This window comes from Microbispora siamensis (genome assembly GCF_016863095.1).
GTDB classification, from domain to species: domain Bacteria; phylum Actinomycetota; class Actinomycetes; order Streptosporangiales; family Streptosporangiaceae; genus Microbispora; species Microbispora siamensis.
This window is the reverse complement of record NZ_BOOF01000017.1, coordinates 54965-111419: the sequence shown is the minus strand read 5'-3', so window position 1 is coordinate 111419 and position 56455 is coordinate 54965. Positions and strand designations below refer to the sequence as shown.

The 56455-nt window shown below is 71.2% G+C and carries 57 protein-coding genes (2 of these 57 cut by a window edge); 26 read left to right on the top strand and 31 right to left on the bottom strand.

All coding sequences use genetic code 11. The features are described 5' to 3' along the window. The 8 genes from Msi02_RS16585 to Msi02_RS16550 form a co-directional block, all read left to right on the top strand. Nucleotides 1–211, top strand: partial view of a YajQ family cyclic di-GMP-binding protein gene (locus tag Msi02_RS16585; protein WP_204049187.1) — the 3' end only. 281 nt of this gene lie to the left of the window's left edge; only the last 211 of its 492 coding nucleotides appear in the window; its start codon lies off the left edge, out of view; its stop codon occupies nt 209–211. A 163-nt stretch (nt 212–374) separates the two neighbouring features. Continuing rightward, complete coding sequence (locus Msi02_RS16580) at nt 375–2954, top strand: MFS transporter (protein WP_204049186.1); 2580 nt, start codon at nt 375–377, stop codon at nt 2952–2954. Then, nucleotides 2951–3772: a YceI family protein gene (locus Msi02_RS16575; RefSeq protein WP_204049185.1), complete on the top strand. Its 822-nt coding sequence runs from the start codon at nt 2951–2953 to the stop codon at nt 3770–3772. Before Msi02_RS16580 ends, Msi02_RS16575 begins: the two co-directional genes overlap by 4 nt. 35 nt (nt 3773–3807) lie before the next feature. After that, on the top strand, nt 3808–4290 hold the full coding sequence (locus Msi02_RS16570; RefSeq protein ID WP_079313828.1) for a MarR family winged helix-turn-helix transcriptional regulator: 483 nt from the start codon (nt 3808–3810) through the stop codon (nt 4288–4290). Between the two features lie 110 nt (nt 4291–4400). Further along, the gene (locus Msi02_RS16565) at nt 4401–5318 is read left to right on the top strand and encodes an ABC transporter substrate-binding protein (RefSeq protein ID WP_204049184.1); all 918 of its coding nucleotides are present in this window, start codon (nt 4401–4403) and stop codon (nt 5316–5318) included. Then, nucleotides 5315–6154: an amino acid ABC transporter permease gene (locus Msi02_RS16560; protein WP_204049183.1), complete on the top strand. Its 840-nt coding sequence runs from the start codon at nt 5315–5317 to the stop codon at nt 6152–6154. Before Msi02_RS16565 ends, Msi02_RS16560 begins: the two co-directional genes overlap by 4 nt. Further along, nucleotides 6151–6891 carry an amino acid ABC transporter ATP-binding protein gene (locus tag Msi02_RS16555; protein WP_079313831.1) on the top strand — a complete coding sequence of 247 codons (741 nt, stop codon included), beginning with the start codon at nt 6151–6153 and terminating at the stop codon, nt 6889–6891. The genes Msi02_RS16560 and Msi02_RS16555 overlap by 4 nt, the downstream gene beginning before the upstream one ends. Before the next feature lie 45 nt (nt 6892–6936). Continuing rightward, nucleotides 6937–7506 carry a helix-turn-helix domain-containing protein gene (locus Msi02_RS16550; RefSeq protein WP_204049182.1) on the top strand — a complete coding sequence of 190 codons (570 nt, stop codon included), beginning with the start codon at nt 6937–6939 and terminating at the stop codon, nt 7504–7506. A gap of 4 nt (nt 7507–7510) precedes the next feature. On the opposite strand, the gene Msi02_RS16545 is transcribed toward Msi02_RS16550, so the two are convergent. Genes Msi02_RS16545 through Msi02_RS16525 form a run of 5 tightly spaced genes read right to left on the bottom strand, consistent with a single transcriptional unit; the run spans nt 7511 to nt 13742 of the window. Then, nucleotides 7511–8572, bottom strand: a complete 1062-nt coding sequence (locus Msi02_RS16545; RefSeq protein ID WP_204049181.1) for a peptidase C39 family protein — start codon at nt 8570–8572, stop codon at nt 7511–7513. Between the two features lie 8 nt (nt 8573–8580). Next, nucleotides 8581–10287, bottom strand: coding sequence for an ABC transporter ATP-binding protein (locus tag Msi02_RS16540; RefSeq protein ID WP_204049180.1), 1707 nt, complete (start codon nt 10285–10287; stop codon nt 8581–8583). Further along, a complete protein-coding gene (locus Msi02_RS16535; RefSeq protein WP_239108455.1) occupies nt 10284–11084 on the bottom strand; it encodes an ABC transporter permease in 801 nt (266 codons plus the stop codon). Before Msi02_RS16535 ends, Msi02_RS16540 begins: the two co-directional genes overlap by 4 nt. Before the next feature lie 35 nt (nt 11085–11119). Next, the gene (locus Msi02_RS16530) at nt 11120–12079 is read right to left on the bottom strand and encodes an ABC transporter permease (protein ID WP_204049178.1); all 960 of its coding nucleotides are present in this window, start codon (nt 12077–12079) and stop codon (nt 11120–11122) included. 10 nt (nt 12080–12089) lie between these two features. Beyond that, complete coding sequence (locus Msi02_RS16525; RefSeq protein WP_204049177.1) at nt 12090–13742, bottom strand: ABC transporter substrate-binding protein; 1653 nt, start codon at nt 13740–13742, stop codon at nt 12090–12092. A 190-nt stretch (nt 13743–13932) separates the two neighbouring features. On the opposite strand from Msi02_RS16525, the gene Msi02_RS16520 reads away from it, so the two are divergent. Further along, nucleotides 13933–14964 carry a hypothetical protein gene (locus Msi02_RS16520; protein WP_204049176.1) on the top strand — a complete coding sequence of 344 codons (1032 nt, stop codon included), beginning with the start codon at nt 13933–13935 and terminating at the stop codon, nt 14962–14964. Between the two features lie 47 nt (nt 14965–15011). Here the strand turns inward: Msi02_RS16520 and Msi02_RS16515 are convergent, their stop codons facing one another. The 7 genes from Msi02_RS16515 to Msi02_RS43280 all read right to left on the bottom strand — a co-directional run bounded on the left by Msi02_RS16515 (nt 15012) and on the right by Msi02_RS43280 (nt 22932). Then, complete coding sequence (locus Msi02_RS16515; RefSeq protein ID WP_079313838.1) at nt 15012–15860, bottom strand: M48 family metalloprotease; 849 nt, start codon at nt 15858–15860, stop codon at nt 15012–15014. A 74-nt stretch (nt 15861–15934) separates the two neighbouring features. Beyond that, on the bottom strand, nt 15935–17467 hold the full coding sequence (locus Msi02_RS16510; protein WP_239108454.1) for an NADH-quinone oxidoreductase subunit N: 1533 nt from the start codon (nt 17465–17467) through the stop codon (nt 15935–15937). Continuing rightward, nucleotides 17464–19230 carry a complex I subunit 4 family protein gene (locus Msi02_RS16505; RefSeq protein WP_204049175.1) on the bottom strand — a complete coding sequence of 589 codons (1767 nt, stop codon included), beginning with the start codon at nt 19228–19230 and terminating at the stop codon, nt 17464–17466. The genes Msi02_RS16510 and Msi02_RS16505 overlap by 4 nt, the downstream gene beginning before the upstream one ends. Before the next feature lie 49 nt (nt 19231–19279). Further along, nucleotides 19280–21166 (bottom strand): NADH-quinone oxidoreductase subunit 5 family protein, encoded by a 1887-nt coding sequence (locus Msi02_RS16500; protein ID WP_204049174.1) that lies wholly within the window; start codon nt 21164–21166, stop codon nt 19280–19282. Further along, nucleotides 21163–21516 (bottom strand): NADH-quinone oxidoreductase subunit NuoK, encoded by a 354-nt coding sequence (gene nuoK, locus Msi02_RS16495; protein ID WP_204049283.1) that lies wholly within the window; start codon nt 21514–21516, stop codon nt 21163–21165. The genes Msi02_RS16500 and nuoK overlap by 4 nt, the downstream gene beginning before the upstream one ends. 61 nt (nt 21517–21577) lie before the next feature. Next, the gene (locus Msi02_RS16490; RefSeq protein WP_204049173.1) at nt 21578–22117 is read right to left on the bottom strand and encodes an NADH-quinone oxidoreductase subunit J family protein; all 540 of its coding nucleotides are present in this window, start codon (nt 22115–22117) and stop codon (nt 21578–21580) included. Beyond that, nucleotides 22114–22932, bottom strand: a complete 819-nt coding sequence (locus Msi02_RS43280) for a NuoI/complex I 23 kDa subunit family protein (RefSeq protein WP_239108453.1) — start codon at nt 22930–22932, stop codon at nt 22114–22116. The genes Msi02_RS16490 and Msi02_RS43280 overlap by 4 nt, the downstream gene beginning before the upstream one ends. 390 nt (nt 22933–23322) lie before the next feature. Between Msi02_RS43280 and Msi02_RS16480 the strand changes: the two genes are divergently transcribed. The 4 genes from Msi02_RS16480 (at nt 23323) to Msi02_RS16465 (ending at nt 26681) form a co-directional block, all read left to right on the top strand. After that, nucleotides 23323–23979, top strand: coding sequence for a ComEA family DNA-binding protein (locus Msi02_RS16480; protein WP_204049172.1), 657 nt, complete (start codon nt 23323–23325; stop codon nt 23977–23979). 100 nt (nt 23980–24079) lie between these two features. Then, entirely contained in the window at nt 24080–24340 is a 261-nt protein-coding gene (locus Msi02_RS16475; RefSeq protein ID WP_204049171.1) for a hypothetical protein, read from the top strand. 23 nt (nt 24341–24363) lie between these two features. Continuing rightward, the gene (locus Msi02_RS16470) at nt 24364–26346 is read left to right on the top strand and encodes a hypothetical protein (protein WP_204049170.1); all 1983 of its coding nucleotides are present in this window, start codon (nt 24364–24366) and stop codon (nt 26344–26346) included. Further along, nucleotides 26343–26681 carry a hypothetical protein gene (locus tag Msi02_RS16465; RefSeq protein WP_204049169.1) on the top strand — a complete coding sequence of 113 codons (339 nt, stop codon included), beginning with the start codon at nt 26343–26345 and terminating at the stop codon, nt 26679–26681. Before Msi02_RS16470 ends, Msi02_RS16465 begins: the two co-directional genes overlap by 4 nt. Before the next feature lie 6 nt (nt 26682–26687). Here Msi02_RS16465 and nuoH read toward each other — a convergent pair whose 3' ends face one another. Genes nuoH through Msi02_RS16445 form a run of 4 tightly spaced genes read right to left on the bottom strand, consistent with a single transcriptional unit; the run spans nt 26688 to nt 29115 of the window. Continuing rightward, a complete protein-coding gene (gene nuoH / locus Msi02_RS16460) occupies nt 26688–27641 on the bottom strand; it encodes an NADH-quinone oxidoreductase subunit NuoH (protein WP_204049168.1) in 954 nt (317 codons plus the stop codon). A gap of 10 nt (nt 27642–27651) precedes the next feature. After that, complete coding sequence (locus Msi02_RS16455; protein ID WP_204049167.1) at nt 27652–28182, bottom strand: NADH-quinone oxidoreductase subunit C; 531 nt, start codon at nt 28180–28182, stop codon at nt 27652–27654. Then, entirely contained in the window at nt 28179–28697 is a 519-nt protein-coding gene (locus tag Msi02_RS16450) for an NADH-quinone oxidoreductase subunit B (RefSeq protein ID WP_204049166.1), read from the bottom strand. Before Msi02_RS16450 ends, Msi02_RS16455 begins: the two co-directional genes overlap by 4 nt. Nucleotides 28698–28743: 46 nt before the next feature. Further along, complete coding sequence (locus Msi02_RS16445; protein WP_079313848.1) at nt 28744–29115, bottom strand: NADH-quinone oxidoreductase subunit A; 372 nt, start codon at nt 29113–29115, stop codon at nt 28744–28746. A gap of 369 nt (nt 29116–29484) precedes the next feature. Here Msi02_RS16445 and Msi02_RS16440 point away from each other — a divergent pair, with 369 nt between their 5' ends. From Msi02_RS16440 to Msi02_RS16420, 5 genes are all read left to right on the top strand, one after another. Then, nucleotides 29485–31332, top strand: a complete 1848-nt coding sequence (locus Msi02_RS16440) for a 2-oxoacid:acceptor oxidoreductase subunit alpha (protein WP_079313849.1) — start codon at nt 29485–29487, stop codon at nt 31330–31332. Continuing rightward, entirely contained in the window at nt 31325–32383 is a 1059-nt protein-coding gene (locus Msi02_RS16435; RefSeq protein ID WP_204049165.1) for a 2-oxoacid:ferredoxin oxidoreductase subunit beta, read from the top strand. Before Msi02_RS16440 ends, Msi02_RS16435 begins: the two co-directional genes overlap by 8 nt. Nucleotides 32384–32532: 149 nt before the next feature. Further along, nucleotides 32533–33501 carry an NAD-dependent epimerase/dehydratase family protein gene (locus tag Msi02_RS16430; protein ID WP_204049164.1) on the top strand — a complete coding sequence of 323 codons (969 nt, stop codon included), beginning with the start codon at nt 32533–32535 and terminating at the stop codon, nt 33499–33501. 31 nt (nt 33502–33532) lie between these two features. After that, nucleotides 33533–34414, top strand: a complete 882-nt coding sequence (locus Msi02_RS16425) for a phytanoyl-CoA dioxygenase family protein (RefSeq protein WP_204049163.1) — start codon at nt 33533–33535, stop codon at nt 34412–34414. A gap of 213 nt (nt 34415–34627) precedes the next feature. After that, entirely contained in the window at nt 34628–35287 is a 660-nt protein-coding gene (locus Msi02_RS16420) for a class I SAM-dependent methyltransferase (protein ID WP_204049162.1), read from the top strand. Between the two features lie 87 nt (nt 35288–35374). Here Msi02_RS16420 and Msi02_RS16415 read toward each other — a convergent pair whose 3' ends face one another. Continuing rightward, nucleotides 35375–35998 (bottom strand): right-handed parallel beta-helix repeat-containing protein, encoded by a 624-nt coding sequence (locus Msi02_RS16415; protein ID WP_204049161.1) that lies wholly within the window; start codon nt 35996–35998, stop codon nt 35375–35377. Between the two features lie 67 nt (nt 35999–36065). On the opposite strand from Msi02_RS16415, the gene Msi02_RS16410 reads away from it, so the two are divergent. Then, nucleotides 36066–36341, top strand: a complete 276-nt coding sequence (locus Msi02_RS16410; RefSeq protein ID WP_204049160.1) for a hypothetical protein — start codon at nt 36066–36068, stop codon at nt 36339–36341. Between the two features lie 159 nt (nt 36342–36500). Beyond that, nucleotides 36501–36731: a hypothetical protein gene (locus Msi02_RS16405; RefSeq protein WP_204049159.1), complete on the top strand. Its 231-nt coding sequence runs from the start codon at nt 36501–36503 to the stop codon at nt 36729–36731. A gap of 343 nt (nt 36732–37074) precedes the next feature. On the opposite strand, the gene Msi02_RS16400 is transcribed toward Msi02_RS16405, so the two are convergent. After that, the gene (locus tag Msi02_RS16400) at nt 37075–37767 is read right to left on the bottom strand and encodes a right-handed parallel beta-helix repeat-containing protein (RefSeq protein ID WP_204049158.1); all 693 of its coding nucleotides are present in this window, start codon (nt 37765–37767) and stop codon (nt 37075–37077) included. Here Msi02_RS16400 and Msi02_RS16395 point away from each other — a divergent pair. Beyond that, the gene (locus tag Msi02_RS16395; RefSeq protein WP_204049157.1) at nt 37760–38053 is read left to right on the top strand and encodes a hypothetical protein; all 294 of its coding nucleotides are present in this window, start codon (nt 37760–37762) and stop codon (nt 38051–38053) included. The two genes, Msi02_RS16400 and Msi02_RS16395, sit on opposite strands and share 8 nt — an antisense overlap. Before the next feature lie 157 nt (nt 38054–38210). Here the strand turns inward: Msi02_RS16395 and Msi02_RS16390 are convergent, their stop codons facing one another. Further along, nucleotides 38211–39020: a 2OG-Fe(II) oxygenase gene (locus tag Msi02_RS16390; RefSeq protein WP_204049156.1), complete on the bottom strand. Its 810-nt coding sequence runs from the start codon at nt 39018–39020 to the stop codon at nt 38211–38213. A 238-nt stretch (nt 39021–39258) separates the two neighbouring features. Between Msi02_RS16390 and Msi02_RS16385 the strand changes: the two genes are divergently transcribed. Continuing rightward, a complete protein-coding gene (locus Msi02_RS16385) occupies nt 39259–40194 on the top strand; it encodes a glycosyltransferase family 2 protein (RefSeq protein WP_204049155.1) in 936 nt (311 codons plus the stop codon). 52 nt (nt 40195–40246) lie between these two features. After that, nucleotides 40247–40786, top strand: coding sequence for a dTDP-4-dehydrorhamnose 3,5-epimerase family protein (locus tag Msi02_RS16380; protein WP_204049154.1), 540 nt, complete (start codon nt 40247–40249; stop codon nt 40784–40786). Here Msi02_RS16380 and Msi02_RS16375 read toward each other — a convergent pair. Genes Msi02_RS16375 through Msi02_RS16365 form a run of 3 tightly spaced genes read right to left on the bottom strand, consistent with a single transcriptional unit; the run spans nt 40742 to nt 43925 of the window. Next, nucleotides 40742–42142 (bottom strand): O-antigen ligase family protein, encoded by a 1401-nt coding sequence (locus Msi02_RS16375; RefSeq protein ID WP_239108452.1) that lies wholly within the window; start codon nt 42140–42142, stop codon nt 40742–40744. The genes Msi02_RS16380 and Msi02_RS16375 overlap by 45 nt on opposite strands. Nucleotides 42143–42182: 40 nt before the next feature. Beyond that, nucleotides 42183–42926, bottom strand: coding sequence for a GumC domain-containing protein (locus Msi02_RS16370; protein ID WP_204049153.1), 744 nt, complete (start codon nt 42924–42926; stop codon nt 42183–42185). Between the two features lie 3 nt (nt 42927–42929). After that, nucleotides 42930–43925, bottom strand: a complete 996-nt coding sequence (locus tag Msi02_RS16365; RefSeq protein ID WP_204049152.1) for a hypothetical protein — start codon at nt 43923–43925, stop codon at nt 42930–42932. Nucleotides 43926–44026: 101 nt separating this feature from the next. Here Msi02_RS16365 and Msi02_RS16360 point away from each other — a divergent pair, with 101 nt between their 5' ends. Further along, nucleotides 44027–45223, top strand: a complete 1197-nt coding sequence (locus tag Msi02_RS16360) for an acyltransferase family protein (protein WP_204049151.1) — start codon at nt 44027–44029, stop codon at nt 45221–45223. 39 nt (nt 45224–45262) lie between these two features. On the opposite strand, the gene Msi02_RS16355 is transcribed toward Msi02_RS16360, so the two are convergent. Genes Msi02_RS16355 through Msi02_RS16320 form a run of 8 tightly spaced genes read right to left on the bottom strand, consistent with a single transcriptional unit; the run spans nt 45263 to nt 53679 of the window. Then, nucleotides 45263–46150 carry a glycosyltransferase family 2 protein gene (locus Msi02_RS16355; RefSeq protein ID WP_204049150.1) on the bottom strand — a complete coding sequence of 296 codons (888 nt, stop codon included), beginning with the start codon at nt 46148–46150 and terminating at the stop codon, nt 45263–45265. A 1-nt stretch (nt 46151) separates the two neighbouring features. Continuing rightward, nucleotides 46152–47729: an oligosaccharide flippase family protein gene (locus Msi02_RS16350; protein ID WP_204049149.1), complete on the bottom strand. Its 1578-nt coding sequence runs from the start codon at nt 47727–47729 to the stop codon at nt 46152–46154. Between the two features lie 16 nt (nt 47730–47745). Continuing rightward, nucleotides 47746–48768 carry a hypothetical protein gene (locus tag Msi02_RS16345; protein ID WP_204049148.1) on the bottom strand — a complete coding sequence of 341 codons (1023 nt, stop codon included), beginning with the start codon at nt 48766–48768 and terminating at the stop codon, nt 47746–47748. 4 nt (nt 48769–48772) lie between these two features. Beyond that, entirely contained in the window at nt 48773–50029 is a 1257-nt protein-coding gene (locus Msi02_RS16340; RefSeq protein WP_204049147.1) for a DUF4910 domain-containing protein, read from the bottom strand. Further along, nucleotides 50026–51045 carry an NAD-dependent epimerase/dehydratase family protein gene (locus tag Msi02_RS16335; protein WP_204049146.1) on the bottom strand — a complete coding sequence of 340 codons (1020 nt, stop codon included), beginning with the start codon at nt 51043–51045 and terminating at the stop codon, nt 50026–50028. Before Msi02_RS16335 ends, Msi02_RS16340 begins: the two co-directional genes overlap by 4 nt. Then, nucleotides 51045–51692: a PIG-L deacetylase family protein gene (locus Msi02_RS16330; RefSeq protein ID WP_204049145.1), complete on the bottom strand. Its 648-nt coding sequence runs from the start codon at nt 51690–51692 to the stop codon at nt 51045–51047. The genes Msi02_RS16335 and Msi02_RS16330 overlap by 1 nt, the downstream gene beginning before the upstream one ends. Continuing rightward, entirely contained in the window at nt 51689–52468 is a 780-nt protein-coding gene (locus Msi02_RS16325) for a glycosyltransferase family protein (RefSeq protein WP_204049144.1), read from the bottom strand. The genes Msi02_RS16330 and Msi02_RS16325 overlap by 4 nt, the downstream gene beginning before the upstream one ends. Next, nucleotides 52465–53679 (bottom strand): class I SAM-dependent methyltransferase, encoded by a 1215-nt coding sequence (locus tag Msi02_RS16320; protein WP_204049143.1) that lies wholly within the window; start codon nt 53677–53679, stop codon nt 52465–52467. Before Msi02_RS16320 ends, Msi02_RS16325 begins: the two co-directional genes overlap by 4 nt. Before the next feature lie 176 nt (nt 53680–53855). Between Msi02_RS16320 and rfbC the strand changes: the two genes are divergently transcribed. Together rfbC and Msi02_RS16310 are read left to right on the top strand one after the other, a co-directional pair. Beyond that, nucleotides 53856–54422 (top strand): dTDP-4-dehydrorhamnose 3,5-epimerase, encoded by a 567-nt coding sequence (rfbC, locus tag Msi02_RS16315; protein ID WP_204049142.1) that lies wholly within the window; start codon nt 53856–53858, stop codon nt 54420–54422. A 31-nt stretch (nt 54423–54453) separates the two neighbouring features. Beyond that, nucleotides 54454–55296, top strand: coding sequence for a glycosyltransferase (locus Msi02_RS16310; RefSeq protein ID WP_204049141.1), 843 nt, complete (start codon nt 54454–54456; stop codon nt 55294–55296). Between the two features lie 43 nt (nt 55297–55339). Here the strand turns inward: Msi02_RS16310 and Msi02_RS16305 are convergent, their stop codons facing one another. Continuing rightward, on the bottom strand, nt 55340–56455 hold the 3' portion of the coding sequence (locus Msi02_RS16305) for a hypothetical protein (RefSeq protein WP_204049140.1). 51 nt of this gene lie beyond the right edge of the window; 1116 of the gene's 1167 nt are visible here — the last part of the coding sequence; the start codon falls outside the window, past its right edge; it ends in the stop codon at nt 55340–55342.

Here is a 56455-nt window from a genome sequence, read left to right as displayed (position 1 = left end):
GGTGGTGTCCCTCAAGGAGGGCATCGACCAGGAGAACGCCAAGAAGATCTCCAAGCTCATCCGGGACGAGGGCCCGAAGGGCGTGAAGGCGCAGATCCAGGGCGAAGAGCTCCGGGTCAGCTCCAAGAAGAAGGACGACCTCCAGGAGGTGATCTCCCTGCTCAAGGGCAAGGACCTCGACATCGCCCTTCAGTTCGTCAACTATCGGTGACTCGCGTCACATCCGCACTACCAGTACAAGGCCCTGACCTGCGGGTTCAGGGCCTTCGTCATTTCCGGCGAACCCCGGACCATGACCATTTGGTTGCCCGAAGCAACGATCAGGATATGATTGCTTAGGGTAACTAAGTTTGATCACACGGGGAAGGACTTCGATGGCGAATGCGATGACGCGGGAGACGCCGCCAGGCACGGCGGCCCCCGCGATGACGCACCGGGAGATCCTGGAGGCGCTCTCGGGCCTGATGCTGGGGATGTTCGTCGCGATCCTGTCGTCGACCGTCGTGTCGAACGCGCTCCCCACGATCACCGCGGAACTGCACGCGGACGAGACGACCTACACCTGGGTGATCACCGCGACCCTGCTCGCGGCGACGGTCTCGACGCCGATCTGGGGCAAGCTGTCCGACCTGTTCAGCAAGAAGCTGCTGATCCAGCTCGGGCTGATCGTGTACGTGATCGGCTCCGCCATCGCCGGCCTGTCGCAGAACCCGTCGATGCTGATCACGGCGCGGGTCGTCCAGGGCCTCGGCGTCGGCGGCCTCACCGCGCTGTCCCAGGTGATCATGGCAGCGATGATCTCGCCGCGAGAGCGGGGGCGCTACTCGGGCTACCTGGGCGCGGTGTTCGCCGTCGCCACGATCGGCGGCCCGCTCATCGGCGGGCTGATCGTCGACACCTCGTGGCTGGGCTGGCGCTGGTGCTTCTACGTCGGCGTGCCGTTCGCGATCCTCTCGCTGATCGTGCTGCAGAAGACCCTCCACCTGCCGGTGCTCAAGCGCGACGTGCGCATCGACTGGGGCGGCGCGGTCCTCATCGCCGCCTCGGTCTCCCTGCTGCTGATCTGGGTGTCGTTCGCGGGCAACAAGTACGACTGGCTGTCCTGGCAGACCGGCGCGATGGTCGGCGGGGCCGTCGTGCTCGCGGCGCTGTTCCTCCTGGTGGAGTCGAAGGCCAGTGAGCCCATCGTCCCGCTGCGCCTGTTCAGGATGCGGACGGTCAGCCTCGCGGTGGTCGCCAGCGTGCTGGTCGGCGTGGGCATGTTCGGCGCGACGACCTTCCTGAGCCAGTACTTCCAGCTCGCCCGCGGCGAGACGCCCACGGTGGCCGGCCTCATGACGCTGCCGATGATCCTGGGCCTGGCCATCTCCTCCACGGTCTCCGGGCAGATCATCACCCGCACCGGCCACTGGAAGGTCTTCCTGGTCTCCGGCGCGTTCTTCCTCACCGCCGGGTTCGCGCTGATGGGCATGCTGCGGTACGACACCGACTACTGGCTCGTCGCGGTATTCATGTTCTGCATCGGCGTCGGCATCGGCATGAGCCAGCAGAACCTCGTGCTCGCCGTGCAGAACCAGGTGCGGGCGGAGGACCTCGGCGCGGGCAGTTCCGTGGTCGCGTTCTTCCGTTCCCTCGGCGGTGCGATCGGCGTGTCGGCGCTGGGCGCCGTGATGGTCAACCGCGTGAAGAACTACCTGGAGGAGGGCCTGGCCGCGCTGGGCGTCAAGGGGACCGGCGCCGACAGCGGCTCGATTCCCAAGCTGTCCGCGCTGCCCGCCCCGATCCGCACCGTCGTCGAGAGCGCGTACGGCCACGGCGTGGGCGACCTGTTCCTCTACGCCGCGCCGGTCGCCTTCCTGGCGCTGGTCGCCGTGCTGTTCATCAAGGAGGTCCCGCTGCGGACCAGCGCGATCACCGTCCGCGCCGACGCGCCGGAGACCGACGAGACCCTCGACCCCGAGGTCGCCCGCCAGCGCAACGGCGCCGTGACCGGACGCCACGCTCAGCGAGACAGGCAGCAGCGCGACCCGCAGCGGCCGATCACGGCCGAGGCCGAGTTCGCCTCGCCGAACGGCCACGCCGCCACGCAGCCCCTGAGCGCGCAGCCATTGGACGCGCAGCCCCTGAACGCGCAGGTCCTCACCGCCACGCAGGCTCAGCCGTACGCCGCGCTCGCCATGGAGACGCACGAGCCGGGCGGCGTGGGCATCCGCGGGTTCGTCAAGGGCCAGGACGGCGTGCCCGTGGGCCGCGCCACGCTCACGTTGATCGACGTACGCGGCCACCAGCTCGGCCGTACGGTCACCAGGGACGACGGGGGCTACGCGCTCGGGACGCCGGGCAGCGGGACGTACGTGCTGATCGCGTCGGCGGGCGACCGGGAGCCGCAGGTCGCGACGCTCGTCGTGGGCGACCAGCCGGTGGACTTCGACATGGTGCTCGCGGCGTCGGGCCGACTCGTCGGCACCGTACGCGGGACCGACGGGACGCCGGTCGCCGACGCGGTGGTCGTCGTGACCGACGTGCGCGGCGAGGTCGTGGCCAGCAGTTCGACCGACCCTCAGGGCGGCTTCTCCTTCTCCGGCGTCGTGGCCGGCACCTACACGCTCACGGTCAGCGGCGCGGCGTACCGTCCGGCCGCCGTCCCGATCGAGGTGCTGGGCACCGGCCAGACCCGGCACGACGTCGTGCTGCTCCCCGGCGCGCGGGTGCGGGGGACGGTCCGCGTCAAGGACGGCGTGCCGCTGGCCGACGCCAGGGTCACGCTGCTCGACGCCGCCGGCAACGTGGTGGGCGTGGCGACCACCGGCGAGGACGGCGAGTACGCCTTCACCGACCTGACCGGCGGGCAGTACACCATCGTCGCGAGCGGCTACCCGCCCGTGGCGAGCACGCTGAACCTGGGCGGCCAGGGCGACGAGCCGTACGACGTGTGGCTGGGACACGAGCGATGAGCGTCTCCGAGGCGGTCCCCAGGGGATTGCACGCCCTGGTCAGGAGCAAGGATGGCTGGGCCGTGCAGCACGCGGTCGTCACGGTGACGGACACGACCGGCCACCAGGTGGCGCGGGCGGAGGCGGACGCCGACGGGCAGGTCGTCACCGCCCCGCTGCCGCCGGGCGTCTACACGGTGGTCGCGACCGCGATCGGGTACGCGCCGGCCGCGTCCACCGCGATCGCGACCGCCTCGGGCGCCGCCGAGGCCGGCACGCTGGTGCTGGCCCGGCAGGGCGGCACCGAGCTTCCGCCGCCCGGCGTGTGGACGATCGACCCGGAACACTCGAAGATCTCGGCCACGGCCCGGCACCTCGGCCTCAGCAGCGTGCAGGGGCGGTTCACCGAGTTCTCCGGCCGGATCGAGATGGGCGCCACTCCGGAGGAGTCGTCCGTGGTCGCCGAGATCGTCGCCGAGTCCATCGACACGGGCAGCCGGATGCGCGATGATCACCTGCGATCCGCGGACTTCCTCGACGTCCCGGTGCACCCGGTCATCACGTACCGGAGCACCGGGCTGTCGCCGGCGGGCCCGGACCGGTGGACGGTGCACGGCGTGCTGACGCTGAGCGGCGTCACCCGCCCGGTCGATCTCGACATGACCTACCTGGGCACCGGACCGGACCTGTGGGGCGGGCTGCGGGCGGCGTTCCGCGCGGTCACGGAGTTGCGCCGCGAGGACTTCGCCATGACCTACAACCAGGTCGTCCAGGCGGGGATCTCGCTGATCGGCGCGACACTGAAAGTAGAGCTGGACATCCAGGCGGTGCGCGGGTAGACCCCCTGCCACACGCAGTCAGGAGGAGGCAGGCCATGACGGAGGCGGAGATCGCTCCCCGACCGCCCACGGCCGGCGAACGCGAGGCGTACTGCGCGGTCGAGCGGCAGCTCGCCATCCTGCTGCGGCGCGCCAAGGCGTTCTCCGCCGGGATGGGGCGCAAGGTGCATCCCGAGCTGGACCCCGGCGCGTACGGCCTGCTGGTCCGCATCGACCAGAGCTCGCCGATGCGGTCCAGCGACCTGGCCGCCTACCTGCGGGTCGGCCGGGCGACGATCAGCCGCCAGCTCAAGGTGCTGGAGGAGCTGGGGCTGATCAGCCGCAGTCCCGACCCCGAGGACGGCCGGGCCCACCTGCTGGCCCTCACTCCCGAGGGCAGCAGGCGGCTCGACGACGCGCGGTCGGCCCGCGAGGGCCAGCTGCGCACGCTGCTGGCCGCTTGGCCGGAGGAGGACGTACGGCTGCTCGCGCGGATGCTCGAACGGTTCAACATGCTCACCGAGGGCATGCATCCCTGACACCAGAGGTAACAGGCGTTACTGCCTCCGTTCCATGCGGTGGCCAAACCGTCATAAGGGACGCTTAAACTGCGCCTCAGACGTTTTCGCACCACAGCAAGGAGGCCGGTGTGGCTCCCTGGTCCACCTATCGGAAAGCCGCGAGCATCGGGGCGGTGGCGCTGGCGGCGGCGCTGACCGTCACCGCCTGCGGGAGCGACTCCGGCGGCTCGGGCACGGCGACGGCCTCGGCCGCCCCCGGCGGTGTCGCCCTCGTGAACGCCGGAAAAATCACGACCTGTACGAACATTCCGTACGAGCCGTTCCAGTTCAACCAGGGCGGCAAGGTCGTCGGGTTCGACGTGGACATCGTCGACCTCGTCGCGAAGAAGCTGGGCGTGACCCAGGACATCGTGGACATCGACTTCGCGGCGATCAAGAGCGGCGCCGCCCTGAACGCCCGCAAGTGCGACGTGGCCGCCGCCGGTATGACGATCACGCCGGAGCGGCAGCAGAACCTGCTGTTCTCCGAGCCGTACTTCGACGCCACGCAGGCGCTGATGGCCAAGAAGGGCAGCGGGGTCACCTCTCTGGACGACGTCAAGGCCAAGAACCTCAAGCTGGGCGCGCAGGCGTCCACGACCGGCCTCGACTACGTCAAGAAGCAGGGCCTCGATCCGATCGAGTTCGCCGACTCGCCCAAGGAGCTGCTCGGCCTGCAGACCGGCCAGGCGGACGTGATCGTGCAGGACCTCCCGGTCGTGCTGACCTGGCTGAAGAAGCCCGACATCGGCGCCAAGTTCGAGCAGGTCGCCAGCCTCGACACCGGTGAGCAGTACGGCATCGGCATGAAGAAGGACAACACGGCGCTCAAGAAGGTCGTCGACGAGGTTCTCGCCGCCGCCAAGTCGGACGGCACCTACAACCAGATCTACAAGAAGTGGTTCGGCACCGAGCCCGGCGGCACGTCCGGCGGCGCTTCGGACGGCTCTTCGACGGGTGAGAGCCCGGCCGCGACCGGAACCGAGTCGCCCGCCGCCGGGTCATGAGCGCTGTGAGCGAGCAGCAGGCCACCTCTCCCGCTGAGCCCCGCAAGGGGCTCAGCCCGCGCAAGAAGCAGCGCATCAGCCGGGTCATCCAGTACGCCGTGCTGGTGGTGATCCTCGTCGTCCTGGTCGCGCTGGCCGACTGGAAGGCGATCGGCGAGTCGTTCTTCAACCTCGACGTCGCCGGCAAGGGCCTGCCCGAGCTGTTCACGGTGGCGTTGCGCAACACCGTGATCTACACGCTGTCGGGCTTCGTCCTCGGCTTCGTCGTGGGTCTGGTGCTGGCCCTGATGCGGCTGTCCTCGGTCGCGCCCTACCGGTGGGTGTCGGCGATCTACATCGAGATCTTCCGCGGTCTGCCGATGCTGCTCATCTTCCTGATGATCGGCAGCCTCCCGCTGGCGTTCCCCGGCTTCGAACTGCCCGGCGGCGTGTACGGCAGCGCCGCGCTGGGGCTCGGCGTCGTCTCGGCGGCGTACATGGCGGAGAACTTCCGGGCGGGCATCCAGGCGGTGCCGAAGGGACAGTTGGAGGCGGCGCGCTCGCTCGGCATGCCGCACATGCGGGCGATGGTGTCGATCATCATTCCGCAGGCGATCCGGATCGTGCTGCCGCCGCTCACCAACCAGCTCGTCACGCTGCTGAAGGACTCCTCGCTGGTGCTGATCCTCGGCGTCACCGCCGCCCAGGTGGAGCTGGCCAAGTTCGGCAACGACGAGTCCTCCACGTACGCCAATCCCACACCGATCCTCGCGACCGGTCTGACGTACCTGCTGATCACGATTCCCCTCGGATACGTGGCGAGGCGGCTGGAAGCGCGCCAGGGAGCGGGCCGATGAGCACCGTCGAGATCAAGAACCTGCACAAGTCGTTCGGCAGCCTGGAAGTGCTGCGCGGCATCGATTTCACGGTCGAGAGCGGCCAGGTCGTCTGCGTGATCGGACCGTCCGGCTCGGGCAAGTCCACGCTGCTGCGCTGCGTGAACCTGCTGGAGCAGCCGACCTCCGGCACGGTGGTCGTGGACGGCGTCGACCTGACCGACCCCGACGTCGACATCGACGCCGCCCGGCGGCACATCGGCATGGTGTTCCAGCAGTTCAACCTGTTCCCCCACCTGACGGTGCGGCGCAACGTCACGATCGCCCAGGAGCGGGTGCTCAAGCGGAGCAAGGGCGAGTGCGACCGCGTCGCCCGGGAGAACCTGGAGAAGGTCGGCCTCATCGAGAAGATCGACGCCTACCCGCCCCAGTTGTCCGGCGGCCAGCAGCAGCGGGTGGCGATCGCCCGCGCACTCGCCATGAACCCCTCGCTGATGCTGTTCGACGAGCCGACTTCGGCGCTCGACCCCGAGCTGGTCGGCGACGTGCTCGCGGTCATGCGGAAGCTCGCGGAGGACGGCATGACCATGCTGGTCGTCACCCACGAGATGGGCTTCGCCCGCGAGGTGGCCGACCGGGTGGTGTTCATGGACGGTGGCGTGATCGTCGAGGACGGGCCGCCGGAGCAGGTCATCGCCGACCCGCAGCACGAGCGGACCCGCGAGTTCCTGCGCCGCGTGCTGCACCCTGGCGTCTGACGGCACCTTGGCGTCTGACGCCCGGAGCGCCCCCTTCGTGGAACAATGGCGTACTTCGACAAGGGGGATGGGCGGGTGGGCGCGCTCTCGGAGCAGGTGCGGGCGGCGATCGCGAGCAACGTGCGGCACGCGCGGCACTCACGCGGGCTCAGCATCCGCGATCTGGCGGACCGCTCCGGCTTCAGCAAGGCGCTGCTGTCGCAGATCGAGCGCGGCCTGGCCAACCCCACGGTCGAGGTGCTGGCGGGGCTGGCCGAGGCGCTCGACCTGTCCTTCGCCGACATCACCCGGACGCCGCTGTACGAACCGCAGGTGATGCGCCGCGCCGGCGACGACGCGGCGCGCACCCTGCTCAGCTCCCTCGATCGGCGGCGCTTCGAGCTGTACGAGACGCCGCTGCCGCCGGAGCACGCCCATGAGAGCGCGCCGCACGGGCGGGGGTCGGAGGAGTTCGCCTACGTCCTGTCCGGCTCGGTGACCCTGGAGGTCGCCACGTACGAGGTCAGGCTCGAGGCGGGGGACGCCGTGCGGTTCTCGGCGGAGGCCGAGCACGGCTACCGGACCGGCGGGGAGCCGGCCCGGCTGCTGACGCTCGTCTCGATGCCCTCCGACTGAGTGATCAGCTGAGCGCGATCATGCTCCGGTAGCTCGGCCGGCCGTACCACGCGAGCCGGTCCAGCGTCGCGGCGGGCAGCGGCAGGTCGAGCGCGTCGAGGTAGGTCTCCCCCAGGTGGGCGTCCGTCCAGGGGTCGTTGACGTGGAAGACGTCCCCGTCCACCCCGTGGACGGCGATCCAGTGCGGGCAGCTCTCGTCGTGCATGCCGAGCTGCTCGATCAGCACGAGCGCCACCCCGCCGTCCTCGACCACCGCGCGGAGCCGGTCGAGGTCGAAGGCGGCGGTCTCCACGCCGATGCCCCGGTGGGCCAGCTCGGCCCGGAACCCCGTCTGGATGAAGCGCCGCAGCTCGCGCTCCTCGTCCGTACGGCACAGCTCCAGCAGGGTCGGGGCCTCGGTGGACAGCAGCACCTCCGGCCTGACGCCCCGGCCGGCGGCGGCGAGCGCGAGGCCCAGCGGGTCGCAGCCGGCCACCGTGGTCGCCTCGCGCCACAGCCGCAGCTCCTCCTCACGGGTGGGCTCGCCCGACAGCCCCAGCCCGGCCAGGGCCATCTGCAGCGCCACGGGCCCGCAGGTGAAGTCGGTGGTCTGGCGCATGTACGGCAGCGCCCGCGCGGGGGGCCGGTCGCGCCAGCGCACCTGCCCATAGCCGGTTTCGGTGCCGCCGACGACCGGGCCCGCCCAGGTGGGCACCGGCACCTCCCGGTAGCCCCGGCCGAGCGAGCGTTCCCACGCCGCGTCCCGCGCCGCGAACCACCGCTTGACCGCCACCGCGCCCTCCCGCCAGGCGCGCTCCTCGATGGTGCGCACGAGCGTGTCGGCGACCGCGTCGTCGGACGCCCACACGTCCACGATCTTCCGGTACGCGGTGAGCGGCCTGTGCACCTCGAAGGCGGCCCCGGCCAGAGTCCCGTCCTCCGTACGGGCCGTGACGAGCGTGCGCACCTGCACGCCGCCCGCGAGCCCCCAGCGACGCAGCAGGTCGGCGGGCACGACGTCGAGTCCGTCGGCGACGGAGGCCACGTCCCCCGTCACGGGCAGCACGTCGACGCGTAGTTCGGTCATCAGGATCTTCACTCCGCTCGGGTCGCCGCCGGCACGGACGCCAGCAGCCGTTGGGTGTACTCGTGGGTGGGAGCGCCGAGCACGTCGCCGACCGGCCCGGTCTCGACGACCCGGCCGCGGTGCATGACGTACACGCGGTCGGCGACCTGCCGTGCGACGGCCAGGTCGTGGGTGATGAACAGCAGGGTCAGCCCCAGGTCGCGGCGTAGGTCCGACAGCAGGTTGAGCACCTGCGCCTGGACCGAGACGTCGAGCGCCGAGACGGGCTCGTCGCAGACCAGCACCTCGGCGCCCGGAGCGAGGGCCCGCGCGATCGCCACGCGCTGGCGCTCGCCGCCCGACAGCGCGCGGGGCCTGCGCCGGGCGTACGCCGCGGGCAGCCCGACCAGGTCGAGCAGGCCGGGCACCTCCGACCGGGGGCGGCCCGCCGCCCTGAGCGCCTCGGCCAATGAGGCGCCGACGGTGAGGCCGGGGTTCAGCGCGGAGTACGGGTCCTGGAACACGTACTGCACCCGCCTCGGGCCGGTGGCTCGGCCGCCGAACTCGACGCTGCCGCCGTCAGCCCGTTCGAGGCCGACCACGCATCGCGCGAGCGTGGTCTTGCCGGAGCCGGACTCGCCGACCACCGCGACCGCCTCCCCCGCCGCGACCTCCAGGTCGACCCCGTCGAGCGCCGGCCCGGCCGAGCCGGGGAACCGCTTGGTCAGCCCGCGCACGGTCAGCAGCGCAGACGATGGGCCCGCCACCGGAGGAACGGCCGCGGCGGAAGGTGCGACGACCTGGCGCACGTCCGAGGGCCGCACGCACGCCGCCGCATGCCCGTGCGCGACTTCCGCCAGGGCGGGCTCCGCCGTACGGCACGCCTCGATCGCCAGATCGCACCGGTCCGCGAAGGCGCAGGCCCCGCTCACCGCGTACGGCCGGGGCACCGAGCCGGGGATCGTCGGCAGCGCCGGCAGGCGGTGGGTGACGGGCGGGTCGCAGGCCGCGAGCCGCGCCGTGTAGGGGTGCGCGGGCCGGTCCATCACCTCGGCCGCCGGGCCCTCCTCGACGAGCCGCCCGGCGTACATCACCATGATCCGGTCGGCCCTGGCCCGGGCGAGCCGCAGGTCGTGGGTGATCAGGATGAGGCCCGTCCGACGCGCCCGCTGCAGCCCTGCGACGAGTTCGAGGACCTCGTGCTGGGTCGTCACGTCCAGGGCCGTGGTCGGCTCGTCCGCGATCAGCAGGCCGGGGCCGGCGGCCAGCGCGGCGGCGATCGCCACCCGCTGGCGCATGCCGCCGGAGAGCTGGAAGGGGTACCGCTCGGCCACCTCGGCGGGCAGCCCCACCTCGGCCAGCAGGCGGGCGACCCCGGCGGCGCGCCCGGCGCGCGGCAGCGCCCATCCGATCTGCTCGCCGCAGCGGTGCCCCGGCGACAGCGAGGTGAACGGGTCCTGGAGCAGCAGGGCGATCTGCGATCCCCGGATGCGCTGCCAGGGCGTACGCGCCGCGGCCAGGTCGTACGCCTGCCCGGACAGCTCCAGCCGCCCGGTGGCGTGCACGCCCTCGGGCAGCAGGCCGGTCAGCGCCCTGGCGGTCATCGACTTGCCCGAGCCGGACTCGCCGACGATCGCCACGGTCTCCCCCGGCGCCAGCCTCAGGTCGATTCCCGTGACGAGGACGCCCGCCGCCGAGGTCACCCGTACGTCCCGGGCGTGGAGCAAGGGACTCATCGCGCCACCACCCTGCGGTCGAGCAGCTCGGACAACCAGTCGCCGAGCAGGTTCACCGCGGTGGCGGTGAGGATGATCAGCACGCCGGGCACGACGGCCGCCAGCGGGTTGTCGCCCAGCAGCGCGCGCCCGTCGGCGAGCTGGCGTCCCCAGTCCGGCGCCCCGGGCGGCACGCCGAGCCCGAGGTACGACAGCGAGGACAGCGCGACCAGCGCGAACGCCACGTTGAGCAGGAGGTTGGCGACCACGATCGGCACGATGTTGGGCGCGATGTGCCGGAACATGATCCGCGTCGGCCGGATCCCGAGGATCTTGGCCGACTCGATGTAGGGCCGGGGCGTCTGCTCCATCACCGCTCCCCGCACGAGCCGCACGTCGGACGGCGAGAACAGCACGATCAGCACGGCGACAGTGACCCAGTAGCCGCGCCCCACGAGCCCGGCGACGACGATGGCCAGCAGCACCGACGGCAGCGCCAGCAGCAGGTCGGCGTAGCGGCCGGCCAGCATGTCCACGATCCCGCCCCGGTAGCCCGCGAAGGTCCCGAGCAGGACCCCGATCACCATCGACCCCACGGCGACCACGATCGGACCGGCCAGCGCCGAGCGGGCGCCCGCGAGCGAGAGCTGCAGGATGTCGCGGCCGAGCTGGTCGGTGCCGAACAGGTGGCCCTCGACGCCCGCACCGACCACGCCCAGGTAGACGTCCTGGTCGAGGGCGTGCGGCGCGAGCAGTTCCCGGCCCGCCGCGAACACCGCGACGGCCGCGAGCACGACGGCGGACAGGATCGCCACCACCGGCGGCCGCCTCCGTATCCTCCGCTTCATCGGTTTCATCGCCGCACCGCCCTGGCCCGTACGCGCGGGTCGATCGCGAGGTACGACAGGTCCACGGCGAGCGCGGTCACCGACACGACCAGCGCGACGACGAGCGTCAGCGCCTGCACCACGGGGATGTCCTTGAACAGCACCGACTCCTCCATCAGCGAGCCGAGCCCGGGCAGCGCGAAGGTGACCTCGATCAGCACGGTCCCGCCGAACAGGTAGGCCACCATCAGGCCGAGGCTGGTCACGATGGGGATCGCCGCGTTGCGCAGCACGAGGCGCAGCACCCTGCGTTCGGACAGGCCGCGTCCCCGGGCGAACGTCACGTAGTCCTGGTCCAGCTCCCGGATGACCGCCGCCCTGGTCAGCTTCACGACGAAGGCGCCGAGCCCGCACGCGAGCGCCACCGCCGGGAGGACGAGATGCCAGAGGGCGTCGAGGAACCCCTCGCCGGTGCCGTAGACGGGGAACCAGCCCAGCCCCAGGGCGAAGACGTACAGCAGGATCAGGCCCACCGCGAAGCCGGGCGCGCTGACGCCGACGACCGAGGCCGCCACGATCATCCGGTCGAGCGGCCGGCCACGCCGTACGGCGGTGGCGATCCCGGCCGGGACGCCAGCCAGGACCGACAACAGGAACGCCAGCCCGGCCGTGGCCGCCGTGACGCCGGTCCGGTCGAGCAGCAGCGGCCCGACCTCCCCGCCCGTGCGGATGGACGTGCCGAAGTCGCCGGTCACCGCGTGGGACAGCCACCACCAGTACTGCGCGAGGAACGGCTCGTCCAGGTGGTGCAGCTCGCGGATCCGGGCCAGGGCCTCCGGCGTGACGTTGCGGGTGCCCAGCAGGTTGCGGGCGACGTCGCCGGGGGCGAGGTACAGCAGCGCGAAGACCAGCAGCGACAGCGCGAGCAGCAGCGCGAGCGTGGCGGCCGCCCGGCGCAGCGCGAAGGCGAGGACGGCGCGGTTCACTGTGCTGCCTTCATTGGGCCGCGTAGACCTGCTGCGGCCAGTCGGCCAGCAGCGTGTAGGAGGTGTAGTCCCTGACGCCGATCGCGCTGCCGAACGCGGTCGCCGCCTGGCCCCACCACAGCGGCAGGTACGCGAGGTCGGCGGCCTGCGCGGTCTGGGCCTCGATCAGCAGATCGGCCCGCTTCGCCGGGTCGGCCTCGGCGGTGGCCTTCGCCATCGTGGCGGTGATCGTGTCATTGGCGTACTTGGCGGGATTGCCCTCGCCGAGGAACCAGGCCGCGAGCTCGCCGGGGTCGCCGGTGGTGTTGAAGTACCACATGTAGCTCAGCGGCGGGAATCCGTTCAGCTCGGCCAGCCACTGTTCGATCGGCAGTTCCTTCACCTCGAGCGTGATGCCGATCTTCTTCAGGTCGGCGGCGAACGCCTGCGCGGCCGTCCCCAGGTGCGGGCCGGTGTTCGGATAGGACAGGCTGGCGCTGAACCCGTTCGGCACCTTCGACTGCGCCAGCTCCTGCTTCGCCTTCTCCAGGTCGTACGCGTACTGGGGGACGGCGGCGAGGCGCCGCGTCGCCTCCTGCGGCGTCCACAGCCCGCCGAACTGCTCGGGTGTGGACAGCGCGGTGGCGACCTGGCCGTGCCCGCGCAGGATCTTGTCCACGATCGCCTCGCGGTTCACCGCGTGGGCGACCGCCCTGCGGACGTGCACGTCGTCGAACGGCGCGGCCTTCGTGTTGAAGGTCAGCCCGGCGTACGAACGGTCGGGCGCGTAGACCACCCGGGTGCCTGCGGCGCCCTCCCACTGGCGCGACTGGGCCAGCGGCACGTTGAGCGCCATGTCGGCCTTGCCGGCCTTCCACGCCAGCAGGCGGGTGTTCTCGTCGGGCACGAACTCGAACCGGATCTTGGCGATCTTCGGCCGGGTGCCGTGCCAGGTGTCCACCCGGGAGAACTCGACGTAGGAGTCGGGCACGAACCCCGTGACCTTGTACGGCCCGGTCCCGACGGGGAGCGCCTGCGGGGTGCCGAATCCGCTCTTCGCGTTCTCCCACGCGGTCTTGGGGGCGATCCACAGGGCGTCGGCGTTCGATGGAAGCCAGGCGAACGCCACGTCGGCGGCCTTGGCGGTCAGGGTGATCTCGGCGTCCCCGGTCTTCTCGGCCTTCTTCAGGTTCCCCCAGTAGGCGGCCGTCGCGGGCGAGACCTTCGCGTCCCTGGCCATCTCGATCGAGTGCAGCACGTCGTCGGCGGTCACCGGGGTGCCGTCGTGGAACCGGGCGTCCGGGCGGAGCCGGTAGACGTAGGTGGTCGGCGACGTGCGCTCGACGCTCGACGCCAGGGCGGGGACGATCTTTCCCGTGGTGTCGACGCCGACGAGCCCCTCCATGCAGATCCCGGCGACGTAGTAGTTGAGGATGCCCGACTCCTGCCCGGGATACAGGTTCGACAGCGAGCCGGGCAGCGACACCCGGAGCACGTCGATCTCCTTGCCGGTGTCCGTGCCGGCGGCGGCGCTTCCGCTCGACGCCTTCGAGCCGGCCGGGGAGGACGGCGCCGCGCCGCAGGCCTCCAGCAGCGCCGCGGCCGACAGCACGGTCATGCCGGTGACCGCCGTCCTGAGGAATCCCCGGCGGGTGTGGACGCCGCGCTCGTCCGTTTCTGCCATGCCACGCCTTCCCTGTGACCTGGCTTGTCTACCAAGCCGCCCCAAATGGATAGAAGCAGTAAACACCACGGAAGGCCGGATCTTCCATCCCTTTCCCGACCGAATGTGTAGAGATCTTGGCGTGGCCCATTCGTGACAGAACCTTCCGCCGCCGCACCGCATCTATCCAGGCGAGACGAAAGGAAGCCCGATGAGAAAACCCGCGATCCTCGCCCTCTCGGCGGCGGCCACGATGGCGCTGACCACCCTCGCCGGCGCCGCCCAGGCGCAGGCGCGTACGGGTGCCGCCTCCGCCACGGCGTCGTCCTCCGCGTCCACCGTCCGGTACGCCTGGCTGAAGGGCTGCAGCAAGAAGGACGACTACTTTCCCTGCGGCTCGTGGCACCTCGCGCTCGGCAACGGCCGTGACAGCGTGTTCAAGGACGCCCAGGTGTTCCCGCGCACGGCGAAAGGCAAGATCGACAAGGGGTCCTTCGCGCCCCTGTCGGTGAGCGGCGACGGCCGGCAGGTGTCGTACTGGCGGAAGAAGGACGGTCTGCTCGTCGTCCGCGACGTGACCACGAACAAGGTACGCGTGCTCCCCCGCGCGGTGTCGAAGCTGCCAAAGGGCCTCGGCATGGGAGACCTCGCCACGTCCCTGTCGCGGGACGGCGGCCTGCTGACGATCGACTACTACGACAGTGACGACAAGATCCCGTCCCTCATCGTGAACGTCCGTACGGGGAAGGTGCGCACGATCCCGGCCGACTCGGCGGTGGTCGGCTTCAGCCCCGACGGCAAGCACGTGCTCGTCTCCCGTGGGACCGCCGAGAACACCAGCCGGTTCAGCGTGTACGACCAGGACGGGCGCCGGACGAACACCCAGGTCGTGCCGCAGGTCGTGGCCAACAACAGCCCGATGGCGCTCGCCGACGACGGCTCATCCGTGGCGGTGCTGATCACCACCTCGTCCGGAGGGCAGCGGTTGCGGGTGTACGACCTCTCGGCCGACACCGTGGGCGATGCCGTGGACGTGCGCGTCCCGAAGAACGAGTCGGCCAAGCGCCTGGAGTGGACCTCCGACGGCGGCCTCAAGCTCTGGGAGACCCTGGACTCGGTGAAGACGGGCGAGACGTACCGTGTCGTCGTACACGGCCTCGACACCGGCACCGGCGCCACCACCAAGCTGGACTCCTTCACGGTGAAGTCCAGCCTGTGGACCTGGTGCTTGCCCGGCGAATGATCCGGACCGCCGTCCGGCAAGGTCTACGAGAAGCTCACCGGCCCGCGTCACCGCCGGTAGCCGGCCATGCGCTCCAGACGGGCGATCCGCGCGGCGACCGGCGGATGGGTCGCGAACAGCCTGCCGATCCGGGTGCCCCGGAACGGATTGACGATCATCATGTGACCGGCGGAGGCGAGCCTGCCGTTCTCCGGGAGCGGCAGCCTGCGGACCTCCATCTCCATCTTGCGCAACGCGGAGGCGAGGGCCAGCGGGTCGCCGGTCAGCCGTACGCCCGCGTCGTCGGCCGCGAACTCCCGCGAGCGCGCGATCGCCATCTGGATCATCGTGGCCGCGACCGGGCCGAGGATCATCACGAGGATGGCGCCGAGGAACCCCGGCCCCTCGTCGTCGTCCGAGCCGAAGAACAGGCCGGCGTACCCGAAGTACGTGATCATCGTGGCGAGCGCGCCCACGACCGAGGAGATCAGGATGTCCCGGTTGTGGATGTGCGACAGCTCGTGGCCGAGCACGCCCTTGAGCTCGCGCTCGTCCAGCAGCCCGAGGAGGCCGTGCGTCACGCACACCACCCCGTCTCGCGGGTTGCGCCCGGTCGCGAACGCGTTGGGCTGCATCGTCGGGGACACATACAGGCGGGGCATCGGCGCGCGGGCCTCGGTGCACAGCTCGCGGACGACCCGGTAGAGGACCGGCTGCTCCACCTCCGCCACGGGCCGGGCCCGCATGGCAGACAGCGCGATCCTGTCGGCGCAGAAGTAGGCGACGCCGCTGACCGCGAGGGCGACCACGACCGCGATCCGGGCACCCGTGCCGCCCCCCAGCCAGGCCCCGGCGACCAGGAGCGACGCGGACAGCGCGCCCAGCAGGACCGCGGTGCGCAGGCGGTTGAGGTGCACGCCTCCTCCTCCCGGTTAGTGCGTCCAGCCCTACCAACGCGCATGGCCTGGACGAACGTTCCCCGTGACGCGCCTCACCCTGAGACGGACAGCACCACCTGCGGGGCGACGGAGAAGACCACGGTGACGGCGACCGTGACGGCGACGGCCACCCCCGCCGCCGCCCTCGTCGAGACCGTACGGCTCTCGCCCGCCGCGGGCGGCGCGAACAGCCGCGCGGTCCAGGCGATGTAGTAGTACAGCCCGGCCACCGTGTTGGCCGCCATGACCAGGGCCAGCCAGCCGAGCCCGCCGTCCACGACGGCCCGGAAGATCACGACCTTCGCGAACAGGCCGGCGAGCCCGGGCGGCAGCCCGGCCAGGCAGACGAGGGCGAAGGCGAGGGACAGCCCGGCGGCCGGGCTCCGCAGCGCCAGCCCCCGGTACGCCTCCAGGTCATGGCCTTCGGGCAGCCGCGCCACCAGCAGGACCACCGCGAAGGCGATCAGGTTCATCGCGGCGTAGAAGACGAGGTAGGCGACCGACGCGCCGACGGCGGCCCGGGGTTCGACGGCGTAGACGGCCAGCGGCGCGAGGATGTAGCCCGACTGCGCCACCGACGACCAGGCCAGCAGCCGGACGGCCGCGCGCTGCCGCATCGCGAGGACGTTGCCCGCCGTCATCGTCAGGGCCGCGACGACCGCCACTCCGGGAGCCCACAGCGCCGCCTTCGTCGGCAGCGCGGACGTCAGCAGCAGGATCAGCCCGGCGAAGCCCGACGCCTTGGACACCACCGACAGCAGCGCCGCGACCGGAATCGGGGCGCCCTGGTAGACGTCTCCCGCCCAGGAGTGGAACGGCACCGCGGCGATCTTGAACGCGAAGCCGGCCACCACCAGCACGATCGCCGCCGCCGTGACCTGGGCCATGTCCCCGGCCGTACGCAGGGCGGCGTCGATCCGGTCGAGGTGGGCCGAGCCGGTCACCCCGTAGAGCAGCGAGACGCCGAACAGCGTGATCGCGGTGGAGACCACGGAGACCAGGAAGAGCTTGAGTGCCGCCTCGGAGGCGCGGCCGTCATGGCGCCTGAGCGCGGTCAGCGCGAAGACCGGCAGCGACACCAGTTCCAGCGACACCACCAGCATGATGAGATCGCGGGAGGCCGGCAGCAGGACCGCCCCGGCCAGCGTGGCCGACAGCAGGAAATACCACTCCCCGGCCGGAATCCGGCTGCGTTCTCCGGGTCCGGCGTCGCGTCCCGCCGCGATCTCCGTCATCGACAGCAACACGACGACCACCCCGGCGGCCAGCACGACCGCCGCGATGACCAGGGAGAAGCGGTCCACGACGAACGAGCACGACGCCGGGGCGGCCGGGCGCGCAGGTTCGCCACCGAGGGAGGCGGGGACGCAGAACGTGCGCCGGGTTCCGCCGCCCACGGCCTGGACGGCCACCACGGCCAGGGCGGCGACCAGGCCGCCGAGGGTGACGAGACCGAGCACCCGTGCCCCTCCGGGGCGGGCGGGCAGGAACGCGTCGAGCAGCAGCACGAGCCCGGCGACCAGCGCGAGGACCAGCGGCGCCGCCACGGCGGCGTAGTCGATGGACTGGATCACCCCGCCCGTCACGGCGCCACCCCCGATCCGAGGAGCGACTGGACGGCGGGCGTGGTGACCGCGAGCAGGGCCTTCGGCCACAGGCCGAACAGCACGATCAACGCCACCAGCGGAAGCCAGGCCGCGAGCTCGTGGACCGTCACGTCCCCGAAAGGCCGCCGCCCCCGGCCCACCTCCGCGGCATCGGCGACGCCCGGCCCGTGGGCCCTGGCGGCACCCGTCGCACCGGCCTCTCCTTCGTCCGCCGCGACGGCGCTCGCGCGAGCGATCTCCTGTTCCGCCCACTCCCGGTCCAGTGCGGCCACGGCGGCTCCGGTCGCGACGGGCTCGACCGGTTCCGCGCCCTCCCCCGCCTCGCTCAGCACCTCGCGCACGCCCTCTGCGGTGGCGACCGGCGGCCCCGGCGGCTCGAGAGGCCCGGCGGGGACGTTCTCGACCACCCGGCCGTGGGTCACCCGCGACAGCATGCCCAGGAAGTAGGCCGCGGTGAGCACCGTGCCGAGCCCGCCGACGGCCATGAACACGAGGAACAGCGGCCGGGAGAGCCCGGCGGCCGGACTGAACGCGCCGAGCAGCGCGAGCATCTCCCCCCAGAACCCGGCGAGGCCGGGCAGGCCCAGCGAGGCGACGCAGGCGAAGGTCAGCAGCGACCCGATGTACGGCAGGCGGCGCAGCATGCCGCCGCCCAGCCGGACCATGTCGGCCGTGCCGTACCGCTCCTTGACGGCTCCGGCGAGGAAGAACAGCAATCCGGTGATCAATCCGTGGGCGACGTTGGCGAACAGGGCGCCGTTCAGGCCCACCGGCGTGAGCGAGGCGAACCCGAGCAGCACGAAGCCCATGTGGCCGACGGACGAGTACGCGATCATCCGCTTGAGGTCGCGCTGGGCGAGGCAGGCGAGCGACCCGTACGCGATGCCGGCCACGGCGAACGCGCCGAGCCAGGGAGCCAGGGCCGCCGCGCCCTCGGGGAGCACCGGGATCGCGATCCTGGCGAAGCCGTAGGAGCCCATCTTGAGCAGCACGCCCGCGAGCAGGACCGAGCCGACGGTCGGCGCCTCGGTGTGCGCGTCGGGCAGCCAGGTGTGCAGCGGCCACATGGGCGTCTTCACCGCCAGGCCGAGACCGATGGCGAGGAACGCGAGGATCTGCGCCGACCTGGCCATGCCCGAGCCGTGGCGCCCGGCCAGCGCGACCATGTCGAGCGTGCCGGCCTGGGTCCGGACCACGAGCAGGCCGATGAGCAGGACGGCCGAGCCGAGCAGCGTGTAGAGGATGAACTTCACCGCCGCCGCCCGCCTGCCCGCGCCGCCCCACAGGGCGATCACGAAATACATCGGGACCAGCACGACCTCGAAGAACACGAAGAACAGCAGCAGGTCGAGGGCGAGGAACGTGCCGATCATGCCGACTTCGAGCACGAGCAGCGTGACGACCAGCGCGGCCGGGCGGCCGCCCGCGGGCGGGTGCCCGGCGAGGTGGACGAAGCACAGGAACGTCAGCAGCGCGGTCAGCACGACGAGCGGCAGCGAGACGCCGTCCACGCCCAGGTGGAACCGCAGGCCGAGGCCGGGGATCCACGGCCGGTCGGTCTGCAGTTGCATGCCGGCGGGACGCGCGTGGTCGAAGACCGCGGCGAGCGCGACGGCGAGGACCAGCACCACGCCGGAGACGGCGATGCCCCAGGCCACCGCCCTGTCCCGTACGGCCGGGACGGCGGAGACGACGGCCCCCAGCAGCGGGACGGCCACGAGCGCGATCGGCAGCCAGCTCACGTCGCCACCACCGCTCGAAGCCGCACCCGACCGTGCCGGGCCCGCCGGGTCATGTCAGCACCACCGCCGCGACCGCGATCAGCACGAGCCCGGCCAGCAGGCCGGTGACGTAGAGCTGCGCGTTGCCGTTCTGGGCGAGCCGCACCAGGCCGGAAAGGCCGAGCGTCGCCCGGCCGGAACCGCGGACCGCGCCGTCCACCACCCGCGCGTCCGCGCGGACCACCCCCCTGGCCAGGCGCAGGACGGGCCGGACGACCAGCGCCGCGTACACGGCGTCGACGTGGAAGGCCCGCTCGCACGGCGCCCGGAACGGGCCGAGCAGCCGGGCGGGGTCCTGCTCGGGCGCGGCCCGCCACAGGGCGTACACGATCCCGGCGCCGAGCAGCGCGACGGCGAGGCTGACGGCCGCCGGCCCCCACTCGACCTCCACACCGGCCGCCGGGCCCGCGAGACCGAGCAGCAGGGCGGGCACGGCCAGCACGCCGGCCGGCCACAGCATCGACGGGGGCGCCTCCCGGCCGTCGAAGACGTGGGCGACGCCGGGCGGCGGCTCCGGGAGCGGCTCGATCCGGGCGGGACCGAAGAACGTGCGCAGCCAGGCGCGGGCGGCGTACGCCCCGGTCACCCCCACGGTCAGCAGCGCCGACGCGTACACGAACGGCTGGGCAGGTCCCGTCCCGTGCTCGATCGCCGAGATCACCGCGTCCTTGCTGAAGAAGCCGCTCGCGGGCGGCAGCCCGGCGAGCGCGGCGAAACCGATGGTCATCGTCCAGAACGTCACGGGAAGGGCGGTGCGCAGCCCGCCCATGTGACTGATCAGGTTCGACCCGACGTGGTGGATCACCAGGCCCGCGCAGAGGAACAGCAGGGCCTTGAACGCGCCGTGCGACACGAGGTGGAACATCGCCGCCCGGTCGGACCCGGCGGCCAGTGCCGCGGCCATGTAGGCGAGCTGACTGATCGTCGAGTAGGCCAGCACGCGCTTGAGGTCGTCCTGCGCGAGCGCGGCGAGCGCGGCGCCCAGCATGCCGACGGCCGCGACCACGCCCAGCACGTCGAGCGTGGGCGGCGCCGCGAGGAAGGCGGGATAGAGCCGGGCGACGACGAAGATCCCGGCCGCCACCATCGTGGCCGCGTGGATGAGCGCGCTGATCGGGGTGGGGCCGGCCATCGCGTCGGGCAGCCAGGTCTGCAGCGGCACCTGCGCGCTCTTGCCCGCGACCCCGGCGAGCAGCAGCAGCGTCGCGGCGACCAGCGTTCCCCTGGGAATGTCGGCGCGCAGCACGTCGTCGATGCGGAAGCCGCCCGCCGCCGCGCCGAGGACGAAGATCCCGAACAGGAAGCCGACGTCGCCGAGCCGGGTGACCAGGAACGCCTTGACCGCCGCCCGGGAGTTGGCCCGGTCCTCCCACCAGTGCCCGATGAGCAGGTAGGAGCACAGGCCCATGATCTCCCAGCCGACGTAGAGGACGATCAGGTCCCCCGCGTAGACCACCAGCAGCATGGCACTGGTGAACAGGCTGACGAACGCGCTGTAGGACGGGTAGCGGGGTTCGTCCCGCATGTACCCGACCGAGTAGACCTGCACCGCCAGCGCGACCACGACGACCAGGATGCCCGCGAGCACTGACAATCCGTCGGCCCGCAGAGTCAGGGAGATCGGCACCGACCCCGTCTCGACCACCGTCAGCGTGCCCTCGACCCGCCCGGGCAGCAGCTCCGACCAGAAGCGCCCTTCCGATACACCCGTTCCGTGCGCGAGGGCGACGGCGAGCCACACCGTGAGCGCCGCCGACGCCGCGCCCGGGGCGATCGCGAACCACGCCGCCCGCCGATACGCCATTCGCTCCGTACGAGTGCCCAGACGAGTCGCGAGCAGCCCGGCCACGGCGGCGGCGAACGGCAGCAGGACGATCAGGGCCACCACGGCGGTCACGAGGCGCCCTCCCCATCCGGGCGCCCCGGGTCGGGTGCCCGTACGACTTCGGCGAGCGCCCGCAACCGGTCGACGTCGACGGTCCGGCGCGTACGGAAGACGGCCAGCACGATCGCCAGCCCCAGGCCCACCTCGGCCGCGGCGATCACGATGACGAACAGCGTCAGCACCTGGCCGCCGTGCAGGCGGTCCCTGAGCCAGACGTCGAAGGCCACCAGGTTGAGGTTGACCGCGTTGAGCATCAACTCGACCGACATCAGCACGAGGATCGCGTTGCGCCGGGCCAGCACGCCGTACACACCGATGGAGAACAGCAGGGCGGAGACCACCACCGGGTAGACGACGTGCACCTCGCTCACCGCCTCCGGGCCGTCGGCCTGGTCGATAAGGTCAATAAGGTCGAGAACCGGATCATTCCCGCCCCCTGATGTCCGTACGGGACAGGACGATCGCGCCGATCAGCGCGGCGAGCAGGAGCACCGACAGCGCCTCGAACGGCAGCACCCAGATGCGGAAGACGCTCGCCCCCAGGGGTTCGGCCGCCCCCTGCCCGGGATGGAGCGGCGCGTACGCCGTGCGGAAGCCGGTGACGACCACGGTGACGAGCACGGCGGCGGTCGCGACGGCGACCAGCGCGGCGGCCCACCGGTTGCCGGAGTCGAGGCCGGCGGAGGGCCCGATGGGCGCGCGGGTCAGCATGATGCCGAACAGCAGCAGCACCACGACCGCGCCCACGTAGATCAGCACCTGCACCCAGGCGACGAACTCGGCGGTCAGCACCAGGTAGCCGCCCGCGAGCGCGCCGAAGCAGACGACCAGCCACAGCGCCGCGTGGACGAGTTGCCTGGTCGTGACGACCAGCAGGGCCGTGCCGACGGCGACGGCGCCGAGCAGCAGGAAGACGACCTCAGGCCCCGAGGGCGGCCACAACCCCGGCGCCTGGGAGGTCATCGCTCCCCCTCGGGCCCGTCCTTCTTCTGCGGCGGCGATCCGGCATTCCTGGGCAGCGAGCCCGGCGGCCGGATGGAGCGGATGTCGCGCATGGCTCTCGGCGGCTCACGACGCGGGCGGCTCTCCGGCCCCTTCGCGGGTTCCGCCGCCGGTCGCCGCGCCGCCTCTCCCGCGGTTTCCCGCGCCGCTTCCCGCGCGGTCTCCTGTGCCGTGTCTCGCGCGGTCTCCTGTGCCGCTTCCTGCGCCGCTTCCTGTGCCACGGACGCGCCCTCGGCCGGTCCCTTCACGGGCGCGGGCGGCGCCGTACGGCGGGCGGGCGCCGGGCGGGAACCGGCCGACAGTTCCTTCGGCGACTCGGCGCCGACCTCGTGTGCCGGTGGGGGCGGCACGGTGGCCGCCCACTCGCCCAGCCTGTCCTTCTCGTGTAGAAGGTCGCGGATGTCGTACTCGGCGTACTCGAACTCGGGCGACCAGAACAGCGCGTCGAAGGGGCACACCTCGATGCAGATGCCGCAGTACATGCACAGGGAGAAGTCGATCGCGAAGCGGTCGAGCACGTTGCGAGCGCGCGGACGGCCGCCCTCGGGCGCCGGCAGGGTCTCCTTGTGGGAATCGATGTAGATGCACCAGTCGGGGCACTCGCGCGCGCAGAGCATGCAGACGGTGCAGTTCTCCTCCACCAGGGCGATCACGCCCCGGCTGCGCGCGGGCAGGTCGGGGTGGACCTCCGGGTACTGCTGCGTCTCCGACTTCCGCAGCATGTGCCGCATGGTCACGGCCAGGCCCTTGGCCAACCCTTCTCCTGGAATGCGCACCACAGGCTCATCATCGCGCACTATCGGCGGCGAGTGAACGTGTGACTCCATCCCGGCTGTTTTCCACACTGTCCACACCGTCATCCCCAGGGTTGTCCACAGGATGTGGGGAGAAGAGGGGCGCGCAAACACCCACAAATACGTATCGTCTGGACCATGAACGGCTATGGGGGGCCGGGAGGTTACCCGCCCGGACCGCAGGGACCACCGCAGGGGCCACGGGGTCCGCAGGGACCATACGGACCGCAGGATCCGTACCGCCACCGGGGGCCGTACGGACAGCAGGGTCAGCAGGGGCAGCCGGGGCCCTACGGCGTCTATCCACCGCCGCCCGCACAGCCACCTGTGCCGCTACCTCCGCCGCCACCGATTCCCCCGACGCCGCCGCCCGTGCAGCAGCGGCCGTCCAGCGCCCCCAGCTACCTGTGGGCGCTCGCCCCGCTGTACACCTGCGGCTTCGGCACTCCCTTCAGCATGATGTACGCGGCCATCCGCCGCCGCAGCGTGTGGTACGGGCTCGCCTCCGCCGGGTACGCCACGGCCACCGGCCTGTGGATCTACCTCGCCGAGCTGTACGAGGCGACGGAGGTGCCGGTTCCGGCGTCCGTCGCCATGGTCCTGTGCATGCTCGGCCCCTGGCTCATCGGCACCGTGCACTCCCTCGCGGTCAGGAGACAGGTGTTCGGCGACGCCGCGCCGTACGAGACCGGGAACGAGCAGGCGATCGCGCTCGCGCAGCACCGTCGAGCGCTGCGGCAGCAGGCCAGGGAACTGGCACAGCACGATCCGGTCATGGCGCGCGAACTGCGGATCGGGCGGCCCGACCTGCCCCGGCAGTACGACGACGGCGGCCTGGTCGACGTCAACCGCGCCCCCGCCCCGGTGATCGCGAACCTGCCCGGCCTGACGCCCGCGCTCGCCGAACAGATCGTGCGCGTACGCGACCAGGTCGGCGGCTTCGTCTCGGCCGAGGACGTGTCGGCCGCCGCCTCCCTGCCCCCGCACCTCACCGCCGACCTCGCCGAATACGGCATTTTCCTCCCATAGTCATTCGGTAATCCCGGTTGTCGTCGCACATATCCCTGGCTGGGCCATCGGCGTTTCCTTAGGCTTTGGGATGCGTCAGCCGTGACAGCGGGAGGGGTCAGTGACGACATCCGAGATCGCCGAATGCAGGGCGGACATGGCCGCGGCCGCCACCGCCGTACGAGACGTTCTCCAGGCGCTCACCGCCGTCCCCGCGATGTTCGGGGACCACACCTGGCAGGGGCATGCGGCCGACCGCTGGGCCGCCGGTTGGAACACCCGCAAAACGCAGCTCACCAGGCTGTTCGACGCCGTACTCGCCGAGCAGCCGCGCCTGATCGCCCGCGTGGAGGAGGCGGAGCGCCGAAAAGCCGCCTCGTAGACCGCCGCGACGGAAGGAATGCCGTGGGCGAATTCGTCGGAGTCGATCCCGCGAATCTCAAGGAGCTGACCAAACGGCTCGAACAGCTCCACGATCTGCTGGCCCGGCACAGTCCGCTCATACAGCAAAAAATGCAGAAATGGGGGAGCGAAGTCGGCACGACGTCGTTGCCCGGCCTGATCGCCGCCGCGCTCGACGACGTCCGCGACATGGACGCCCGCACGACCAGGGCGTACGAACTGGCGCGGCAGCAGGGCTGGAACGCACTGACCCGCGCGCCCGGCGCCCTCGGGCTCACCATCGACCGTCCCCCGAACGTACGGCTGGACTGGGAGGCGACCGGGCAGAGCGGCTACCAGGGCAAGCGCGACGCCGAGGCACTGACCACCGCCCTCGCGGGCAAGAATCCCCAGGACACGCGCATCGCCCTGTCGGGGCTGTCGGAGCGCCTGCGGCAGCACCTCGGCGACAAGGACTACCAGGCGGCCTTCTGGGCGGGCGCGGGGCCGCTCGCGCTGCGGGCGGCCCGTGCGCTCTACGAACGGACCGGAGCCGCCCTGTTCAGCGCGGAGAGCGCGAGCGTACTGCGGGCCCTCGGGGCGTCCCTGGCCGCCGCCAGCCAGATGCGCGTCGGCACGGGCGAGGACCGGCGGCCCCTCCTGCCCGCCGAGACCCGTGCCGCCCTCACCCGGAACTCCGACCCCTGGTCGGTCGGGATGCTCGTGAAGTACGGCCCCGAGGGCAGGTCATGGGATTCCCGCCTACTCGCCGACCTGACCCGCGCCATGCTCGACGCCCGCGCCGCCGGCAAGACGATCTGGCCTCCCGCCCGCGGCGAGCTGGAGACGGACGCCGACGCCTCACGTCAGCAGCGGCTGATGGCGGAGTACGACGCCGTGGGGGCCGTCCTCCAGCGGGCCGCCGAGAACGGCCTGGCCGCCCGGCACGTGCTGGGCGATCCCGCCACCGGCTTCAAATACGCCCGCATGCTCGTCAGCGACTCCTGGCACACCCCCGGTTACGACCCGGGGCCCTTCCTGAGCTCGTACGTGCACCCGGGCGGCACGCTTCCCCCCACCGGCCAGGTGGATCTTTCCGCTCCCCCCGCGGCCTTCCTCAAAGCCGCCGTCTCGGCCGAGCGCGGCACCTCCCCCGACGCCGAGGAGTCCGCCTGGTCCGTCGTCCACATCGTCCAAGCCACCGCCGAATTCTCCAAGCTCCACCCGCAGACGGTGCTGCCCGGCAAGATCCGCCAGCCGCTGATCTACACCGCCGAGCGCTACCTGCCCGACTTCGCCAAGTCAGTGGGGCATGACTTCACCTCCCAGCCGCTGCCGAAGGAGAACGATCCCGCCAATCCGTGGACGGTGGTGATCAGGAACAGTGAACTGGAGGCGATGCTGGCGCAGGCGTTGCGGACACCGGAGGAGTTCGGACGGTTCAAGGGCATACTCAACGCTCGCGTGGCGGTCGCCGTCGCGGCCACCGTCAAGGATCCATCCGATGCGGATTACCTCAGCGAAATGGCCGGCCTGTACGGAGCGGTGCAGCGCCTGCAGAACGATCGGCACTTCGCCGACGAGCAGTTGCGAGACGAAGAGGAGACGCGAAACCAGACCGCTTTCGCGATCCTGACCGGAGGTTTCGGCGCGCTCAGCTTCAGCAACCCATGGGGACCGGGAACCATCGCGCAGTTCCTGACGGGCGGTTTCGCGCCGGTGCTGAACGAGTCGTTCGACACGGACCACGCGTTGCGCGCGCTCAAGGACAACGCGGACGCCTTCCGCACGCAGGTTCTTCAGATCGAGGTGCCGGTGGTACAGGGCCTCATCGCTTCGGGGGCGCTTCATCCACCGCGTGACGCCGGCTGGTACACGAACGGCAGGCTGACGCCCAACGCCGAATTCGTCGAGTGGCTCAGCGAACACGCGGAGACCTCCTACGGCGGCAGGACCCTGCTCCAGTGGATCAGGTCCGCGCAGGAAGCGATGAGGATGCAGCAGTGAGTGCTCTGAAGGCGAGGACCGCAGTTCTCCTGTTCATGGCGCTCGCCCTGTCCGCATGCACGAGGAACGAAAAGCCGCACAGGCCGGTGGACGACGAAGTACAACGGCGCGACCCAGCGCTCGTCGCGGTGGTCCAGTGCCTTGTGGACCACCGCCGCATCCCCGAGGCCCACCTTCGCGACCAGCCCTGGCTCGTGAAGGACAAGGTCCGGGGAAGCGCGGAGCTCGTCGAATGGCTCAGTGTTCATCGCGAGACCGTCTACGCGGGTAAGACCCTGCAGGCGTGGGAGGACGAGGCGACGGCGGGGTGGCCGGGGTGGAAGTGCCCGTTGTGATCGCGCTCAGGCGATGAGGACCCTGACGACTCCGGTGAGGGCGAGCTGGAGGAGGGCGAGGGGCACCAGGACGGTCCAGGCGAACTTCTGCAGCTGGTCCTCGCGCAGCCGTGGGTAGCTGACGCGCACCCAGATGACGACGAAGGCCAGGGCGAAGACCTTGAGCAGCGTCCACACCGGGCCGGGCAGGAGGGGCCCCTGCCAGCCGCCGAGGAACAGCACGGTCGTGAGGGCGGACAAAACCACGATCCCGGCGTATTCGGCCAGCATGAACAGGGCGAAGCGGAACCCGGCGTACTCGGTCATCGGACCCATGATGATCTCGGATTCCGCGATCGGCATGTCGAACGGCGGCCGGCGCAGCTCGGCCAGGCCGGCGACGAAGAACACGAAGGCCCCGATCGCCTGCCAGGGGAGCCACCACCAGCGCCACTGCTCGGCGATGCCCTGCAGGGACAGCGTGCCCGCGGCCATCGCCACGCTGGAGGCGGCGAGCACCAGCGGCAGCTCGTACGACATGAGCTGGGCGGCCGCCCGGATGCCGCCGAGCACGCTGTACTTGTTGGCCGAGGCCCACCCGGCCATGATCGCGCCGAGCACGCCGACGCCCATCACCGCCAGCACGAAGAACAGCCCGGCGTCGAGGTCCACGGCCGCGAGCCCGGGGCCGACGGGGATCACGACCATCACGACGAGGTACGGCACGAGCGCCACCGCCGGGGCGATGGCGAAGACCCGCCGGTCGGCCGCGGCCGGGATGACGTCCTCCTTCTGGACGAACTTGACGCCGTCCGCCAGGAGCTGCGCCCACCCGTGGAACCTCCCGGCGTACATCGGCCCGAGGCGCGACTGCATGTGGGCCATGGCCTTGTGCTCCATCTGCCCGACGATCAGCGGCAGCAGCAGGAACGCCGCCACCACGACGACCAGCCGGACCGCTGCACCGAGCACCTCGGCCATGGAACCCCTCTCACCCGGAGGCCCAGTCGGGCGGCACGCCCGGGGGCAGCATCCTGCGGCGGCTCGGCGAGCCGTGGTCGGACTCGCCCGGTTCCTTGGCCCCGGGCCAGGCCTTGGCGACCCGGGCGGCCAGCACGAAGTCCTTGCGCAGCGGGTGGCCCTCGAAGCCGTCCGGCAGCAGCAGCGGGCGCAGGTCCGGATGGCCGTCGAAGACCACGCCGAACATCTCGTACGTCTCCCGCTCGTGCCAGTTCGCCCCCCGGAAGACGCCGGTGGCGGTCGGCAGGCGGGGGTCCGCGCGCGGCACCCGGGTGCGCACGAGCAGGTGCGCGAACGCGACCGGGTCGAACACGTGGGCCACGACGGAGAACGCCTCGGGCGGCTCGTCCACGGCGGTCAGCCAGTCGAAGAACTCGAATCCGGCCGAGCGCGCGAACGCCAGCGCGTCGGTCCACTCGCCGGGGTCCACGTCGAGCACGTCCTGGCCGAAGGAGTCGGTGACGCGTGAGCCGTACCGCTCACGCACGGCCTCAGCGCTCATGCGTCGGCCCCCGGCAGGTATCGGTCCTCCAGCGTCTCGCCGGCGATCTTCTCCTGGAGCTTCATGATCCCGTGGAGCAGCGCCTCGGGGCGGGGCGGGCACCCGGGGACGTACACGTCCACCGGGATGATCTGGTCCACGCCCTTGGTGACGCAGTACGAGTCCCAGTAGGGCCCGCCCGAGTTGGAGCAGGCGCCGAACGAGATCACGTACTTGGGGTCGGGCATCTGCTCGTACAGCCGCCGTACGGCGGGAGCCATCTTGTCGGTCACCGTGCCCGACACGATCATCAGGTCGGCCTGCCGAGGGCCGTTGGCGAACGGGATCACCCCGAAGCGGATGAAGTCGTGCCTGCTCATCGACGTGGCGATGAACTCGATGGCGCAGCAGGCCAGCCCGAAGTTGAAGACCCACAGCGAGTAGCGCCGGCCCCAGTTCAGCACGAACTTCATCGGCTTGGGCGCCAGCCGGGACACCGGCCCCACCGTGGGCATCGGGAGATCGTTCACGGGCATGCGGTCACCGCCATGCCGTCCATTGTCCTCCTCGGAGCCGGTCGGGTCACGTCCAGCCCAGCACCCTCTTGCGCCAGGCGTACAGGATGCCGAGCGCGATGAACGCGAGGAAGACGAACATCTCCACCAGCGTCGTCATGCCGTACCCGGGGGCGGCGAAGACGGTGGCCCAGGGGAACAGGAACACGGCGTCGACGGCGAAGACCACGTAGAGGTACGTGAAGACGTAGTAGCGGATCTGCGACTGCGCCCAGCCCTCGCCGACGGGATCGACCCCGCACTCGTACGTCGTGAGCTTCTCGGGGGTCGGCCGACTGGGACGTAACATGCGGTTCACGAACAATCCGCCCGCGAAGATCGCCATGCCGACGAGGAAGAGGACGACGACCACGGCATATGAGCCGAAGTATCCACTCATAACCGCCTCCCAGGTCTCGAGGATAACCCCGGCACGATCTCAAGGGCTGAACACCTGACGGTCACATCCGAGTCCCCCGCATATAGTTGAGGATCGTGACCCGAATCAAGCTCGTCGCCCGCTTGCACCTGGACCTGTGCCGGCTCGCGTCGGGCCTGTGTCGCCCGGACGGTTCGCGAAGCTGACGGTGCGCCGCCCTCGGCGGCCGAGGCACCAGCGGGAACGCGCCACAGGTGCGGAAAGTCCCGGTAGAGCGCGCCTCAAGTGCGCATCTACGAAAAACCAGCGTGACCCCGATGGATCTAGCATGGATATGACAACGTGCCACCAGCAGGCAGCCCTGGGCGCGTCAAGGAGGACTGAGGAGCTGTGACCAAGCAGGTTCAGCAACTCGACCGCGTGATCATCCGGTTCGCGGGTGACTCCGGCGACGGAATGCAGCTCACCGGTGATCGGTTCACGGCGGAGACGGCCCAGTTCGGCAACGACCTGTCGACGCTCCCCAACTTCCCGGCGGAGATCCGCGCTCCCGCCGGCACCCTCCCCGGGGTGTCGAGCTTCCAGTTGCACTTCGCCGACCACGACATCCTGACCCCCGGCGACGCGCCCAACGTGCTCGTCGCCATGAATCCCGCCGCGTTGAAGGCGAACCTCGGCGACCTGCCCAAGGGCGCCGACATCATCGCGAACACCGACGAGTTCACCAAGCGCAACCTGGCCAAGGTGGGCTACGACGGCAACCCGCTCGAGGACGACTCGCTGGCCGAGTGGCGCCTGCACGCGGTGCCGCTGACCTCGCTGACGGTCAAGGCGCTCGAGGGTTACGACATCTCCAAGAAGGACGCCGAGCGGGCCAAGAACATGTTCGCGCTCGGGCTGCTGTCGTGGCTGTACCACCGGCCGACCGAGGGGACGATCCAGTTCCTGGAGGCCAAGTTCGCCAAGAAGCCGGAGATCGCCAAGGCGAACATCGCGGCCTTCCAGGCGGGCTGGAACTACGGCGAGACGACCGAGTCCTTCTCGGTCTCCTACGAGATCAAGCCGGCCACGCTCCGCCCGGGCACCTACCGGAACATCTCCGGCAACCAGGCCCTGGCGTACGGGCTGATCGCGGCGTCGGTGCAGTCGAAGCTGCCGCTGTTCCTCGGGTCCTACCCGATCACCCCGGCCTCCGACATCCTGCACGAGCTGTCCAAGCACAAGCGGTTCGGGGTCCGGACGTTCCAGGCCGAGGACGAGATCGCCGGCGTGGGCGCGGCTCTCGGGGCCGCCTTCGGCGGGTCGCTCGGCGTGACCACGACCTCCGGCCCGGGCATCGCGCTCAAGGCCGAGACCGTGGGCCTCGCGGTGACCACGGAGCTTCCGCTGATCATCGTGGACGTGCAGCGGGCCGGGCCCTCGACCGGCATGCCGACCAAGACCGAGCAGACCGACCTGCTGATGGCGATGTACGGCCGCAACGGCGAGTCGCCGGTGCCGGTGCTGGCGGCGGCCACCCCGTCGGACTGCTTCACGATGGCGATCGAGGCGGCGCGGATCGCGCTGAAGTACCGCACGCCGGTCATGCTGCTGTCGGACGGCTACCTGGCCAACGGTTCGGAGCCGTGGCGCATCCCGGACATCGACGAGCTGCCGGACATCTCGGTGCTGTTCACCACCGAGCCCAACGGTGCGGACGGCACGACCTACCTGCCTTATCTGCGCGACCCGGAGACGCTGGCCCGCCCGTGGGCGGTGCCGGGCACGGCGGGGTTGGAGCACCGGATCGGCGGCATCGAGAAGGCCGACGGCACCGGGAACATCTCCTACGACCCGGACAACCACGACAAGATGGTGCGGCTGCGCCAGGCCAAGATCGACGGCATCGACGTGCCCGACCTGGTCGTGGACGACCCCGACGGCGACGCCCGGGTGCTCGTGCTCGGCTGGGGCTCGACGTACGGGCCGATCGCGGCGGCGGCCCGCCGGGTGCGCGCGAGTGGGCACAAGGTGGCCCAGGCGCACCTGCGGCACCTGAACCCGCTGCCCGCCAACACCGGCGAGGTGCTGCGCTCCTACGACAAGGTGCTGCTGCCGGAGATCAACCTCGGCCAGCTCGCCATGCTGCTGCGGGCCCGTTACCTGGTCGACGTGATCAGCTACAACCGGGTGCGCGGGCTCCCGTTCAAGGCCGCCGAGCTCGCCGCCGTCATTCAGGACGTGATCGAAAGTGACTGACACCCTCAACGGCAAGGGCCTGGCCCTCATCCCCCGTACGGACGTCAAGCAGACGCTGAAGGACTTCAAGTCCGACCAGGAGGTGCGCTGGTGCCCGGGCTGCGGTGACTACGCGATCCTGGCGGCGGTGCAGAGCTTCCTGCCCGAGCTGGGGCTCAAGCGCGAGAACATCGTGTTCGTCTCGGGCATCGGCTGCTCCTCGCGCTTCCCGTACTACCTCAACACCTACGGGTTCCACTCGATCCACGGGCGAGCTCCGGCCATCGCCACCGGGCTGGCCGCCTCCCGGCCGGACCTGTCGGTATGGGTGATCACCGGTGACGGCGACGCGCTGTCGATCGGCGGCAACCACCTGATCCACGCGCTGCGCCGCAACGTCAACCTGAACATCCTGCTGTTCAACAACAGGATCTACGGCCTGACCAAGGGGCAGTACTCCCCCACGAGCGAGATCGGCAAGATCACCAAGTCGACGCCGATGGGGTCGCTGGACAAGCCGTTCAACCCGATCTCGCTGGCGCTCGGGGCCGAGGCCGGGTTCGTCGCCCGGACCATCGACAGCGACCGCAAGCACCTGCAGGGCGTGCTGCGCCAGGCCGCCGAGCACCGCGGCGCCTCGCTGGTGGAGATCTACCAGAACTGCAACATCTTCAACGACGGCGCCTTCGACACCCTGAAGGACCCGGGCACCCGCGACGAGATCACCGTCCGGCTCGAGCACGGGCAGCCGATCGTCTTCGGCACCGGCGACAACGAACGCGCCGTACGGCTGTCGCCCACGGGCGGCGTCGAGGTCGTGCGCCGCGCCGAGGTCTCCGACGGAGAGATCCTCGTGCACGACGCACACAACCCCGACCCGTCGCTGGCGTTCGCGCTGTCGCGGCTGGACGAGCCGGCGTTCGAGCACGTGCCGATCGGCGTCTTCCGCTCCATCGACCGGCCGTCGTACGACCAGCTCCTCAACGAGCAGGTCCAGACGGCCACGGCCGACAAGGGCACGGGCAGCCTCGCCGACCTGCTCCACGGCGGGGACACCTGGACCATCCGCTGAGCATGACCATCGTGGAAGGGACCGGTCTTCGGACGGGTCCCTTTCCGCATAACCGGGCCTGAACAAGTTCAGCCTCGTCGACCCCGGTCACGACCCGGCCGTCCCCCCTGCCGAGACGCACCATGATCGAGCATACGAGGAGAGAGCCCATGCCCCCGCCCCGTGCGATCGATCCCCGGCCGTCGTCACAGTCCTCCGTCCAAGGGGAGGGCTCGACCTATGCCGGAACGCGTGCTCTGGTGACGGGCGCGGCGGGCTTCATCGGTTCCCGCCTGGTCCGCCGGCTGCGCGCACTCGGCGCCGAGGTCCACGCCGTCAGCCGCAGGCCGCCCGCGGTGGCGTCCGCCGGGGAGGTCTGGCACCGGGCCGACCTCCGCGCCCCCGCCGCGACCGGCGAACTCCTCGGCGCCGTACGTCCCGACGTGGTGTTCCACCTGGCCGGCGAAGTGAACGGGGCCAGGGAGGGCGGACTGGTGCTGCCCACCCTGGAGAGCAACCTCCTGGGCACGGTGAACCTGCTGACTCACGCCGCGGCCCTCCCCGGAGCCCGGGTGATCCTCTGCGGCTCCAGCGAGGAACCTCGGCCCTCGAACGAGCAGTCCCCGCCCCCCTCGCCGTACGCGATGGCCAAGTGGGCGGCCACCGGCTACGCACAGCTCTTCCACCGGTTGTGGGACGTCCCGGTCACCGTGCTGCGGCCGACCATGGTCTACGGTCCCGGCCAGCGGGACACCCGGAAGCTGGTGCCGTACCTCGCGCTCTGTCTCCTGCGCGGCGAGGAGCCGCGGCTGAGCAGCGGGAGCAAGCCGGCCGACTGGGTGTACGTGGACGACGTGGTCGACGCGTTCGTCCTGGCCGGTCAGAGCGAGAAGGCCACCGGCCAGGTGCTGGACGTCGGCACGGGGATTCTCACCTCCGTCAGGGAGACCGTGGAGTTGCTCTTCCGCATCTCCGGCACCTCGCTCCGGCCGCGATTCGGCGTGATCGCCGACCGCCCCCTGGACGTGGCCCAGGCCGCCGACGTCGGGCCGGCCGCCGACGTCCTGGGCTGGCAGGCGTCCGTCGGCCTGGAAGAAGGACTGCGGCGGACGCTGGCCTGGTATGGCGAGCACAGGTAACAGATGACTCCGGGAAGGCGATAGCCGTACCGTGACCGTTATCTTCTCAGGCCCCCTTCTGGCGGACGAAGAGCGCCGCACACGCCTTTACGACGGGCAGGTCTTCCTGTATCCGGCCCGTCCCGAATCTCTGGCACTGATCGAGTTCGCGCGGGAGCTGATCGGTGATGCGTTTCGCGGTCTGGACCCCGAAACTGCGCAGCACGAACTGCCCGTGGACAAGTTCGCCGCGATCCTTTCCGAGCTCAAGCCGAAATTCATTCATCACCCGCGTTCGAAGGAACTGCTGCGGGCGCTGCTGCTCTCCTTCGGCTGCGATGCCGACCGGACGTATTTCGACGTGCCGAGGATGCGGTCGTCGACATCCGACGACTACCTCACCACGGGAATCGCCTACGCGTTCCACCCCCATCGGGACACCTGGTATTCGGCGCCTCTGAGCCAGGTCAACTGGTGGATCCCGATCTACGAGGTCGTACCCGAGAACGTGATGACGTTCCATCCGCGTTATTGGAGCGCTCCCGTCAAGAACGGCTCCGCCCGCTACGACTATGACGAGTGGAACCGGACCAGCCGGTTCACCGCGGCGCAGCACATCGGCACCGACACCCGGGAGCAGCCCCGGCCGGAGGAGCCGATCGAGCTGGAGCCCCGCGTGACGGTTGTGCCGGAGCCGGGAGGCGTGCTGATCTTCTCCGGCAACCAGCTCCACTCGTCGGTGCCGAACACGTCCGGCAAGACCCGCTTCAGCATCGACTTCCGTACGGTCGATCTGGACGACGTCATCGCGCGACGTGAGGCGCCCAACGTCGACTGCGCGTGCACCGGCACCACGCTTCGCGACTTCCTGCGCGTCTCCGATCTGGAGCGCATGCCGGAGGATGTCGCGCTCGCCTACGAGGGCAAGGGCTGATGACCCCGGCCGCCCGGAGCGTCAGGGCCCCGCTGGAGAGGCCGGAGACGGCTGCGCGGTGATCGGCCGCCCGATGCCCGAGCGGTCGCGAGGACGTCACGAAGGCCGGGAACGTCAGCGGCGACGGCGGAAGTTTGCGATCGTTGCACTGATCGTTCCGGCATCGAGGAGCCTCCGCACCCCGAGGAGCCCCGTATCAGAGGAGCCCCGTCCATGAGCCGTCTGAACGCCCTGCGCAACCGCTTCGTCGACGCTCCCGACTCCCTGGGCGCGAAGGCCCGGGCGCGGCGGTGGAGCTGGTTCGCCGAGTGCTTCCCCGACCTCGGCCGGATGAACGTGATCGACCTCGGGGGGACGGCCGGGGCCTGGCTGCGCGCCCCGGTCAGACCGGCCCACGTCCACATCGTCAACCTGGAGCAGCCGCCGCCGGACCTGCCGTCCTGGCTGCGCGCCGACGTCGCGGACGCCTGCGACCTGCCGGCCGCGATCCGGAACGGCACGTACGACCTGGTCTTCTCCAACGCCGTGATCGAGCACGTGGGCGGTCACCAGCGCCGGCAGATTTTCGCCGACACCGTGCACGCCCTGGCCGACCGGCACTGGGTGCAGACGCCCTACCGCTACTTCCCGGTCGAGCCGCATTTCCTGTTCCCGGGCTTCCAGTTCCTCCCGCTGACGGCCCGTACGGAGATCCTCCGCCGCTGGCCGCTCATCCACACGCCGACCTCCGACCGGGAGGCGGCGCGGCGCATCGTGATGGACGTCGAACTGCTCAGCGTGACGGAGATGCGGCACTACTTCCCCGGCTCGCGGATCCGATTCGAGCGGCTGGCCGGCCTGGTGAAGTCGGTGATCGCCTACAAGCGCGCGTGACGCCGGACGAGCGGCCGGGTCCACCGGGGCCCGGCCGCTCGTCGACGTCACGGCCTGTCGCGGTCACCGTCTAGCCGGAGTCACCGTCTAGTCGGGGTTGACGGCGCCGCCGTCCTCCCAGGTGTTGCCCCGCCAGACGTTGCCGGGACCCTCGTCGTCCCAGTAGGCCACCGGACCGGCGTGCCCGCCCTTGGGCCACACCTTGCGGCTGAACACGTTGCCGATGACCTTGACGTTCGACGAGGTGCCCTTGACGCCCGCGCCGGCGTACAGCGACCAGCCGCCGCCCGCCAGCAGGTTGCCCTCCACCGTCACGTCGCGGATCACCCCGAAGTCCTGGAACAGCGCGATGGCGCCGGTCTGGTCGAGCGTGTTGACGACCGTGTTGTGCCGGATGATCAGTTGCGTGCCCTTGGCCGGCGTGCTGGTGCTCATGATCATGTCCGTGTGGTCGGTGGGGTAGTACTTGGGGTCGTGGAGATAGGAGTCCTCCACCAGGCCCTGCTCGGTGCAGATGCCGTTCGAGATCGTGTGGATGTCCACCCGCCGAATAGTGATCATCTTGCCCTGGTTGAGGATCCCGAACTGGGTGCGCACCTTGCCGTTGCCGAAGACCTCGACGTCCTCGACCGTCAGGCCCGAGTGGCCCTCGCGCTGGAGGATTCCCCAGTAGTCCTTCTGCCCGCGGACCCTGGTGTTGCGGATGGTCACGTTGTCCGCTTCCACCGTGATGTCGCCGTAGACGTCCAGTCCGTCGACGACCGTGCCGTCCTTCGTGATGACGAGCGAGTCGGACCTCTTGAGCGTGACGCCCTCCGGGACACCCGTGTCGCCCGGGCCCGGCCAGTCACCCGTACGCGGCGGCGCCGGCTCGTCCGGGGTCGTCGGCGAGGGACGTGCGGACGCGGACTTCGACGGCGTCGGGGAGGGCCGGTCCGGGCTGGGGGTGCGCGACGGCGTCGCGCCGGCTGTCGGACCGTGCGAGGGCGACGGCCGCTGTGAGGGCGTCGTCTCAGGTGAAGGGACGGCGCTGCGAGACGGGACCGCACTGTGAGACGGAATCGCGCTGCGGGACGGGATGGCGCTTGGAGAGGGGACGACGCTCCGTGACGGGCTCGGCGTCGGCCGCAGCGTCGGATGGAAGGTCGGGCGGAAGGTGGAGTGATGCGTCGGGCGGAGGGTCGGCGACGCGCCCGGCCTGGGACCGGCAGAGGTGCCCGGCCACGGGGACACCGGCGGTTTCGGCGTCCAGGACGCCCTCGGTGTGGGCCGCACGGTGTGCCGGTGGCCCCTCTGCGGGGGCAACGAGGTCCACCAGGTGGGCTCCGGACGCGGACGCCGGGTCCGCCGGCCGGTGGGAGCCGGCGTGGCGCCCCTGCGGGCGCGGGATGAGGAGGGCGACGCCCGGACCGCCTCGGCGCCGGCCGCCCGCGGGTTCCTGTGAGCGTCCCGGTCTCCGCCTCGGGTACCGGCGCCCGTCAGCGTGACCGTCCCGTCGGACGCGTCCTGGCCGACTATGCCGCATCCGCCGCCGACGAGTATGGCGAAGGTGGACAGACCCACCACGACCAGCAGCCCGCTTTTCCGGGTCTCCTTACGTGTCCGCACAGTCGACTCCTTCCGGTGCACGGTTATGCCGACTGTCCGCCTCTATTAGGGGAGGCTCCTTCGGGAGGGTAGCCACACCGGACACAGGATGTGGACCGTTTTCGCAAAAGAGCTCATTTTTAGCTCAATCTACATGAGTCCCAATCCGCGTATTAATCGCATTGCGGTGACAAAGGGTGTTATTCGGGCGTTACCTTCCCGCCGCCCTCCCAGACGTTGTCCCGCCATACGTTCCCCCGGCCATGGGCGTCCCAGTACGCCACCGGACCGGCGAATCCCCCCTTGGGCCACACCTTCCGGCTGAAGACGTTGCCGATGACCTTGATATTCGACGAGGTGCCCTTGACACCCGCCCCCGCGTACAACGTCCAGCCGCCGCCCGCCAGCAGGTTGCCCTCCACCGTCACGTCGTGGACGACGCCGAAATCCTGGAACAACGCGATGGCACCGGTCTGGTCGAGCGTATTGATCGCCGTATTGTGCCGAATGATCAATTGAGTTCCCGGGGCGGGCGGCCCGGAGGAAATGATCATATCCACGTGATCGCCTTTGTAGAGCTTGGGATCATGGACGTAGTTGTCCTCGATCAGGCCCTGCTCCGTGCTGATGCCATTGGAAATCGTGTGGATATCGGCACGCCGCACGGTGATCATGCCACCCTGGTTGAGAACGCCGAACTGCGTGCGCACCCTGCCGTTGCCGAAGATCTCCACGTCCTCGACCGTCAGCCCGCTGTGCCCCTGCCGCTGGAGGATCCCCCACCAGTCGGTGTTACCGCGCACCCGGGTGTTGCGAATGGTGACGTCGTCGGCCTCGACCGTGATCCAGCCGTGCACCTCCAGGCCGTCGATGACGGTGCCGTCCTTGGTCACCGTGATCGACCCGGACGGGCGCAACCGCATCCCCTTCGGCACCCCGGTGTTGTCCGGGCCGGGCCACGCCGCCGTCCGCGACGGTGACGTCGCGGGGCTCGGCGTGGCCCCCGCCGACGTCACCGAGGGCGTGGGACGTGCCGGGCCGTCCCCCGTCGTCGCCTGGCACGCGGTCTGCGAGGTCACCAGTACGGCTCCCGCGAGCAGGACCGCCGTACGCCTCGTCAGCGGCCGGCGCATGCCGCACCGAACCCGCGGGCGAAGCGGACGCCGTGATGTGATGTGACCGCGGAGACGCCCATCGCGAACCGACCCACCGCGCTCTCCCCCCTGTGCCCCTCGTGCGGGCATGTCAGCGCCGTCGTCCGTGCGGATCTCCGGCCGTCATCACCGTAGCGGGCGGCCTCGTACCGCGCCGGGAAAACCGGCGGTGACGCGTCCTGCTACGCCTTGCCGCCCCGGCTGAGCAGGTCCACCAGCGCCGGCGGCGTCCACCGCTTCACCGTCTGGCGGAAACTGCTCTTCCACTCCTCACCGGGCCGCTGCTTGAAGAGGGTCGTGTGGTCCGCGCCCGCCTCCTCCTCCGGCCGGCCGTTCGTGTAGTAATACAGCGCCATCGAACGGCGGGCACGGTCGTCCGGGCACGTCAGCGGATCGGGGTGGCCGTGGTTCGCGTCATCGGTCGTGGCGAAGACGACGAAGCGGTTGAAGACCGGCAGGATCTTGTGCTCGCACCGGGTCATGTCCTTGTCCCAGAGCTGCAGGTGACCGCCGTAGTCCTCTTTCCAGTCCTTGTTCAGGTAGAGCAGACCGTTGAGCCGGCGGTCGAGGTTGATCCTGCGGTGCCGGTTGAAGTCCGCGTGCACCTTGAGGAACCCGCCGGACTTGATCTGGTGCAGGCCGCCGCCCTCGAAGTAGGGATCGGAGACGAGCTGCGTGATCCCCGTCAGCCGTTCGAGGAACTCGAGGAAGACCTGACCGTTGAACTCCGCGAGCAGGTGGCGGGTGGCGGGCCCCATCCGCTCGGTGTTCGACAGCGCGAGCTTGACCTCACGGGCGCTGTCGAACTGCTGCCAGCTCGCGTCCCGCGGCTCGGGGAACTCCTCCAGGATCGGCTCCAGCGCGCCGGGCGGCAGGAAGTCGTCGATCACCACGTGCCGGAAGGGCGAGGCGCCGAGGAAGTCCTGGCGCCGGCGGTCGGCCAGCGGGAACAGCTCATCCCGACGGAAGGTGAACGCCTGGGTCTCCTGCATCGGTCTCTCCATCGCCGCCGGCTGAAAGGTGTCTGTCGATCCTTCGCCCCCGCGCTCGCCCGCACGAGCCGCCGGGCACTCCTTCGGCGGCTCGGGACGGCGAGGCCCCACCTTGCTTATCGTGCGGTGAATCGGCCCGTGTTACAGCGCCATCCGAAGGCCGGACGGTGGATTGCCTCCCGTGGGCGCCGCCTCTAGCATGCGCCTGGCGGGCAGTTCCCGACCCCCGGAGGGCCGCATGTCCGAGACTCCGCGGATCGCGGTCGTCGTCGTGACCTACAACAGCGCGCGCGTGCTGGCAGACTGCCTGGAATCGCTCCCCGCGGGCGCGCGAGGGGCCGACCTCGTGAAGGTGGTCGTCGCCGACAACGCGTCATGCGACGAGTCCGTGCCGCTGGCCGAGCGGGCCGGGGCGACGGTGGTGCGGCTCGGCCGCAACGCCGGCTACGCCGCGGCCATCAACGCGGGCGTCGCCGCCCTCGACCGCGAGGGGCTCCTCGACCGGGTCGACGCGGTCGCCGTGCTCAATCCCGACTGCCGCGCCCACGAAGGGGCGCTCGCCCGTCTCGCGGCCGCCCTGCGCGTTCCCGGCCGCGGCATCGCCGTACCCCGGCTGGTCAGCCCGGACGGCCACACGCATCCCTCGCTGCGCCGCGCCCCCACCGTTCGCGGCGCGCTGGCCGAGGCGCTGATCGGCGGACGGCTGGCGGGGCGGATCGGACGCCTCGGCGAGGTGATCACCGATCCCCGCCGTTACCTCGTCCCCGGCACCGCCGCCTGGGCGACCGGGGCCGCCCTGCTCGTCTCCGTGGCGGCCGTACGCGACCTCGGCCCGTGGGACGAGTCCTTCCTGCTGTACAGCGAGGAGACCGAGTTCGCGCTGCGGGCGGCGGACCGAGGGTGGACGCTCTGGTACGAGCCGGAGTCCGTGGTCGAGCACATCGGCGGCGAGGCGAACGTCAACCCCGTCCTGGCCGCGCTGCTCACGGTGAACCGGGTGCGGCTGTTCAGGCGGCGGCGCGGTCCCGTCTCCTCCCTCGCCTTCTACGTGGCCGTCGTCCTCGGTGAGGCGCTGCGTGCGCTCGCCGGCCGACGTACGGCACGGGCCTCGCTGGTGGCGCTGCTGCGGCCCTCCAGGCGCATGCGGGCACTGCCACAGCAGAGCGCGACATAGCAGAGCGCGACGTAACGGCCGGGCCGTCCACCGCGACTACTCTCATGTGAAAGTGACGCGACTCGCCCTGGAGGGCGTGCTGCTGTTCGTCCCCACTCCCCATCACGACGAGCGCGGTTTTTTCACCCGGACCTTCGACGCCGCCGTCGCCGCCGAGCACGGGCTCGACCCCGCCGCCTTCATCCAGGACAGCCAGTCGCGTTCCCGCAAGGGCACCGTCCGCGGCATGCACGGCCGTTCGGGGCGGGGCGAGGGCAAGCTCGTCCGCTGCGCCCGCGGCGCGGTTCTGGACATGCTGGTGGACGCCAGGCCCGGCTCGCCGACCTTCGGCCGGCACCTGTCGGTGCTGCTCGACGACGAGACGTTCGCCCATCTGTACGTCCCCCCCGGCCTCCTGCACGGCTACCAGGCGCTGACCGAGGCCGACGTGTGCTACCGCATCGACCGGGAGCACGACCCGTCGGAGGACCTCGCCGTACGGTACGACGACCCGGACCTCGCGCTCCCGTGGCCGCTGCCGGTCGGCGCGATCAGCGGCCGGGACTCGTCAGCCGGATCCTGGGCCGAGCTGCGCGGCCGCCTCACGGCGTAGCCCGGCCCGCCCCGCCGCGGCCGTCTCCGGGGCGGGGGCCGCGGCCGCGTTCTCCGCCTTCACCGCGCGCAGCAGCGCGCCGGACGCCCCGATCAGCAGGAACATCAGGCCGGTGACGCCGGGGTAGGACAGCAGGTCGAACGTGGCCGCGCCGACGAGCGGAACCAGCAGGCAGGCGGCGATGGTCAGGGCGAGGTTGCGGACGTTGGGATCGCCGCTGAGCCGCCGCGCGCGCAGCGCCACGACCACCCCGCAGACGATGATGCCGACGAAGGCCACGACGCCGACCACACCGGTCTCCACCAGCGAGAGCAGGTACTGGTTGTCGAACACCTGGTGCTTGTAGGGATACCAGGTCCCGATGCCGCGGCCGAAGATCGGATGCTTGGCGACCTCGGTCAGCGCGAAGGGGTAGTCGTGCGTGCGGTAGAGGATGCTGTCGTCGGAGCCGGCGTTCGCGAACAGGTTGTAGAAGGTGCCGAGCAGTCCGGGCGCGGCCACCTTCATCACGCCCAGGAACACGACGAGCCCCGCCAGGCCGACCAGGCAGCGCCTCAGCGGCCAGCCCGCGAACAGCACCGCGCCGACCACGACCAGCCCGAGCACGGCCGATCTGGACACCGAGAACATCAGCCCGGCCGCGATCAGGACCGTGCACAGCCACCAGCGCGTCGCCGGCTCGCCCCGGTCTCGTGCCTGGAGGGCGAAGTGCGCCCCGAACGGCAGGACCATCGAGCAGAAGACGCCGAACTCGATGGGGTGGCCCAGCGTCGCGGCCACCCGGCGCAGGTCCGCCCGCGACATCACGGTCTCCGTGCCCTCCACCGACGTGTGCCGGAACCCGGGCAGCGTCATATAGGTCGTGGGATCGAACTCCAGCAGGTACTGGCACGTGGCGACGACCGAGACGATCGCCCCGGCCACCACGACGGTCTTGAGCACGAAGTCGAGTCGGTCCCGCCCCCGTACGCCGTCGCACATGATGAGCACGAGCCCGACATACCCGGCGAACAGCACCAGGGAGTGGTCCGCCAGGTTGAGCTCGTCCGAGGGCAGGTATCCCAGGCTGGCGAAGCCGTAGCAGGTCAGCAACGCCATCCCGTACGCGAAGATCCCGGTACGGACGGGGTTGGCGCCCTTGGCGGCGCCGAGTGTGGTGGTGAACTGCGCCAGGAGCCACACGAGGAGGAGCAGGAGGGCGACGACGTCGGCGAGCGTCAGGGACATCGGCAGCCCGCGCAGAACCAGCCGGGCCGGGATGAGCAGCAGGGCGAGCACGAACAGGCAGGCGAGCGTCGCGCCGTCGGCGCGCCGGCGCGGCCCAGGCAGCGGGTGCAGCGGGCTCTCGATCCTCACGGGACTCCCGATGGTCACGGCTGTCAGCTGGTCACGGCGGTCAGCGCCGCAGCAATGGCGCCGAGGTCGTCCGCGCGTCGGAGGGGAAGGCGGACCCGTTGAGCGACGCCCGCGACTTCGCGGCGCCTGACCCGCGGGCGCGCCGCGCCTGCGCCCAGCTCTCCACGGCGAACGCGGCGGCCAGGCTCAGGAACAGGCCCATCGCCAGCGCGACGCACGCCGCCCGCAGCCTGCTCCCCGTCTTCTCCTCGGGGGTGGTCGGCGGCACGACCTCGAACGCCTTGAGATAGGTGGCCCGCGGCGCGCCGAGCGCGCGCTGCTGCTCGATCAGCTTGTCCTGCGCGATCCGGTCGAGGCGCGCGACCACGTCATGGGCCTCCTGCGGCGTCGGGGCCTCGGCGGAGATGACGACGAACGGCAATGTGATCATCAGCTCCGGATTGGTCGTGCCGTTGCTGACCTTGAACGTGGTCCGCCCGCCGGGCGTCACGCCCACCCGCTGCGCGACCTCGCTCGTGGTGAGGCCCTGGATGAGGATCGACGCGGAAAGGCCCAGCCCGCTGTCCACGTTGACCAGCGGGTTCGTCACCGGGTTGGGGAACTTGGGGTCCGAGGGCAGGCTCCCGCCGTCGCGGGGGACGGTCAGCACGAGGCTCGAGGAGCACACGAAGGTCTTCGGGAACATGACGTAAACGCCTGCCGCCCCCGCGAGCACGAGCACGAAGACCGGGAAGGTGACGTACCACCGCCGGAACAGGACGAGGACCGTCGCCCAGAAGTCCATGCGTCAGTCCTTGTCGTCGTCCGTGCGCGCGTTTCTGGGCACGCTCGCGAAGCGACGGTCGGTGTCGGCGCGCCGCGTATCGGCCGCGTCCTGCCCCTTCACCGGCTCCGTCACGACGACGATCTCCTGGGTGTCCCACAGGACCACGTCCACGTCGTCGTCACCGTCCTCGTACGCGGGGACGACGGGGGCCGCAGAGACGGCCGGGAGCACGGCGGCGGCCGGCGGCGCGGGATCGTACGGAGGCGGCGGGGCCTTCTGGAGAAGAGGGCGCCGGCCTCGGCGCGTCAGGGCGTAGACCAGGCCGAGACCCGCGCAGGCGACCACGATGCCGGCGCCGATCGCCGCCTGCCACCGTGCGGACGTCATGGCCTCCGGCTTGGACGGCGGCACGATGTTGGCGACGGTGAGGTAGGTCGAGGAGGGGGCGCCGAGCGTCTGCTGCCACCCGGTCAGCTCGTCGCGGACGCGCCGCTGCGCCTTCGTCAGCACGCTGGAGGCGATCTCCGGGGACGGCGCCACGACGTTGATGTAGATGTACGGCCCGCTGATGTCCAGGACCCGGGGGTTGCTGCGCCCGTCGTCGATCGTGATCGTCGTCGGCCCGTCCTTCGGCGCGCCGAGTTGCGTCCACACGTCCTGCGTGTTCATGGACTGGATGACGATGCTCGCGGCCGTCTTCAGCGCGTCGTTGAACTGCAGGAGCGGGTTGCCCCGGGGCAGCGGGCGGTTCGGATCCCTGGAGTAGACGCCGCCGTTGACGGGCGTCGCCAGCACCAGCGAGGTGTCCGCCTCGTACCGGGTCGGGACGACGAAGAAGGTGACCGTCCCGGCCAGGATCGAGACCGCCAGCAGGGGGAGTCCGATCGACCACTTCCGCAGGAGACCGGCGATCGTCGTCCAGAACTCCACGTATCCCCCCGGCGTGATCCGGTGCCATCGGCCTGCCAGCAGGCGTCCGGAACTCTGCTTGGATACATCGTCACGCGCGGCTGTCACGTTACAACGTTCCGGCGTCCCGCGCCGGGCGGTTACGTTCGGCGAGGTCCCTCCGATATACGTTGCGGCGATCGGGCCGGGCGACGACGGGAGTGCGGCGTATGGAGTCCAGCGCGGACCAGGCGACGGCCCCGTCCACCTCCGCGACCACCCCGGCGGTGCGCGCGCCCGCACGCCTGCCGGGCCTGGACGGGATCCGCGGCCTCGCCGCCCTGTTCGTGGTCCTGCACCACTGCCGGCTGCTCTCCTTCCCGGGTTTCCCCGCCGACACGGGCCCGGCCTGGGCCGGATGGCTCGTCTACGGGCACCTCGCGGTGGTGGTGTTCATCGTCCTGTCGGGGTTCTCGCTGGCGGTCTCGCCGGCGCGGTCGGGCTGGCGGCTCAACGGCCTGCGCCGGTTCGCCTACCGGCGGGCCTGGCGCATCCTCCCGCCGTACTGGGCGGCCCTGCTGTTCAGCCTCGTGGTCGCGTGGGCGCTGATTCCGCAGCCCGGGCAGGAGAGCCCGACCGTGAAGTCCGTCGTCGTCTACGGCCTGCTGGTCCAGGACCTGTTCGGCTCGCCGAGCCCCAACGGCGCCTTCTGGTCCATCGCGGTGGAGGCGCAGCTCTACATCGTGTTCCCGCTGATGCTTCTCGTGCTGCGGCGAGCCGGCGCGGCCGTGCTGCTCACCGCTCTCACCGTCGTCGTGGCCCTCATCGGGCTGCTCGCGCCGGTCGTCCCCGCGGTGGACCTGTTCACGCGGCTGACCCCGCAGTTCGCGGTGCTCTTCGCGATCGGCGCGGTCGCCGCGGGAGCGGCGGCGCGCACGGCGGCGCCCGGGGATGCACACGGAGATGCACACGGGGAGCGGTCGCCGTGGCCGTCGCGCCTGCCCTGGCTGGCCCTGGCCGCCGCCGCCCCCGTCGTCATGCTGATCGTCGCCCGTGGTTCGGTCTGGACGGTCGAGCACTACTTCTGGATCGATCTGGCCGTCGGCCCCGCGGTCGGGCTGCTGCTCGCCGCCGTGGCGGCCGGCCGGCCCCGGCCCTTCGTACGCCTGCTCGACACGCGGGCGCTGCGCCGGCTCGGCTCGTTCTCCTACAGCCTCTACCTCACCCACGCGCCGATCGTCGTGGTGGTGAACCGCCTGGTCCTCGGCCCCCGGCTCGCCCCGGGCGTGCCGATGTTCCTGGCCACCCTGGCGCTCGCCGTGCCGCTCACGCTGCTCGCGGCGTGGCTGTTCGCGACGGTCTTCGAGCTGCCGTTCCAGCGCCACCGGGGCTGGGGCGCGCTGCGGGCGGCGGTCCTCCGGCGGTAGCCGCCCGCCCGGGCCGTATCGGCACCCGGCACCCGGAGTTCACCCCCTCACGAGGCGAACGGCGAGACCGGTGAGCTTGCGGGCGCGGTGGGTCAGCACCTGGCGCTGACGCCGCCCGTAGAAGCGGGCCAGTAGGGCCCGGCTGCGGCGGAGCTGCTCCGGGGTGAGGCCCCCGGCTCGCAGCGCGCGGTACATCGCGCGGAACTGGATCGTGTTGGCGAAGTGCGCGGTCCACACCGGCACGCCGAGGGACCGGGCGATGTGCGGCAGCCGGCTCCACCGCAGGTTGCGATGGGCGAGCACCTCGGGGACGTGGCCCCACGGCCCGGTCAGGGCGAGCACGGTGGCGTACACCTCGTCCTCGCGGATCATCAACGGTCTCCTGATGCCCACCACCGCCGCGCGCCGCATCATGCCGTACAGAGGGTCGAGGAGCAGGTGCTCGGTGGTGGCCGCGGCCCACAGCTCGGCCAGCCGCTCGACGGGGTCCCCGGAGAGCATCCCCGTGCCCCGATAGGCCGGCCGGTGTGCCGAGCCGTCCGGGTTGGTGTAGGCCATGTCCGAGGTCACCAGGATGAGCCGGTCGTCGGCCAGTAACGGCTCGAGCGACCGGGACACGCAGTGCGGCTCGAGATGGTCGTCGTCGCCCATCCAGCGGAAGAACTCGCCCCGCGCCAGCCGTTGCACCTCGACGAAGTTGCCGAGGATGCCGAGGTTGCGGGGCTGGCGGTGGTAGACGATCCGGGGGTCCTCCCGGGCGAGCCGCCGGCACAGCTCCTCCGTGCCGTCGGTGGAGGCGTTGTCCGAGATGACGACTTCCAGCCGTTCGTGGTCCTGGGCGAGGACGGAACGCACGGCCTTCTCCAGCCCGTCGGCGCCGTTGCGCACCGGTATGCCGATGGAGACGAGTCTCCGTGGATCCCCCAACTCACCGCTCCTTCGATGTCGCCTCGGCCGGCGCCGGTTGCCGGTGCGCGGCGGGCAGCCGCTCCATCACGTGACCGCCCACGGTCCTCATCTGGTGCGGCGGCACCACGATCAGCACGTAGACCAGCAGTCCTCCGGCGCCACCGACGACGAGCTGGAGGAACTGGCTGCCCTCAGTCAGCGCGGCCAGGCCCACGGTGACCGCGAAGGAGACCGCGGCCCCGGCGAGCGGCCGCACCAGCTGGGGCAGGACCGGCCGCAGCCGCACCCCGGTGCGCTGCACGGCGAGCAGCGCGAGCGGAAGGGCCACCAGCAGCGCGGCCGCCGCCTGACCGACAGCCGCGCCCCGGATGCCGTCGAGGTGCGTGCCCACGATCACCGCGGGGATCAGGGCCACGCCGTACCCCAGGTTCATCCAGACGGTCGAACGGGTGGCGCCCTGCCCGTTGAGGATGTCCAGGGCGAAGGAGGTGAGCATGCGCACCACCATCAGCACCGCGAGGAACCGCAGGACGCCGGCCGCCTGACCCCACTTGTCGCCGTACAGGAAGTGGATGAGCGGGTGGGCGAGCACCGCCATGGCCACCGCCAGCGGCAGGATCGTGGCGATCAGGATCGGCACCGACTTCTGCACGCCCAGCGACAGCGACTCCTCGTCACGCTCGGCGAGCCGCGAGAAGCCGGCGATCGACACCGAGCGGATCGCGGTGCCGATCAGTCCAGGCACCCAGCTCGACACGTTGAAGGCCATCAGGTAGAAGCCGAGCCAGTCGGGCCCCATGATGGCGCCGACGATGATGTAGCCGACGTTGAGCAGCACGATTTCCAGGGCGATGCCCGCCGCGGAGGGGATGCCGAACCACAACAGCCTCTTCGCGACGTCCCGGTCGAATCCCATCCGCCAGGGCAGCCGGGCGTAGGCGAGCATGAACACGCCGGTGACCACGGCGCCGGCCACCTGTCCCCAGGCGAAGCTGTACGGCCCGGCGCCCCCGGCCGCGAGCGCGATCGCCACAGGAGCGTTCACCAGGAACCCCGCCAGGATCGCCTTGGCGCTCTTGCCCACGTGGAACCTGCGCAGCAGCGTCGCGCTGCGCACCGCGGTGATGGCCTCGATGAGGATGACCGCGGTGAGGATCCGGACGACCGGGGTGGCCTCCTCGCTGCCCGCGAGCCGGGAGAAGTACGGCGCACCCACGTAGAACGCGCCGTACAGGCTGACGGCGGAGATCATGGAGAGGGTGGTGGCGGTGGGCGCGACGTCCTCCAGTTTGCCCCGCCACTGCACGACCGCCGCCATGATGCCGATGTCCTTGACGACCATGACGAACTGGGTCGCGGCCAGCGCGACCGCGTAGATGCCGAAGTCCTCCGGGGACAGCAGACGGGCCAGGACGAGGCCCATGAGGAACGACCCGGCTCGGGTCGCCAGGGTGCCCAGCAGGCTCCAGCCGAGCCCGCGTCCGGCCTTGCGGCCGATCTCCCGGATGTGACCGGCGTCGCCGTCCGGCGGCTCCCCGGCCCCTGGCTGCCCTGACTCCGCTGACTCCGCTGACTCCGCGTCCTGGCTCTGTCGCATCGGCACTCCCCGATTCCTAGTTCTCCTCGGTGACCCGCTCCAGCCAGATCTCCCGCCAGAACGGCACGAACGCCCGGGGGCAATTGGCCTTGTACACACCCGCGCAGACGACGCCGTCGAGGACGATGCAGGGGCTTTTCATCTGCAGCATCCGCCCGGTCTTCTCGTCGATGCACCGTTCCACGCGCGCGGCGACCCGGGCCACCCGCCCGCAGTAACGCGCCATCTCCTCCTCGAACCCCATCCCGCGGTTGAGCCGCCTCTTGTCGAGGGTGGCGACGATCGCGTCCCGCGGCTTGATCCGCACGAGCTCACCCGGCTGCAGGTCGCTCAGCTCGGTCGGAGTCGTGGTGTTCGGGCCGGGCGGCACGAAACCCCACTCCATGCCGTCCCTGAACCGCATCCAGCGAGGCAACCTGCGGGTCGCGCGCTGGAAGCGGTTGAACAGCCCGAAGAAGATCGTGCGGAGGGTGGCGAGGACGCCCGCGTTGCCCACGCGGACGTCGGTGACGTACTGGCCGAGGTCCCTGAAGGGCAGGGCCTCGGGAGCGGCGCGCAGCAACTCGGTCGCCTGGCAGCGATACCGCACCTCGCCGTCCGCGTCCGGCTCCCTGCACGTGTTGACCTCGAGGAGGGGGAGGCTGCGCAGGGGCTCCGGCGCGGGGTCGGGCGGGGGCCCGCCCGGGTCCACCCGCTTGAGCCAGGCCTCCTTCCAGTACAGCGCGCACGCGGTCTGGCAGCCGCCGTGGGCGGAGCCGTCGCAGCGCGCCCCCGTGGTGAGATGCCCGGTGAGATGCACGGCGTCGCGCATCCGCCGCATGCCCGTGCCGGTCACCGTGTCGCAGAGCTTGTGCGCCACCTTGTGCACCGTCATCCGCCGCCCGCAGAACGGCAGCATCTCCGGCATGAAGGGCAGGCCGTCGAGCTCGCCCTTCTCGTCGAGTGTGGCCATGATCTCCTCGACGCCGCGGACCTCCACCACCTCGCCGACCTTGAGGCCGAGGGCCATCGGTCGTGCGGAGGCCTCGAACTGCGTCATCCGGCTACTCCTTCACCAGTCCCGCGACCAGCAGAGCCTCGGCCGCGTCCGCCACCACGTCGAACGACAGGCCAGAACGTTCCGAGATGTCGAGCAGGCTGTGGGCGCCGTCGGAGAGATTCAACACCCACAACATCGCCATCTGCGCCTGTTTCGTGTCACTGCGCCCGCCGAGCGACTCGTACAGGCCGCGCCTGCCGAGTTGGGGCTCGCCGTACGGGCTGAGGTTCACGTAGGTGCGGTTGCGCTCCAGCACCCGCACGGCCCGCAGGCAGGCGTCCAGTGTGTCCTCCATCGCCTCCTCGGAGACGAAGTCCGGGTCGTCCGCCGAGGTGTGGTACTCCGGATAGCCGGCGTACGGGGTCCTGGTCAGGCAGCCGACCGGCAGGTTGAACCCGGGCGAGCAGTACTGCCGCTCGTCGTAGCCGTAGGGGGAGAAGTCCACCAGGGTGTGCGGGCGGTCCCGCAGGACGTGCGCGAAGACCCGGTCGATCTCGGCGTCCCCCCGCCTGCTGCGCTTGTAGGTGATCGGGCCCCGGTCTCCCGCACAGGCGAGCACGATCCCGTGCCTGATCCTGCCGACCCGGTCCTGGTTGCGCGCCAGCCAGGCGATGGAGCCGATGGTGCCGGGCGCGAACAGGAAGCGGTAGGTGTAGTGCCGCTCCTCCTCCGCCAGCAGCCGCGCCAGCCGGGTCGCCACCGCGACGCCCGCGAGGTTGTCGTTGGCCAGCGAGGGATGGCAGACGTGGCACGAGACGAGGACCTCGTCCGTGCTGCGGCCCGGGATCACGTGCTCGCCGTACGTCAGGTGCCCGTCGGCGAGGGTCGAGTCGATCCGCACCTCGTACGGTCCCGGCCCCATCCCGGCGAGGGTGTTCTCGCTGAGGCAGAACCCCCACGTCTCGGCGTAGTAACTGGTCCGGTACGGCACCAGGCCGGGCTGGCCGGGGAGCGTGTGCAGGTGGGGGCGGAGCTCGTCCAGGGTCATGGTCGCCGACACCGGCACGCTGTAGCCGACCACGTGCAGGTTGGACGCCGCGAAGTCGACCACCCGGGTCCCGGCGGCGTCCTCGATGTAGGCGTCGCGGATGTTCCATTCCTTGGGAATGGTCCAGTCGAGGACCTGGGTGCCCGTGGGCACCTCGCTGATCTCCAGCGGTGTCGACTCGCCGATGATCTCCAGGGTCTGCCGCAGCCCGGCTCCCGTGATGCTGCGGCACAGCGGGTAGAGCCGCCGGACCAGCGCGTGCATCTCGCTCATGGGCGTAAGGAGGAGTCGACGGTGCCGGCCTCCCGCCGATCCGACAGCCGGGCGAGCCGGGTGAAGCGGCGCTCGAAGTCCTCCCTGGTCAGCCCGTACTCGCGGTAGGCGTCGACCAGTTCCACCGCGCCGTCCTTGACCGACCAGCGGGCCTCGTACCCGGGGAGGGCGGCCCGGATGCGGGAGAAGTCCACCCGGTAGGAGCGCGGGTCGGCGCCCGTCTCACCGGTGATCACGAGCGTGGCGCCGGGCACGGCCTCGACGACCTCGGCCGCGATCTCCGCCACGGTCAGGTTGTTCCGCTCGGTGCCCACGTTGAACGCCTTGGCGTGCACCGCCTCCCTGGGCGCGGTCAGCGCGGCGGCGAACGCCTCCGCGATGTCGCGGGCGTGGACCAGCGGGCGCCAGGGCGTGCCATCCGACAGCACGCGCACCTCCCCCGACAGGCACGCGTGGCCGGTCAGGTTGTTGAGCACGATGTCGGCGCGCAGCCGCGGCGAGAATCCGAAGGCCGTGGCGTTGCGCATGAAGACGGGGGTGAAGTCGTCGTCCGCCAGCGCGGCCAGGTCGTCCTCGACCCGGACCTTCGACTCCGCGTAGGGGGTCACCGGGCGGAGCGGGGCGTCCTCGTCCAGGAGGTCGTCGCCGCCCGACGCGCCGTACACGGAACACGTGGACGCGTACAGGAACCGGCGCACCCCGGCGTCCCTGGCGAGCCTGGCCAGCCGCGAGGAGGCGTGGTGATTGATGTCGTAGGTCAGCTCCGGGGCCAGCGAGCCGAGCGGGTCGTTGGACAGCGCGGCGAGGTGGACGACCGCGTCGAACCCCGCCAGGTGCTCGGGCCCGACGTCCCGCAGGTCCACCGCGTACGTCTCGGGGTCGGCGGGCGGGGGGCCGAGCACGCAGTCGGCGAACAGTCCCGAGTCGAGGCCGACCACCTCGTGGCCGGCCTCGGCGAGCACCGGGGCCATGACCGTGCCGAGATAGCCCTGGTGTCCGGTCAGCAGTAGCCGCATCAGTTCTCCAGGTCGAGGGTGAGCTTGTCCACGTGGAAGGCCTCGGCGTACCGCGCGTGGCACTCGATGCCGCGGATGCGGGCGAGGCCGAGGAACGCCTCCGGGTCGTACCAGGGGCGGTGCCGCTGTGAGGGGTAGTGGCTCTGCAGCAGGGCGACCTTCTCCTTCGCGACGCCGGGGGTGAGCGGCTGGTAGACGGAGGGACGGCCGAGGTCGCCGTCCCACTTGACGATCTCGTATCCGAGGACCAGGTGGTCCCGGAACGCGGTGGGCACGAGTTCGGCCAGGCCCCGGTGATCCTGGTGCAGGTCGCCCCGGTGGGGGGCGACGACCAGGTCGGGGTCGCCTTCCGCGCGCAGTTCCTCGACGGCGGTCTTGGCCTCGTCCCAGTGGGCGGGCAGCCGCCCGTCGGGCAGTTTCAGCACGGTGAGCCGCAGGTCCGCGCCGGGGCAGAAGGCGGCGAGCGCGGCCCGTTCCTCGTCCTCCCGCTCGGTGCCGCCGCCGGACAACACCAGGGCGTCCACCCGGACGCCGGGACGCGCGGCGCAGACGGTCAGCAACGTGCCGCCCGCCCCGATCGCGATGTCGTCGCAGTGCGCCCCGAGCGCCGCGATCCGTCGCACGTGGCCCGGCCGCAGCCCGATCACTCGTGCTCCCACAGCGCCCACGGCCGGTCGCCGCGCGCCCACGCCCGGTCCAGTTCCAGCCGCTGGTTGACGGTGTCGCTCGGCCGCCAGTAGCCGCGGTGCGGATAGGCGAGCAGCCGGCCGCGCTTGGCGAGCTCCGTGCAGCCGTCGGCCACGAGGTCGCCGTTCTGCGGGATGTGGTCGAAGATCTCCTGGCGGAGCACGAAGAAGCCGCCGTTGACCCACAGCGGCATCTCGCTGACCGGCGTGAGCGCGCCTACCCTGCCGTCCTCGCCCACGTCGACGCAGTGGAAGGTGTTCGACGGCGGGACGACCATCATGGACGCACCCGCGTCCGCGGCCCTGAACCGCTCGACGATGTCGGACAGCGGGGCGTCGGTGAGCACGTCCGCGTAGTTCGCCAGAAAGATCTCATCGCCCTCAAGATAGGGGCGAACCCGACGAAGCCGCTCCCCTATGGGCGAATCAAGACCGGTGTCCACCAGGGAGATCGACCAGTCGGAGATGTCGGTGGACAACAGGTCCACACGGCCGTTGCGCAGCACGAAATCGTTGGACGCCGTTTCCTGATAATTCAGGAAGAAATTCTTGATATGTTGCGCGCCGTATCCGAGACAGAGGATGAAATCCCGATGCCCGAAATATGAGTAATAGCGCATCACATGCCAGAGCAGCGGACGGGGGCCGACGAGCTGCATCGGCTTGGGAATGTCGCCGCCGGGAAGGTCGCTGCGCATCCGCGTGCCCCGGCCGCCGCAGAAGAGGACGACTTTCACACGATCTCCAAGCGGGGGATCGGGAAGACCAGCCGGCCTCCCCACTCGCGTACGTACGAGAGCTGGGCGGTCAGCTCCTCACGCAGGTTCCACGGGAGCACCAGCACGTAGTCAGGGCGGTCGGCGGCGATCTGTTCCGGCGGGAGGACGGGGATCCGGGCGCCGGGGGTGAACCGGCCGTGCTTGTAGGGGTTCCGGTCGACCGTGTAGCGCAGCAGGTCGGGGCGGACGCCGCAGTGGTTGAGCAGCGTGTTGCCCTTGCCCGGGGCGCCGTAGCCCACCACGGTCCTGCCCTGTGCGGCGGCGTCGAGGAGGAACCCCAGCAGCTCGCGCCGCACCCGCGCCACCCGCTCCGCGAACTGCGCGTAGCCGGACAACTCGTGCAGCCCCGCGGCCTTCTCGGCCGCCAGGACCTCGGCCACACGGGGGCTCGGCTCCGCGCCGAGCTCGGTCGGGCGGGCCCACAGCCGGATCGAGCCGCCGTGGGTCGGCAGCAGCTCGACGTCCACCAGGGCGAGCCCGCCGCTCGCCAGCGCCCGCTCGGCGGAGGCGACCGTGTAGTACTGGAAGTGCTCGTGGTAGATCGTGTCGTACTGGTTGAGCTCCATGAGGGTGAGCAGGTGCTGCACCTCGATGGACACCCAGCCCCGGTCGTCCACGAGCGCACGCAGCCCCCGGGTGAAGCCGACGACGTCGGGGATGTGCGCGTAGACGTTGTTGGCCACGACGAGGTCGGCGGGCCCGTGCTCGGCCCGTACGGCCGCGCCCGTGCCCGGCCCGAGGAACGCCGTGAGCGTCGGCACCCCGTTGTCCCTGGCCGCCTGGCCGACGTTCACCGACGGCTCGATGCCGAGGCACCGGATGCCACGTTCCACAACGTGCCGCAGCAGGTAGCCGTCGTTGCTCGCCACCTCGACCACGAACCCGGGGCGCAGCCGCTCGGCCGCGTCCGCCACGAACCGCCGCGCGTGCTCCACCCACGAAGTGGAGTACGACGAGTAGTAGGCGTACTCGGTGAAGGTCTCCTGCGGCGTGATGAGCGCGGGGATCTGGGCGAGCCAGCAGTCCGTGCACACCCGCAGGTGCAGAGGATAGGTCACCTCCGGCTCGTCGAGCTGCTCCGCGCTGAGGAACCGCTCGCACGGCGGTGTCGCGCCGAGGTCGACCACGCCGACGAGGCTCGCGGAGCCGCACAGCCGGCACGCCGTCATCAGGCCCCCCTCCGGCCGCTCGAAGGGCTTTGCGCCGGCCGTTTCCCTAATGAATTCCGGGCAGGCGTTACCGACAGAAACTGAGCTGGCATTTCCCCCCCAGCACCGGAGTCCGACAGTCATAAGTCGGGCAGTGGACTGCGATCGTTACAAGACGCTGTGCCATGCTTCCGCCCATGGAGCGGATGAGTATCGAGGGGGCGTGGAGCTTCACTCCGCGAATCCACAGCGACATCCGGGGCGACTTCCTCGAATGCTTCAGGGCGGAAGAGTTACGCGAGGCGGTCGGGCACACGATGGAGCTGGCGCAGGTCAACTGCTCGGTCTCCCGGCGCGGTGTGGTGCGGGGCGTCCACTTCGCCGACGTGCCGCCCGGCCAGGCCAAGTACGTGACCTGCGTCTCCGGCGCCGTGCTCGACGTCGTTGTGGACGTGCGCGTGGGCTCGCCCACCTTCGGCGCGTGGGAGGGGCTCGTGCTCGACGACGTGTCCCGGCGCGCTGTGTACGTGGCGGAGGGCCTCGGCCACGGGTTCGTCGCTCTCAGCGAGCGGGCCACGGTGCTCTACCTCTGCTCCCAGCCGTACGCCCCGCGGCGCGAGCACGGCGTGCATCCGCTCGACCCGGGGATCGGCATCGACTGGCGGATCGACGGCGAGGCGATCCTGTCGGAGAAGGACGCGGCGGCGCCCACACTGGGCCAGGCGCTGGATTCCGGGATCCTCCCGAGATATCAGCCCTCCTGACCCCGGCGGCGGGGCCCATACTGCTCCTGTGATGAGCGTCGTGATCCCCGCGCACAACGAGGCTCCGGTCCTCGGTCGTCTGCTCTCCGGGCTGCTGGGCGACGCCCGGCCGGGCGAGTTCGACGTCGTGGTCGTCGCGAACGGGTGCACCGACGAGACGGAGTCGGTCGCCCGGGCGCACGGCGTGCGCGTGCTGAGCACGCCGGTCGCGTCGAAGCGCGAGGCGCTGCGCCTCGGCGACCGGTCGGCCCGCGGCTTCCCGAGGCTCTATGTGGACGCCGACGTCACCGTGACCACCGCGGGCGTCCGCGCGCTCGTGGCCCGTCTCGGCGAGCCGGGCGGGCCGCTCGCGGCGGCGCCGGAGCGCGAGCTGGCGCTCGCCGGCCGGCCCTGGGCGGTACGCGCGTACTACGCGATCTGGACGCGCCTTCCGCACGTGCGCACGGGGCTGTTCGGCCGCGGGGTCATCGCGGTCACCGAGGAGGGCAACGAACGGATCCGCGCGCTCCCGCCGGTCATGGCCGACGACCTGGCCGCCTCCCTGGCGTTCGGCGAGGCCGAGCGGGCGGTCGTGGCGGAGGCGCGGGCCGGCATCCAGACCCCCCGTACGTTCGCCGACCTGCTGCGGAGGCGCGTCCGTGCGGTCACCAGCGTGAGCGAACTGGAGGGCGAGACCGGGCCGGAGGGCCCGTCCGCGCGCACGAGCCCGGGCGACCTGGTCCGGATCGCCGTGCGGGAGCCGTGGCTGCTCCCGGCGGCGGCCGTCTTCGCCGGCGTCACCGTGCTGGCGCGGCGCAGGGCGCGCGGCGCCGTACGGGCGGGCGACTACACGACCTGGCTGCGCGACGAGAGCAGCCGGGCGCCGGAGTCGTGACGCCGGCGCCGCCGCCGCTCTCAGCCGATGCCCGCTGCCGCTCTCAGGGGCGCGGGAGCGTGAACAGCCAGGCGTACAGGAGCCAGCCCAGCTCGTAGGGGCGGCACTCGCGGTCGACGGCGACCGGCGGGTAGAGCCGGTCGAGAGTGGCGAGCCGGGCCGCGGGACGCGTGCGGGTGGCCACCGCCCGCAGGCCGCGCACCAGCTTCTTCGGGTCCGCCCTGGCCGCCTTCCGCCAGGTCAGGCTCAGCCGCTCGTCGATGAGGGGTTCGTCGGACTCGGGCCGCTCGCTCATCCAGCGCACGCCCTCGGCGATCTCGTCGAGATGGGCCGTGCCTCCGGCGTCGGCGAGGTCGAGCAGGGCCATGGGAGCCATCGCGAGCTGGTGGACGCTGTAGACGGGATACCCCTCGACCACGGCGCCGGTGCGGGCGTCGTAGTGCCACCACCACTGCCCCTCGTCGCCCTGGGCCGCGCAGATGCCCGCGGCCACCCGCTCGGCCGCGGCCAGGGCGTCGGGGTCGCCGACCGCGGCGTGCAGCCGCGCCAGCGCCTGCAGCGGGTACACCTGGTCGGCGAAGCAGCCGACGTGCGCGCGATACCAGGGCACGAGCGGCCCGGACGCCGGGCCGAGCACGTGCCGGTAGAGGCGGTCGGACGCCAGACCGCCGAGCAGCCGGGCCCGGGCGCGTTCCAGCCGGCCGTCGAGCTCGTTCCCGGCCCCGAGCACCGTCCTGGCGGCGACGAGCGCGGCCAGCTCCCAGGCGGCCTCGACCGTGTACACCTGACCGGAGGAGGTGAGCCCGTGGATCTCGGCCAGGTGCCGCAGCGCCTCGTCGAGCCCCGGATGCCCCGTCTCCGCCGCCGCCCAGCAGATCAGGGCCGCGTCGCCGAGCCCGCGCACGTCCGGCAGCCGCTTGACGAGGTGCCCGGCCAGGTCGAGGGCCGTGTCGCCGGCGAGAGCGGCACGCTGCCGCTCCTCGGGCAGGGTGGCCACGCCGAGCGCGACGATCGCCGAATAGCGGAGGCTGCGCCCCTCCGAAACGGCGCTCCACGTGCCGTCGGGCCGCCGCACTCCCCTGCGGGTGAAGACGAACTCCCCGTCCACGTAGCCGGGCGGCAGCCCGCGCACCGCGAGGTCCACCATGGCCGACAGCAG

Bases quoted from the DNA above. Each gene is read 5' to 3' on its own strand.
- Msi02_RS16580 (WP_204049186.1), top strand. From the start codon at position 375: ATGGCGAATGCGATGACGCGGGAGACGCCGCCAGGCACGGCGGCCCCC.
- Msi02_RS16575 (WP_204049185.1), top strand. From the start codon at position 2,951: ATGAGCGTCTCCGAGGCGGTCCCCAGGGGATTGCACGCCCTGGTCAGG.
- Msi02_RS16570 (WP_079313828.1), top strand. From the start codon at position 3,808: ATGACGGAGGCGGAGATCGCTCCCCGACCGCCCACGGCCGGCGAACGC.
- Msi02_RS16560 (WP_204049183.1), top strand. From the start codon at position 5,315: ATGAGCGCTGTGAGCGAGCAGCAGGCCACCTCTCCCGCTGAGCCCCGC.
- Msi02_RS16555 (WP_079313831.1), top strand. From the start codon at position 6,151: ATGAGCACCGTCGAGATCAAGAACCTGCACAAGTCGTTCGGCAGCCTG.
- Msi02_RS16550 (WP_204049182.1), top strand. From the start codon at position 6,937: ATGGCGTACTTCGACAAGGGGGATGGGCGGGTGGGCGCGCTCTCGGAG.
- Msi02_RS16545 (WP_204049181.1), bottom strand. From the start codon at position 8,572: ATGACCGAACTACGCGTCGACGTGCTGCCCGTGACGGGGGACGTGGCC.
- Msi02_RS16540 (WP_204049180.1), bottom strand. From the start codon at position 10,287: ATGAGTCCCTTGCTCCACGCCCGGGACGTACGGGTGACCTCGGCGGCG.
- Msi02_RS16525 (WP_204049177.1), bottom strand. From the start codon at position 13,742: ATGGCAGAAACGGACGAGCGCGGCGTCCACACCCGCCGGGGATTCCTC.
- Msi02_RS16520 (WP_204049176.1), top strand. From the start codon at position 13,933: ATGAGAAAACCCGCGATCCTCGCCCTCTCGGCGGCGGCCACGATGGCG.
- Msi02_RS16490 (WP_204049173.1), bottom strand. From the start codon at position 22,117: ATGACCTCCCAGGCGCCGGGGTTGTGGCCGCCCTCGGGGCCTGAGGTC.
- nuoH (WP_204049168.1), bottom strand. From the start codon at position 27,641: ATGGCCGAGGTGCTCGGTGCAGCGGTCCGGCTGGTCGTCGTGGTGGCG.
- Msi02_RS16455 (WP_204049167.1), bottom strand. From the start codon at position 28,182: ATGAGCGCTGAGGCCGTGCGTGAGCGGTACGGCTCACGCGTCACCGAC.
- Msi02_RS16450 (WP_204049166.1), bottom strand. From the start codon at position 28,697: ATGCCCGTGAACGATCTCCCGATGCCCACGGTGGGGCCGGTGTCCCGG.
- Msi02_RS16445 (WP_079313848.1), bottom strand. From the start codon at position 29,115: ATGAGTGGATACTTCGGCTCATATGCCGTGGTCGTCGTCCTCTTCCTC.
- Msi02_RS16430 (WP_204049164.1), top strand. From the start codon at position 32,533: ATGCCCCCGCCCCGTGCGATCGATCCCCGGCCGTCGTCACAGTCCTCC.
- Msi02_RS16420 (WP_204049162.1), top strand. From the start codon at position 34,628: ATGAGCCGTCTGAACGCCCTGCGCAACCGCTTCGTCGACGCTCCCGAC.
- Msi02_RS16410 (WP_204049160.1), top strand. From the start codon at position 36,066: ATGACGAGCGAGTCGGACCTCTTGAGCGTGACGCCCTCCGGGACACCC.
- Msi02_RS16390 (WP_204049156.1), bottom strand. From the start codon at position 39,020: ATGCAGGAGACCCAGGCGTTCACCTTCCGTCGGGATGAGCTGTTCCCG.
- Msi02_RS16385 (WP_204049155.1), top strand. From the start codon at position 39,259: ATGTCCGAGACTCCGCGGATCGCGGTCGTCGTCGTGACCTACAACAGC.
- Msi02_RS16370 (WP_204049153.1), bottom strand. From the start codon at position 42,926: ATGGACTTCTGGGCGACGGTCCTCGTCCTGTTCCGGCGGTGGTACGTC.
- Msi02_RS16360 (WP_204049151.1), top strand. From the start codon at position 44,027: ATGGAGTCCAGCGCGGACCAGGCGACGGCCCCGTCCACCTCCGCGACC.
- Msi02_RS16350 (WP_204049149.1), bottom strand. From the start codon at position 47,729: ATGCGACAGAGCCAGGACGCGGAGTCAGCGGAGTCAGCGGAGTCAGGG.
- Msi02_RS16345 (WP_204049148.1), bottom strand. From the start codon at position 48,768: ATGACGCAGTTCGAGGCCTCCGCACGACCGATGGCCCTCGGCCTCAAG.
- Msi02_RS16340 (WP_204049147.1), bottom strand. From the start codon at position 50,029: ATGAGCGAGATGCACGCGCTGGTCCGGCGGCTCTACCCGCTGTGCCGC.
- Msi02_RS16335 (WP_204049146.1), bottom strand. From the start codon at position 51,045: ATGCGGCTACTGCTGACCGGACACCAGGGCTATCTCGGCACGGTCATG.
- Msi02_RS16320 (WP_204049143.1), bottom strand. From the start codon at position 53,679: ATGACGGCGTGCCGGCTGTGCGGCTCCGCGAGCCTCGTCGGCGTGGTC.
- rfbC (WP_204049142.1), top strand. From the start codon at position 53,856: ATGGAGCGGATGAGTATCGAGGGGGCGTGGAGCTTCACTCCGCGAATC.
- Msi02_RS16310 (WP_204049141.1), top strand. From the start codon at position 54,454: ATGAGCGTCGTGATCCCCGCGCACAACGAGGCTCCGGTCCTCGGTCGT.